Annotated in this window: 44 protein-coding genes, 1 tRNA gene, 2 pseudogenes and 1 riboswitch (1 of these 48 only partly in view); of the genes and pseudogenes, 25 read left to right on the plus strand and 22 right to left on the minus strand. The window is 73.8% G+C overall.

What is annotated here, in order from left to right:
• A protein-coding gene (locus K7B10_RS05385; RefSeq protein ID WP_229334789.1) for a putative T7SS-secreted protein crosses the window boundary here: on the plus strand, positions 1-778 show its end. It extends 3956 nt beyond the left edge of the window; 778 of the gene's 4734 nt are visible here — the last part of the coding sequence; its start codon lies off the left edge, out of view; the stop codon is at positions 776-778.
• Between the two features lie 13 nt (positions 779-791).
• Complete coding sequence (locus K7B10_RS05390) at positions 792-1550, plus strand: hypothetical protein (RefSeq protein ID WP_229334790.1); 759 nt, start codon at positions 792-794, stop codon at positions 1548-1550.
• A 296-nt stretch (positions 1551-1846) separates the two neighbouring features.
• Here K7B10_RS05390 and K7B10_RS05395 read toward each other — a convergent pair whose 3' ends face one another.
• The 3 genes from K7B10_RS05395 to K7B10_RS05405 form a co-directional block, all read right to left on the minus strand.
• Positions 1847-2641, minus strand: coding sequence for a serine/threonine-protein kinase (locus K7B10_RS05395; protein WP_229334791.1), 795 nt, complete (start codon positions 2639-2641; stop codon positions 1847-1849).
• A gap of 93 nt (positions 2642-2734) precedes the next feature.
• Positions 2735-3940 carry a cytochrome P450 gene (locus K7B10_RS05400; protein ID WP_229334792.1) on the minus strand — a complete coding sequence of 402 codons (1206 nt, stop codon included), beginning with the start codon at positions 3938-3940 and terminating at the stop codon, positions 2735-2737.
• 190 nt (positions 3941-4130) lie between these two features.
• Positions 4131-4862 (minus strand): serine hydrolase domain-containing protein, encoded by a 732-nt coding sequence (locus K7B10_RS05405; RefSeq protein ID WP_229334793.1) that lies wholly within the window; start codon positions 4860-4862, stop codon positions 4131-4133.
• Positions 4863-5022: 160 nt separating this feature from the next.
• On the opposite strand from K7B10_RS05405, the gene K7B10_RS05410 reads away from it, so the two are divergent.
• Positions 5023-5754 carry an ATP-grasp domain-containing protein gene (locus K7B10_RS05410; RefSeq protein ID WP_229334794.1) on the plus strand — a complete coding sequence of 244 codons (732 nt, stop codon included), beginning with the start codon at positions 5023-5025 and terminating at the stop codon, positions 5752-5754.
• Positions 5755-5823: 69 nt separating this feature from the next.
• Here K7B10_RS05410 and K7B10_RS05415 read toward each other — a convergent pair whose 3' ends face one another.
• Positions 5824-9456 (minus strand): S8 family serine peptidase, encoded by a 3633-nt coding sequence (locus tag K7B10_RS05415; RefSeq protein ID WP_372481373.1) that lies wholly within the window; start codon positions 9454-9456, stop codon positions 5824-5826.
• Positions 9457-9554: 98 nt separating this feature from the next.
• Between K7B10_RS05415 and K7B10_RS05420 the strand changes: the two genes are divergently transcribed.
• From K7B10_RS05420 to K7B10_RS05425, 3 genes and pseudogenes are all read left to right on the plus strand, one after another.
• Positions 9555-11060, plus strand: a complete 1506-nt coding sequence (locus tag K7B10_RS05420; protein WP_229334796.1) for an MFS transporter — start codon at positions 9555-9557, stop codon at positions 11058-11060.
• A gap of 54 nt (positions 11061-11114) precedes the next feature.
• Positions 11115-11412 (plus strand): annotated as a pseudogene (locus K7B10_RS41530) (DUF6629 family protein).
• Between the two features lie 91 nt (positions 11413-11503).
• Positions 11504-13159 (plus strand): GMC oxidoreductase, encoded by a 1656-nt coding sequence (locus K7B10_RS05425; protein ID WP_229334797.1) that lies wholly within the window; start codon positions 11504-11506, stop codon positions 13157-13159.
• A gap of 71 nt (positions 13160-13230) precedes the next feature.
• On the opposite strand, the gene K7B10_RS05430 is transcribed toward K7B10_RS05425, so the two are convergent.
• The 5 genes from K7B10_RS05430 to K7B10_RS05450 form a co-directional block, all read right to left on the minus strand.
• The gene (locus tag K7B10_RS05430) at positions 13231-13710 is read right to left on the minus strand and encodes a carboxymuconolactone decarboxylase family protein (RefSeq protein WP_229334798.1); all 480 of its coding nucleotides are present in this window, start codon (positions 13708-13710) and stop codon (positions 13231-13233) included.
• Positions 13707-14789, minus strand: a complete 1083-nt coding sequence (locus K7B10_RS05435) for an NAD(P)H-dependent amine dehydrogenase family protein (RefSeq protein ID WP_229334799.1) — start codon at positions 14787-14789, stop codon at positions 13707-13709. Before K7B10_RS05435 ends, K7B10_RS05430 begins: the two co-directional genes overlap by 4 nt.
• A gap of 57 nt (positions 14790-14846) precedes the next feature.
• A complete protein-coding gene (locus K7B10_RS05440) occupies positions 14847-14969 on the minus strand; it encodes a DUF6126 family protein (protein WP_037846875.1) in 123 nt (40 codons plus the stop codon).
• Between the two features lie 25 nt (positions 14970-14994).
• The gene (locus K7B10_RS05445; protein ID WP_229334800.1) at positions 14995-15684 is read right to left on the minus strand and encodes a helix-turn-helix domain-containing protein; all 690 of its coding nucleotides are present in this window, start codon (positions 15682-15684) and stop codon (positions 14995-14997) included.
• 77 nt (positions 15685-15761) lie between these two features.
• Positions 15762-17288 (minus strand): ATP-dependent DNA ligase, encoded by a 1527-nt coding sequence (locus K7B10_RS05450; protein ID WP_229334801.1) that lies wholly within the window; start codon positions 17286-17288, stop codon positions 15762-15764.
• Between the two features lie 215 nt (positions 17289-17503).
• Between K7B10_RS05450 and K7B10_RS05455 the strand changes: the two genes are divergently transcribed.
• The 3 genes from K7B10_RS05455 (at position 17504) to K7B10_RS05465 (ending at position 22006) form a co-directional block, all read left to right on the plus strand.
• The gene (locus K7B10_RS05455) at positions 17504-20266 is read left to right on the plus strand and encodes an alpha/beta fold hydrolase (RefSeq protein ID WP_229334802.1); all 2763 of its coding nucleotides are present in this window, start codon (positions 17504-17506) and stop codon (positions 20264-20266) included.
• Positions 20263-21126: an ABC transporter permease gene (locus K7B10_RS05460; protein WP_229334803.1), complete on the plus strand. Its 864-nt coding sequence runs from the start codon at positions 20263-20265 to the stop codon at positions 21124-21126. Before K7B10_RS05455 ends, K7B10_RS05460 begins: the two co-directional genes overlap by 4 nt.
• Positions 21127-21274: 148 nt before the next feature.
• Positions 21275-22006, plus strand: a complete 732-nt coding sequence (locus K7B10_RS05465; RefSeq protein ID WP_229334804.1) for a carbonic anhydrase — start codon at positions 21275-21277, stop codon at positions 22004-22006.
• Between the two features lie 19 nt (positions 22007-22025).
• Here the strand turns inward: K7B10_RS05465 and K7B10_RS05470 are convergent, their stop codons facing one another.
• From K7B10_RS05470 to K7B10_RS05485, 4 genes are all read right to left on the minus strand, one after another.
• On the minus strand, positions 22026-22967 hold the full coding sequence (locus K7B10_RS05470; RefSeq protein ID WP_229334805.1) for an aldo/keto reductase: 942 nt from the start codon (positions 22965-22967) through the stop codon (positions 22026-22028).
• A 120-nt stretch (positions 22968-23087) separates the two neighbouring features.
• Complete coding sequence (galK, locus tag K7B10_RS05475) at positions 23088-24245, minus strand: galactokinase (protein WP_229334806.1); 1158 nt, start codon at positions 24243-24245, stop codon at positions 23088-23090.
• Positions 24242-25327, minus strand: a complete 1086-nt coding sequence (galT, locus tag K7B10_RS05480; RefSeq protein WP_229334807.1) for a galactose-1-phosphate uridylyltransferase — start codon at positions 25325-25327, stop codon at positions 24242-24244. The genes galK and galT overlap by 4 nt, the downstream gene beginning before the upstream one ends.
• Before the next feature lie 71 nt (positions 25328-25398).
• Complete coding sequence (locus tag K7B10_RS05485) at positions 25399-27198, minus strand: glycoside hydrolase family 35 protein (protein ID WP_229334808.1); 1800 nt, start codon at positions 27196-27198, stop codon at positions 25399-25401.
• 189 nt (positions 27199-27387) lie between these two features.
• Between K7B10_RS05485 and K7B10_RS05490 the strand changes: the two genes are divergently transcribed.
• The 5 genes from K7B10_RS05490 (at position 27388) to K7B10_RS05510 (ending at position 33118) form a co-directional block, all read left to right on the plus strand.
• Positions 27388-28521, plus strand: a complete 1134-nt coding sequence (locus K7B10_RS05490; RefSeq protein ID WP_229334809.1) for a substrate-binding domain-containing protein — start codon at positions 27388-27390, stop codon at positions 28519-28521.
• 136 nt (positions 28522-28657) lie between these two features.
• Positions 28658-29983 (plus strand): ABC transporter substrate-binding protein, encoded by a 1326-nt coding sequence (locus tag K7B10_RS05495; protein WP_229334810.1) that lies wholly within the window; start codon positions 28658-28660, stop codon positions 29981-29983.
• Between the two features lie 287 nt (positions 29984-30270).
• On the plus strand, positions 30271-31119 hold the full coding sequence (locus K7B10_RS05500; protein ID WP_229344784.1) for a carbohydrate ABC transporter permease: 849 nt from the start codon (positions 30271-30273) through the stop codon (positions 31117-31119).
• Positions 31116-32069, plus strand: a complete 954-nt coding sequence (locus tag K7B10_RS05505) for a carbohydrate ABC transporter permease (RefSeq protein ID WP_372481374.1) — start codon at positions 31116-31118, stop codon at positions 32067-32069. Before K7B10_RS05500 ends, K7B10_RS05505 begins: the two co-directional genes overlap by 4 nt.
• A gap of 62 nt (positions 32070-32131) precedes the next feature.
• The gene (locus tag K7B10_RS05510) at positions 32132-33118 is read left to right on the plus strand and encodes a hydroxyacid dehydrogenase (protein ID WP_229344787.1); all 987 of its coding nucleotides are present in this window, start codon (positions 32132-32134) and stop codon (positions 33116-33118) included.
• Here the strand turns inward: K7B10_RS05510 and K7B10_RS05515 are convergent.
• Positions 33106-33915 (minus strand): sugar phosphate isomerase/epimerase family protein, encoded by an 810-nt coding sequence (locus tag K7B10_RS05515; protein ID WP_229334811.1) that lies wholly within the window; start codon positions 33913-33915, stop codon positions 33106-33108. The two genes, K7B10_RS05510 and K7B10_RS05515, sit on opposite strands and share 13 nt — an antisense overlap.
• Positions 33912-34988, minus strand: coding sequence for a LacI family DNA-binding transcriptional regulator (locus tag K7B10_RS05520; protein ID WP_229334812.1), 1077 nt, complete (start codon positions 34986-34988; stop codon positions 33912-33914). The genes K7B10_RS05515 and K7B10_RS05520 overlap by 4 nt, the downstream gene beginning before the upstream one ends.
• Before the next feature lie 208 nt (positions 34989-35196).
• On the opposite strand from K7B10_RS05520, the gene K7B10_RS05525 reads away from it, so the two are divergent.
• From K7B10_RS05525 to K7B10_RS05550, 6 genes are all read left to right on the plus strand, one after another.
• Positions 35197-36321: a Gfo/Idh/MocA family protein gene (locus K7B10_RS05525; protein WP_267501700.1), complete on the plus strand. Its 1125-nt coding sequence runs from the start codon at positions 35197-35199 to the stop codon at positions 36319-36321.
• Complete coding sequence (locus K7B10_RS05530; RefSeq protein ID WP_229334814.1) at positions 36318-37496, plus strand: dihydrodipicolinate synthase family protein; 1179 nt, start codon at positions 36318-36320, stop codon at positions 37494-37496. Before K7B10_RS05525 ends, K7B10_RS05530 begins: the two co-directional genes overlap by 4 nt.
• Positions 37497-37555: 59 nt before the next feature.
• Positions 37556-38332, plus strand: a complete 777-nt coding sequence (locus K7B10_RS05535) for a sugar phosphate isomerase/epimerase family protein (protein ID WP_229344789.1) — start codon at positions 37556-37558, stop codon at positions 38330-38332.
• A gap of 110 nt (positions 38333-38442) precedes the next feature.
• The gene (locus K7B10_RS05540) at positions 38443-40836 is read left to right on the plus strand and encodes a polysaccharide lyase 8 family protein (RefSeq protein ID WP_229334815.1); all 2394 of its coding nucleotides are present in this window, start codon (positions 38443-38445) and stop codon (positions 40834-40836) included.
• A gap of 29 nt (positions 40837-40865) precedes the next feature.
• Complete coding sequence (locus tag K7B10_RS05545; protein WP_229334816.1) at positions 40866-42482, plus strand: N,N-dimethylformamidase beta subunit family domain-containing protein; 1617 nt, start codon at positions 40866-40868, stop codon at positions 42480-42482.
• Positions 42483-42567: 85 nt separating this feature from the next.
• Positions 42568-42966 (plus strand): VOC family protein, encoded by a 399-nt coding sequence (locus tag K7B10_RS05550; protein WP_229334817.1) that lies wholly within the window; start codon positions 42568-42570, stop codon positions 42964-42966.
• Here the strand turns inward: K7B10_RS05550 and K7B10_RS05555 are convergent.
• The 4 genes from K7B10_RS05555 to K7B10_RS05570 all read right to left on the minus strand — a co-directional run bounded on the left by K7B10_RS05555 (position 42942) and on the right by K7B10_RS05570 (position 46130).
• Positions 42942-43787 carry an ABC transporter ATP-binding protein gene (locus K7B10_RS05555; RefSeq protein ID WP_229334818.1) on the minus strand — a complete coding sequence of 282 codons (846 nt, stop codon included), beginning with the start codon at positions 43785-43787 and terminating at the stop codon, positions 42942-42944. The two genes, K7B10_RS05550 and K7B10_RS05555, sit on opposite strands and share 25 nt — an antisense overlap.
• Positions 43784-44833 (minus strand): FecCD family ABC transporter permease, encoded by a 1050-nt coding sequence (locus K7B10_RS05560; protein WP_229334819.1) that lies wholly within the window; start codon positions 44831-44833, stop codon positions 43784-43786. Before K7B10_RS05560 ends, K7B10_RS05555 begins: the two co-directional genes overlap by 4 nt.
• Complete coding sequence (locus K7B10_RS05565; protein ID WP_229334820.1) at positions 44830-45819, minus strand: ABC transporter substrate-binding protein; 990 nt, start codon at positions 45817-45819, stop codon at positions 44830-44832. Before K7B10_RS05565 ends, K7B10_RS05560 begins: the two co-directional genes overlap by 4 nt.
• A 56-nt stretch (positions 45820-45875) precedes the next feature.
• Positions 45876-45951, minus strand: a riboswitch (cobalamin riboswitch).
• A 105-nt stretch (positions 45952-46056) separates the two neighbouring features.
• Positions 46057-46130, minus strand: a tRNA-Trp gene (locus tag K7B10_RS05570).
• A gap of 387 nt (positions 46131-46517) precedes the next feature.
• On the opposite strand from K7B10_RS05570, the gene K7B10_RS05575 reads away from it, so the two are divergent.
• Both K7B10_RS05575 and K7B10_RS05580 read left to right on the plus strand, forming a co-directional pair.
• Positions 46518-47843 carry a glycoside hydrolase family 18 protein gene (locus K7B10_RS05575; protein WP_229334821.1) on the plus strand — a complete coding sequence of 442 codons (1326 nt, stop codon included), beginning with the start codon at positions 46518-46520 and terminating at the stop codon, positions 47841-47843.
• A gap of 83 nt (positions 47844-47926) precedes the next feature.
• Positions 47927-48352: pseudogene (locus K7B10_RS05580) on the plus strand (aldo/keto reductase); the annotation flags it as partial.
• Positions 48353-48363: 11 nt separating this feature from the next.
• Here K7B10_RS05580 and K7B10_RS05585 read toward each other — a convergent pair.
• Both K7B10_RS05585 and K7B10_RS05590 read right to left on the minus strand, forming a co-directional pair.
• Positions 48364-49428: a PfkB family carbohydrate kinase gene (locus K7B10_RS05585; RefSeq protein WP_229334822.1), complete on the minus strand. Its 1065-nt coding sequence runs from the start codon at positions 49426-49428 to the stop codon at positions 48364-48366.
• A complete protein-coding gene (locus tag K7B10_RS05590; protein WP_229334823.1) occupies positions 49425-50069 on the minus strand; it encodes a bifunctional 4-hydroxy-2-oxoglutarate aldolase/2-dehydro-3-deoxy-phosphogluconate aldolase in 645 nt (214 codons plus the stop codon). Before K7B10_RS05590 ends, K7B10_RS05585 begins: the two co-directional genes overlap by 4 nt.
• 128 nt (positions 50070-50197) lie before the next feature.
• Between K7B10_RS05590 and K7B10_RS05595 the strand changes: the two genes are divergently transcribed.
• The 3 genes from K7B10_RS05595 (at position 50198) to K7B10_RS05605 (ending at position 55425) form a co-directional block, all read left to right on the plus strand.
• Complete coding sequence (locus K7B10_RS05595; RefSeq protein WP_229334824.1) at positions 50198-50995, plus strand: IclR family transcriptional regulator; 798 nt, start codon at positions 50198-50200, stop codon at positions 50993-50995.
• Between the two features lie 141 nt (positions 50996-51136).
• The gene (locus tag K7B10_RS05600) at positions 51137-52849 is read left to right on the plus strand and encodes a sigma-70 family RNA polymerase sigma factor (RefSeq protein ID WP_229334825.1); all 1713 of its coding nucleotides are present in this window, start codon (positions 51137-51139) and stop codon (positions 52847-52849) included.
• A 116-nt stretch (positions 52850-52965) separates the two neighbouring features.
• Complete coding sequence (locus K7B10_RS05605; protein WP_229334826.1) at positions 52966-55425, plus strand: DEAD/DEAH box helicase; 2460 nt, start codon at positions 52966-52968, stop codon at positions 55423-55425.
• A gap of 31 nt (positions 55426-55456) precedes the next feature.
• Here the strand turns inward: K7B10_RS05605 and gad are convergent, their stop codons facing one another.
• Positions 55457-56848 (minus strand): glutamate decarboxylase, encoded by a 1392-nt coding sequence (gene gad, locus K7B10_RS05610; RefSeq protein WP_229334827.1) that lies wholly within the window; start codon positions 56846-56848, stop codon positions 55457-55459.
• Positions 56849-56951: the final 103 nt, after the last annotated feature.

Raw genomic sequence — 56951 nt, forward strand, 5'->3', positions numbered from 1 at the left:
GCACCAGGAGGAGATCGACCGCCGCTTCTTCGCCATCGCCACGGACCTCGTCGGCACCCCCACCGAACTCATCGACGAGTCCGGTGACATCGCCTGGCGGGCCCGGGCCACGCTCTGGGGCACCACCGCCTGGGCCCGTGACAGCACCGCCTACACCCCGCTCCGTTTCCCCGGCCAGTACTTCGACCCGGAGACCGGCCTCCACTACAACCTCTTCCGCCACTACGACCCGGAATCCGGCCGCTACACCTCCCCGGACCCCCTCGGCCTGGCCCCCGCCCCGAACCCCCTCGCGTACGTGGACAACCCGCACGGCTGGTGCGATCCGCTGGGCCTGATGCCCAAGTACACGAAGGAGGAGAAGGCGGCCAAGGCCAGGGAGGACGCCCTCAAGGCCACGGACGAGGTCATCGAGAGGGCGCAGGAAGGGAAGATCAAGAAGGCCGGCAACTACCACGGTGACACCCGGCACGGCTTCACCGACGAACGGGTCCTCGAGATCCTCAAGAACCCCGACGCGGTGTACCACTCGACGGCGAACAGCGGAAACCTGATCTTCAGGCAGGGCGAGGACATCGTGGTGACGACGGGTGGTCCGCCGGGAGCGGGCAACGCCATCACGGCGTACGGTCCGTCAGGCGTCCTCGGCGAGTCCGGGGCGAAGGCAACGGGCGGCCTGCCCACCGACCGCGGCAATCCGATTACCCACGAAGACGTCGTGGAGGGCAGGATTCCGGCCAAGCAAGGCTATATGGCTCCGGCCGTACAGATCCGATGAGGCGGCATTCCCCATGAGACTCACCCTCGACGGCGACTGGACCGCGACAGTGACGGGCGAACCCCTGAGCATCGCGCCACGCTTCGTCTTCCGGGACTTCACCGTGTGCATCGCGACGTACGCGGACGTGCAGGAGCGCGAGCGGTTCCTGCTGGACACCTTCGGCAGCCAGGACCACGTGTGGGACACCCCCGACGAACTCCGCTTCGATCCGGCCGGCCTGCAGCTGGTCGGAGCCGAGTTCCGGGTGCCCGCCTGGCTCGCCGATGCCGAGGACTCGGCCCGCGTTCCCGCCGCGCCCCTCGTCCGCCCGGGCGGACTCCGGGCCGACGAGCCGCGGGACTTCCGCCTGGAGGTGACCTCGGACCTGTGCCGCGGCCCCGGGGACTCCGTGCTGACCTGTCTGCGCGACCTCGACGTTCTCGACGAACCGCTGGAGGCCCGTATCGGCATCGCCCCCGACGTGGCGCTCCTGGTCCAGCACGGCACCGTCGCCGGCTGGAGCCTGACCGACCCCGTGCGGTACCTGACCGTCGCCTTCGCCGATCCCGACCCGGCCCCTCCGGCCCGGGCCACCCGGCACCTGTTCACCGCGTGCATGGACCTGGTCACCACACGGCTGCTCGACGAGGTGCGCGACCGGGTCCCGGCCGCCCTGGACCGGCTGCGGGCATTGGACGAGGCCCTGCGCGACCAGGACGACGACCGGCACCGCGTCGGCGCCCTGCACGCGCTGATCGCCGATTTGGTCGAGGACTACGGGAACTGGTGATCCGGCACGCCGGGAACCGGCGCGCGCCCCGGCCTCAGCGGCCGTCCTCCAGCTGCGCGGCCGCCACGGCGAGGCCGTTCGCGGCGGTGGCGCAGCGGTCGGCCAGGGCGGCGACCTCGGCGCGGAACGCGTCGGCCTGCGGGCCCTGCCAGTCCAGCGCCTCGGCCGCCGCGTGCAGCAGTCCAGCGCCTCGGCCGCCGCGTGCAGCCGCAGCGCGTGGGCGCGCAGGACGGCGGAGTGGCCGCGCAGACCGTCGGCCGGTTCCGGCGGGCCGGGCCGGAACCGGGGGGCGGCGTTCACCGGCTGCGCCACGGCTGGACGAGCAGGATGCCGCCGGTGCCGATGAGTCCGATGGTGTGGACGCAGCCTTGGTGCGGGGCGACCGGGGCGCGGCGCTGCCCTTGGCCCCGCCATCGGTCCCGGTCCCGGTCTCGATCCCGGTCCCGGTCGAAGAACGCCCGGACGGCGGCGCCGAGTCCGAGCAGCGGCTCCGCCGGCACGGCCCGGCCGGTGGCCACCTGCCAGCCCGCGTGGTCGTTGAAGGGGTTCGCGTCGGTCAGGGCGTTCCAGGCCAGCAGGTCGGCGAACGACGGGGACAGCAGGGCGAACGCCCGCTCGGCTCCCCGGTCCCGCATGAGCCGGCGGAACACCCGGACGGCCGCGGCCTGCCGGTCCTCGTCCACCGCCCGCAGGATGGCCGCGCAGTCCGGGTCGTCCAGCAGGTCGGGCCGCTCCGCGCTCGCCGCCCGGATCCGGGCCTTGAGTCCGCAGACGGCGAGGCTGACGGCGAGGCTCTCGCGGCCGGTGAGGATCCCGGCGAACCAGCCGGCCCGCGCCACACCCCGGCCGCGCGGGGCCCAACCCAGGCCCGCGGGGTCGGTGAGGGTGCGCAGCAGGGTGCGCCAGCCGAGCCGGGAGCGGGCGTGTCGGCGGCCCAGGGCGGCGGCCGGGAGCCGGGGGCCGAGGGCCAGTTCGGAAGCGTGCCGGGCGGCTTCGCCGACGGCGTCGGCGGCCTCGGCGAGCTCGCGGCACAGGGCGTCGAGCAGCTCGGCGTCCGGGTCGGTGGGCGCGGAGGTCGCGGCGTCGGACATGGAATCCTCGCGGGATGTCGGTGGGGAGGGTGGCTTCGGCGTGGTCGTCGGGGTGCGTCGGCGGCGGGGTGCGTCGGCGGCGGGGTGCGTGCGTCAGCGGCGGGTGAGGGTGAGCCGGATGCCGCGCGGGTCCAGTGCCCCGGGCAGCGGCCCCGGCGGGTCGAGCACCGGCCTGATGGCCGTGATCCGGCGGCGGCGCAGGACCTCGGCGCACAGCGCGGTGGTGATCAGCAGGCCGAGCCGGTCGCCCGGGCAGCGGCCCGGGCCGTGGCCGAAGGGGGCCATCCGGATGTCCTCGTCCGCACCGGGGGTCTTCCAGCGGCCCGGTACGAAGACGTGCGCGGCGGGCACGTGCTCCGCGTCGCGCTGGTGGAAGTGGGCGGGCAGCAGGACGGTGGTGCCGGCGGGATGGCGTACGCCCCGCCACTCGGTCTCCGTACGGGTGACGCGGATCAGGTCGGGCACCGCCGGGTAGAGGCGCAGGCATTCCCTTACGCAGGCGCACAGCCGGGGCAGCTCCTCGGGGGCGGTGCGCCCGGCGGCTTCGGCGGCCGCGGCGTCCTGTTCGGCGGGGTGGGCGCCGAGCAGGAGCAGGGTGCGCAGCATCGTGGCGGGGATGCCGTCCATGGCGCGCAGGGCCTGTTCCTCGCGGTCGGCGCAGGCGGCGGGGTGGCCGAGCAGGGTGTGCCCGTCGGCGGAGCCGCGGTGGCGGAGGCGGCCGAGGAGGCCGGTGGGGTGCCCGTCCCCCGCGGCCGCGCCGTCGCCGAGCACGATCCGGCGGGCGGCGCGGGCCACGGCGTGCCGGGCGCGGGCGAAGTCGAGCGTGGCGGCGGCCGTGAGGTGCCGGGCCTCTTCCGCGATGACCGCGCGGACGGCGGTGCGGGAGCGGACTTCGCCCGGGCCCGGTGAGAGCGCCGCGACGGGTTCGGCTTCGTAGAACTGCCGCAGTTCCTGCCGGTCGAGCAGGACGAGCACCGCACCGGAGATCCCGCGCACGAGTACGGGGGCGCCGCCGTGACGGGCCCGCAGCGCGCGCAGCGTGTCGGCGGAGAAGGCCGGACGGGCGCCGCCGGAGCCGCGGCCGCGGACGGAGCCGCGGCCGCGGACGAGGAGCGGGAGCGCGCGGCCGGCGGCGAACCGGACGGCCCCGGCTCCGCCGGCCCGCGCCCGCTGCCCCCGTGAGACGGCGGACTGGGTCGTACCGGGACCGGTCATGGCCGCACCACCTCCCTCGGGTCGGGCCGCGGGGACGAGGTCCTCCGGCACGACGTCCAGGGCGGCATCGTGAAGCGTGCGCATCCGGGTACCTCCGCGCGCGGCCGGAAACCAACGTTCGGTGACATCGCCCTCACCGTACGTCCCCCCGGCTCGCCCCGCGCCCCGAGTACGGCCCGGGGCGGATCCGGTGCTCGGGGCCGGCCGCCAGGTCGTGTCGTCGAAGTCCGTGTGCTCACCCTTCGGGCGCCCGACGCCACGTCGACGACACTCGTCAGGGGACGGGCGCGAAGGCCGCTTCGCGGAAGGTCGTGCGGAGGGAGCCCTGGGAGCGGGCGGGGTGGAGGAGGGCCCAGCGGTGGAGCCGGGGGGAGATCCAGACCGTCGGGGTTTCGCCGTAGGACCAGGTGCCGTGCGGGGCCGGGTGCCACAGCAGGCCGCGGGCCGGGGTCAGCTCGCCGGTACGGATGCGGAGGGACTCGGCGACCCAGGCTCGGGGCAGGGGGTGCTCCGCCGGGGAGAGGAGGTGGCTCAGGAAGCGGGCGAGGTCGGCCGGGGGTGCGTGCAGGGCGCCGTCGGCGAAGCCGGTGCCGGTCATGCCGAGGGGGTGCCAGACGCGGGTGGCGGCGAGCTCGGCGAGCGGGCTGCCGGTGAGGTGCTCGGCGAGTCGGGTGAGGGCGGCGTGGGCCGCGGGGCCGGTGGAGTGGCTCAGCAGGTGGTGCGTGGTGGTCCCCGCGTCGGCCTCCACCCCGTACGCCGCCAGGGGCGTGTGCAGCCGCAGCGCCTCTTCGGCGACGAGGCTGCCGATCACGGGCCACAGGGCGAGTACGGGCATCAGGCCGCCGACGTCGAGGACCGTGGTCTCGTCCGCGGATCCGGCGTGCGGCCCGTCCGGCCCTCCGGCCGCCCAGACCGCGTCGGGATCCGCGTCCCGGAGCACTCCCCTGATCCGGACTTCCAGGCCGGCCGCGTCGGCCGCGTCCGCGAGGTCGCTTTGGAGCGTCATGGGCTCCACGCTAGCCACCGCCCGGCGGGGCCCGCCGGTCCGGCGCCCCGGAGGCGGCCCTGATGCGGCCCGGGCCACCCGAATGCCAGCCGCGCCCCCGGCACCCCGGGCGCCGGAAAACCGCGTGCCTCCCGCCGGGACTCCTGGCAGGGTCTCCCCGGTGACCCTGATCCTGTCGCCCCGTATCACCGACTCCGCCGCCCGGCTCCGCGAAGCGGCTCGCGCGCGCGGGCTGGGCACCGTACGGCTGGAGACCTTCGCCGTGCCCGACGGGCTGCGGGCACGGCATCTGCACGCCGGTCCGGCATTCGCCGACGCCGTGGCGCCGCGGCTCGGGATCGGGCTGCTGGAGGCCCCGGCCGACTGGCTGGCGCGGCTGCCCCGGGAGTTCACCGGCCGGGAGGTCCGCCTGATCCCGATCCGCGAGGCCTACGCCCTGCGCCGGCCCGTCTTCGTGAAGTCGCCCAACGACAAGTCGATCCCGGCCCTCGTCTACGCCGACGGCTCCCGCCTCCCCGGCCCGGACGCCGTGGACCCGGAGACCGAGGTACTGGTCAGCGATGTCACGCGCTTCACGGCCGAGTACCGGATGCACCTCCTCGACGGCGCCGTGCACACCGCGAGCCGCTACGCCGAGGACGGCCGGCTGAGCCTCGGCCCGGCGGCCGCCGAAGCGGTCGCCTTCGCCGGGCGGCTGCCGTTCTCCACCCTCCCCTCCGCGATCGTCGTCGACGTCGGTGTCGCGGACGGCCGCTGGTCGGTGATCGAGGCCAACGCCGCGTGGGCCAGCGGCACGTACGCGTGCGATCCGCAGCGCGCCCTCGACGTCGTCCTGCGCGCCGCCGCCCCGCTGGACTCCCTCGCGGACCGCGACCGGAAATTCCTGCGCTAGCGCCGGCGGCACGCGCGAGGGGGCGGAGCGCCCTGCGGCGCCCCGCCCCCCGCTGTCAGCCGGTGCCCGTCAGCTCTTGTCGGGGCGGTCCGTCACGCGCAGGGAGTTCAGCAGCGGCTTGCCGTACCCCCCGTGTGCGACGAAGCGGACGTTGAGCACGCCGTCCGTGACCGTGACCGTGTACGTCCGGGTCAGAGCCGTGTACGTGCCCGCCTCCAGCGCGATGTCCAGCGAGGGCAGCACCTGCGTGCCCTCGGCCATCACGTCGAAGACCCGCTTGTTCGGCTTCGTCGAGGACAGCTCCGCGAAGCCGAGCTCCACGGTGTACGTGCCGTTCGGGACGTTGTCGAAGCGGTACTCGTACATGCCCTCGCGGGCGTTGCGGAACAGCTTCTGATCGGCCGTTCCGGCGATGGTGCGCCCGGTGGAGTGCGTGGAGGAGCTGCCCTGGTAGCCGTACGAGCCGGCGGTGTACTTGCGGTCCGGGGACCAGCTGTCCCCGAGCGTGTCCGTGGCCGCGGAGTCGGAGCCCGCGTCCAGGGCCACCTGGTAGCGCGGGACCACGACCTTGACCGGGACGGTGAGGACCGGGCTGCGCCCGCTCGCCGAGCTGATCCGCAGGTTCGCCGTGAGGACCGCGCCGGCGGCCAGCCCCGTGGTGTCGACGGCCAGGTTCACGGTGGCCTTGCCCCCGATCGCCAGGTTCCCGGAGTCGGGGGTGGCCGTCAGCCAGGCCGCGTCCTCGGCCACGGTGAACCGCGAGTCGATGGTGCCCGTGTTGGTGAGTTCGAGGGTGCGGGTGCGCTTCTGGCCCGCCGGGAGGACGAGCTCCAGGGAGGGCTGGGACGGGGTGACCCGCGCCGTCCACAGGGAGTGGTTCACGGCGGTGACGCCGCCCTGTTCCACGGTGAAGGCGTTGGTCACCCCCGTGTACATGTCGGCCAGGACCGTGTAGGAGTTCTTGCCGGAGCGGGCCTGCAGGAGGTAGCCGCCGTCCGCCGCGGTGGTCGCCGTGACGGCTTCGGCCCCGAAGCCGACGGTCACCGTGGCTCCCGCGACGCCCTTGCCGTCGTTCGCGTCGAGTATCCGGCCCGCGACCACGCCGCTCTTGGTGGTCCTGAAGGCGATGGCCAGCCCGTCGGTGATGCCGGCCTGGTTGAAGGAGTACTTGAAGGCGTCGGTGCCCAGCGCGTTCTCCACTCCGACCGTGGCCGTGGAGCCGCCCTTGATGCCGGTGCCGCCCGTCCCCTTGTAGGTGTAGACGACCGTGCCGTCCTCGCTGATCGCCGCCGAGAACGAGAACTTGTCGGCCTGCGCCGACCAGTGGGACACCTCGCGCCACTCGATCACGTACGTCCGGTGCGGGGCGGTGCCGGTGACACCGGTGAAGACGCCCGAACCGCTGCCGGCCGCGCCGACGACGAGGTCGTCCCAGAACGGGTACAGCGCCGCGTTGGGGGTGGCCGTGCTCGGGATGTCGCCGTTGACGTCGCCGGTGTTGTTGCCGCCGAAGCTGACGGTGCCGTTCGTCCCGATCCAGGCCTGGCCGTACGTCTTGCCGTACAGCGGGAGCGGGAACGGCAGGTCGACGCGCTCGGTGGTGTTGTCGCCGGTCAGCGCGAGCTGCCGGTCCCCGGCCGCGTACGGGCGGCCGCCCGGGGTGGAGCAGGCGTAGCCGAAGTCGTCGGTGCGCTCGGGCAGCGTGAGCGCGAGCGTCGTGTCGCCGGCGACGGTGGTCTGGGCGCTCGCGCCGGTGACGCAGCGGGAGGAGTGCGCGGCCCGGACCTCGTACGTGCCGTGCGGCACGGTGAGCTCGAAGCGGCCCTGGTCGTCGGCGGTCGCGGTCAGCGGGGTGTCCGTGAGCGTGACGGTGGCGCCCGCGGCGGGTCCGGCGGCCGAGGTGACGGTGCCGGTGAGCTTGCCGGAGGGGGCCTGGGTGAGGCTGAAGTCGCCGGTGGCGGTGGCGTTCTCGGTCACCGTCGCCGTCGAGGTCTGCTGGCCGTAGCCGAATTTGGAGACCGTCAGCGTGTACGCGCCGACCGACAGGGCGGGGAAGGCGTAGGTGCCGTCGGCCGCGGTGGTCGTCGTACGGCCGATCGGGCCGGCCGCGGTGACCTTGGCACCCGCGACGGGGGCGCCGGCGGAGCGGACGGTGCCGGAGACGGCGCCGATGGCGCCGCGCGGGGCGCCCGAGACGGCGGCGAACGCGTCGAGCTTGCCCTCGCCGAACACGTTGTTGTCGGCGGCGTTGCCGCCGCACTGGCCGTTGTCGGTGTCCTGGGCGGTGCCGTTCAGCAGCTCCTCGGTCCGCGCGACGTCGCCTTCGAGGGCGGGTGCGGCGGACCAGAGCAGGGCCACGGTGGCCGCGGTGTGCGGCGAGGCCATGGAGGTGCCGGAGAAGGCCTCGTACCCGCCGCCGGGGACGGAGGAGCGGACGTTCACGCCGGGGGCCGCGATGTTCGGCTTGACGATGCCGCCGGGGCCCGCGCCGCGCGAGGAGAACGACGCGATCGCGCCGTTGATGTCGAAGGCGCCGGAGCTGTAGGAGCTCGCGTAGTCGCCGGGCGAACCGCTGGTGGCGCAGCCGGGGCCGGAGTTCCCGTTGGAGAAGGCGGGGAAGATGCCGGCCGCGCGCCAGGTGTCGACGATCTGCTGGTACCAGTCGTCGTGCGTCGCGCTGCCCCACGAGTTGTTGACGACGTGCGGGGCCAGGTCGGGGCGCGGGTTCTGGCCGCTCAGGTCGGTCGGGGCGACGATCCACTGGCCGGCGGCGAGGAGGGAGGCCTCGGAGCAGGAGTTGGTCTCGCAGCCCTTGGCGGCGATCCACTTGGCCCCGGGGGCCACGCCGATCTTGTTGGCGCCGCCGTCGTCGCCGACCATGGTGCCCATGGTGTGGGTGCCGTGGTCGTTGTTGTCGCAGGGGGCCGCGGTGGGACAGACTCCGGCCGGGTCGAACCAGTTGTGGTTGTGGTCGTACGACCCGTCCGCGTTCTTGCCGCGGTACTGGCCGTTCACGGCCGGGTGCGTGTAGTCGACGCCGCTGTCGATGTTGGCGACGACGATGCCCTCGCCGCGCACGCCGAGCTGGTCCCAGACCTGCGGAGCCTTGATGCGGTCGATGTTCCACTCGACCGCATCGGCGGCCGCCTTCTCCCGTTTGCCCTCGGCGGGCTTGGGGAGGGTGACCTTGTCGTCGGCGTCGATCCGGGAGACCTCGGGGCGCTGCGCGAGGGTGCCTGCCAGTTTCTGGCTGCCGACGACGCGGACGGCGTTCACGATCCAGTACGAGGTGTACTCGGCCTTGGCACCGTCCAGGGCCTTGATCACCTCGGCCTGACTGCGCACGGCGTGCTCCTGCTTGGCGTGCAGAACCGTTTCCGCCTTGGCGGCGCGGGTCTTCTGCCGCCCCGCCGCCGTGAGGTCGGCGGCGCTGTTCAGGTACACCCAGAAGACGGCCTTGCCGGAGTCGTCGAGCTGGGTGCGGAGTTTCGGCTCGATCTTGCGCTCGGCCGCCGCGGCGGTGGGGCCGGGTTCCGGCGCGGCCGCCGCCACGCCCGCTCCTACGGGCAGGAGCAAGGCCGTGGTGAGAGCGGCGAGCGCCGCGCGTAACGATCGTCGCCTGTTGCGTTGGGCCACGTGTGGTCCTCCTCGGACGCCGTGTGCAGGTTGTGCGGGAAGGGCGTGCGCGACGTGCGCGGTCATGGTGAAGGAAGGGTCATGGACATTACAAGAGGGCCTAATGAGCCGTATGCTGCGCGCCCGGGGTGGCCATCGCGGCCCCGGCGGGTCAGCCTGAAGACATGAGCGATCCAGCGCCGGGCACGCAAGAGCGCGATCCGGGAGGGCCCGGTGTGCCGCTCGCGTCCGCCCGGGGCCGGTGGATCGTACTGACCACCGTGCTCGGCTCGACGATGGCCATGCTCGACTCGACCGTCGTCAACGTCGCCCTCCCCACCATCGGGGTGGACCTCGACGCCGACCTGGCCGTGCTCCAGTGGACCGCCAACGCCTACATGCTCACCCTGGCCGGACTGATCCTCGTCGGCGGAGCGCTCGGGGACCGCTTCGGCCGGCGCCGGGTCTTCGTCCTCGGGGTGGTGTGGTTCGCGGGCGCCTCGCTGCTGTGCGGGATCGCACCGAACGCGGGGGTCCTGATCGCCGCGCGGGCCCTTCAGGGTGTCGGCGGCGCACTGCTGACCCCCGGTTCGCTCGCGCTGATCCAGGGCTCGATCGCCGCCGAGGACCGGGCCCGGGCCGTCGGGCTGTGGTCCGGGTTCGGCGGGGTGGGCGCGGCCGTGGGGCCGTTCCTCGGCGGCTGGCTGGTGGACGGGCCCGGCTGGCGCTGGGTGTTCCTGCTGAACGTGCCGGTGGCCGCGGTGTGCGCGCCGATCGCCCTGCGGCACGTACCGGAATCACGTGACCCGCAGGCGCACGGGCGGTTCGACGTACTCGGCGCCTTCCTGGGGGCCGCCGCCCTCGCCCTGGTGACGTACGCGCTGATCGAGGCCCGGTCCGGCTCCCCGCTGGTGATCGCCTCGGCCGTCGGGGGCGTGCTGCTGTCCGGCGTGTTCGTGCACGTCGAGCGGCACCGGTCCGATCCGATGCTGCCGCCCGGCATCTTCACCTCCCGCCAGTTCACCGCCGTCAACGTGGTCACCCTGTTCGTGTACGCGGCCTTCAGCGGGTTCTTCTTCCTCTTCGTGCTCCAGCTCCAGGTGGTCTCCGGCTACTCCGCGCTGGGCGCGGGGGCGGCTCTGCTGCCGACGACCGCGCTGATGCTGCTGCTGTCGGCCCGGTCGGGGGCGCTCGGGGAGAAGATCGGGCCGCGGATCCCGCTCACGGTGGGGCCGCTGCTGTGCGCGGCCGGACTGCTGCTGACGCTGCGGGTGGGGCCGGACGCCTCGTACGTACGGGACGTGCTGCCGGCGCTGGTCGTGCTGGGCATGGGCATGGTGGCCCTGGTGGCTCCGCTGACGGCGACCGTGCTGTCCTCGGTCGACCCGGGACGGGCGGGCCTGGCCAGCGGCATCAACAACGCGGCCGCGCGGGCGGCCGGGCTGCTGGCGGTGGCGGCGCTGCCGCTGCTGGCCGGGATGGGGCCGGACGCGTACCGCTCGGCGTCCGAGTTCGACGCCGCGTTCGGGCGGGCCATGCTGTGGTGCGCGGGGCTGCTGGTGGCGGGCGCCGCCTTCGCCTGGGCCACCGTACGCAAGCCCGTGCCCGGAGCGGGGTGCCACCCGGAGTGCCACACCTTCTGCGCCACGACCTCTCCCCCGCTCGAACCCCCGAGGACGGCCCAGCCCTGACCGGCGGCGCACGCCGGCGGCCGCCGGCCTGACCACCGCCGCGGTGTTCGCGTACTGTCTGGCGACCCGCCGGCCGTCGCCGGGATCCGGGGCCACACCCTCGGCTACGGCGTGAATGTTCCGTGGATGCCACTCGTTCTCGCGGACTACCTCTTCGCCACCCCGGGCGCCCTGCCGCTGTCCGGCGACCGGTGGCTGAGGCTCCTCGCCGCGGTGCTCGGCGTCGGCATTGGCCTGCTCAGCGCTGTGGCGGCTGGAATCCACCTCCGCCTGGTGCGCCTTCGCGGCGGTCGCACCGCTGCTCGTCCTGGGGTGGGACCCGCGCCCCCGGCCCGGCGCCCCTGTGACGTGACAGGCCGAAAGTTACCTAGACGTATGTAGTGACTTCCCATGCGCCCGGCAGTAGAACTCGTTCCCATTCCGCCGAGAGTGAGGAACGTCACATGAGTGACAAAGCCCTGCACAAAGCCGGCTCCAATGGCATCTCACGTCGTGGATTCATGGCTAGAACAAGTTCCATTCTGGGAGCCGTCGCCCTCGCTGGTCAGATCACGCCGGCCCAGGCTCGGACCGACGCCCCAGCGGCAGCGGCCGCCGGCCCCATCGACAACGGCGCGCACGTACCGGCCCTGGTGATCGGCACCGGCTACGGCGGGTCCGTCGCCGCCCTGCGGCTCGCCCAGGCCGGCGTCGACGTCCACATGATCGAGATGGGCATGGCCTGGGACACCCCGGGCTCCGACGGCAAGATCTTCTGCAACACGACCGCGCCCGACCAGCGCTCCTACTGGCTGCGGACCAAGACCAAACAGCCCCTGAGCAACTTCCTCGGCTTCCCGATCGACCGGGACATCCCCCGCTACACCGGGATCCTGGACGCCGAGGAGATGGGCGGCATCATCGTCTACCAGGGCCGCGGCGTCGGCGGCGGCTCGCTGGTCAACGGCGGCATGGCGGTGACCCCGAAGCGCGCGAACTTCGGCGCCATCCTCCCGTCGGTGGACGCCGAGGAGATGTACGGCACTTACTACCCGCGGGCGAATGCCGGACTCGGCGTCGGCCTGGTCGACCCCGCCTGGTTCGACACCGTCGACTGCTACCAGTTCGCCCGCGTCGGCCGCAAGCACGCCCAGCGCTCCGGCTTCCCCTTCGTCTTCGTCCCGGACGTGTACGACTGGGACTACATGAAGCAGGAGGCGGCCGGGACCGCCCCCAAGTCCGCGGTGGCCGGGGAGATCCTCTACGGCAACAATGCCGGCAAGAAGTCCCTGCAGAAGACCTACCTCGCTCAGGCCCGGGCCACCGGCAAGGTCACCATCTCCCCCCTGCACAAGGTCACGTCGGTCTCCCCCGCGGCCGGCGGCGGCTACACGGTCGTCATCGACCAGATCAACACCACCGGCGCCACCACCGCCACCAAGACCGTGGTCGCCGACAAGGTGTTCTTCGCGGCCGGCAGCGTCGGCACCAGCAAGCTGCTCGTGAGGCTCAAGGCCACCGGCGCGCTGCCCGCCCTGAACGGCGAGATCGGCAAGGGCTGGGGCGACAACGGCAACGTCATGTGCGGCCGGGCCAACCACCTGTGGGACCCGACCGGCAAGGTCCAGGCGTCCATCCCCTGCGGCGGCATCGACAACTGGGACGCGGGCGGGGCGTTCGCCGAGGTGGCGCCGCTGCCGACCGGGATCGAGACGTACGCCTCCTTCTACCTGTCGATCACCAAGAACCCGAACCGCGCCGAGTTCACCTACAACGCGGCCTCCGGCAACGTCGAGCTGAACTGGCAGACGGCGTGGAAGCAGCCGTCCATCGACATGGCCAAGAGCATCTTCGACAAGATCAACTCCAAGGAGGGGACGATCTACCGGACGGACCTGTTCGGCACCAACAAGATCTGGGGCGACCACCTCACCTACCACCCGCTCGGCGGCGCCGTCCTGAACAAGGCCACCGACAACTACGGCCGCCTGCACGGCTACACCGGCCTGTACGTGATCGACGGCGCGCTGATCCCCGGCAACACCAGCGTGAACCCGTTCGTCACCATCACGGCGCTCGCCGAACGCAACATCGAGAAGATCATCGCCGCCGACCTGTAGGCGGTCCGTACGCAGACCCGGGGCCGTCGGAGGTACCGACCGGCCCCGGACCCATTGCCCTCGCGGCCGCGTCAGTGCCCCGGCAGTACGCACACGCTGTCGAGGCCGAGCACGTGGTTGAGCCGGCCGAAGGCCAGCCAGGAACCGATGCTCATCGTCAGCTCCACGATCTCGAGCTGGCTGTACCGCGCGGTCATCCGCTCCCAGAACTCCTCGTCGAGGTTGTGGTGGTCGAGCGTGTAGCGCTCCGCGTACTCCGCGGCCAGCCGGGTCCGCTCGTCGAACCGGTCCGTGGTGCGCCAGTCGGTGACGGCGCCGGAGAACTCCTCCTCGACCTTCTCCCCGTCCCGCTCGGTCCGCCAGTCGAGGCAGAACACGCATCCGTTGATCTGCGCGACGCGCAGCCGGGCCGCCTCGAACTCGCGCAGGCCCAGGGTGGTGTGGGCGTACACCGACAGGGAGAAGTTCGCGGCGGCCATCCCGATCCCGGGGACCATGTCGCCCCACACGTACTCGATCGGGTGCTGGCCTTCGGGTATGTCGATCCTCATGGCTGTTTCCTTCCGAGCTTGCCGATGGCGGGGCGCAGGGGGACGTCGAGGGCGTCGTAGAGGCCCGGTCCGGCCTCCACCAGCCAGTCGATGGCGCCGACCAGGCGGCCGACGGCGGTGGCGTTGCCGCCCGCCGAGCGGTTCTCGCCCTCGTCGGTGGCCTCGACGGTGACCTCGATGCGCGGGCGGCCCTCGATGATCACGCGGTGGGCGCCGTCGCCGCCGTCGGGCGGCGACGGCCAGTCGGGGGCACAGGAGGCGTGGATGCGGGTGACGTGTTCGATGACGAGGCGGGGTTCGCCCTCGACGATGCCCTGCACCTCGAAGCGGATGGCGCCCTGGGTGCCGGCCGCGAACTCGCCCATGGTGCGGGTGGTGACGGTGGTGTCGAGGGCGCGGCGGTCCACGGTCTCGCGGATCTCGTCGAGTTCGACGCCGAGCGCCCGGGCCATCATGCGGATCTGTCCGCCCCACACCATGGTGGGGACGGACGGCATGAGCATCATCGGCTCGAAGTCCATGGGCTGGCCCATGCCGACGAGGTGGCGGACCGAGTCCGGCTGGTCGTAGGTGGAGTAGTCGAATATCTCCTGGCAGCGGATGGCGTCGATGGTGCTGCCCAGGCCGCTGAGCAGGAGCGGGAGTACGTCGTTGCCCCAGCCGGGGTCGACGCCGGAGGCGAACAGCGAGCCGCCGCCCTCCGCGACCGCCGCGACCACCGGGTCGCGGAACTCGGCCGGTGCATTGCGGTGGTCGTAGAGCGGGTAGAGGGCGGGGCTGACGACGACCGCGCCGGACCGGATGGCCCGGGTGATGTCGGCGAGCGCGTCGTCGGGTCGGGTGTCGCCGGAGGCCGCGTAGACGACGGCCTGCGGCCGGGCGGCCAGGACCGCTTCGATGTCGTCGGTGGCCAGGACCCCGGTGTCGTGGTCGAGTTCGCCGAGCCGGCCCGCGTCGCGGCCGATTTTCTCGGGATGATGGACGATGACGGCGGCCAGTTTCAGCGCCGGATGGGCCTCTACGGCACGGATGGCCAAACGGCCGACGTTGCCGGTACCCCAGACAACCGTGGAAATCATGCGCGGAGGGTAGCGACAGGACCTGCACCTTTCCAGAGTCGCGGGCCCCGGCCTTCGTTACTGGTTCTGGCCGCCCAGGACGAAGAGGAGGTAGACGAAGAAGGCGAAGAGGTGGCCGACGAACAAGTAGGCGACCAGCCGAATCAGCAGACCGCGCGGGAACTTGGACTGGAGCTTCATGGTGGGACTCCTGGGCTGGGAGGGGTCAACGGTGGTGTGCGGGTGCGCCGGAGGCGCCGCCTCCGAGGCACAGCCCGGCGAGGCTGCTCTGCAGCAGGGTGTGGACGAACAGCAGGTCGGCCCCGCTGCGGGTGTCCGCGCCGATCCGGTGCGGGGTGAGGGAGTCGAAGTGCGCGCTGTCCCCCGGCTCCAGCAGGTACTCGGCCTCGGCCAGGTGCAGCCGCAGCCGCCCGCCCAGCACGTACAGCCACTCCTCGCCGGGATGTACGCGGACCAGCTCGCCCTGGCTGCGCCCGTGGGGGACGTGCACGCGCAGCGCCTGCATCCCGCGGCCGGAGCCGCCGGCCTGCCAGTACGTCCACCCGTCGGCCTCGCGGGCGCCCGGACCGCCGGCCCGTACGATGGGATCGGCGACGGCGGGGGTCTCGCCGAGCAGTTCCGAGACCGTCGTACCGTAGGTGCGGGCGAGCCCGAGCAGCAGCGGCAGCGAGGGCTGGCGCCGCCCGGTCTCCAGCCGCGACAGGTGAGCGGGCGAGAGCCGGGCCCGCGCGGCGGCGGCCTCCAGGGTGAGCCCGGCGCGGCGGCGCAGGTCACGCAGCTGCGGTGCCACGGAGGGCAGCTCGCCGACGCCGGCGTCGGGGCCGATGTCGGCACCGATGTCGGGGCCGAGCGGTTCGTCGGGACCTTCGGGGCCGGGGGCAGGACCGGATGTCATGCCCCCGATTGAGCCAGAATCCTGCCTGTCTGGCAATTTCCCTTGCCTCTGAGGCAAAAACTCCCGTCTCCTCCGCGTCAGCCCCCGCCGAGCACCGTCTCCACGGTATCCGCCTCCTGTGGAGGCTTGTCCGGGCGGTGCCGCAGCACCCGCGCGAAGCGAAGCGCGACCCCGGCCGGGTACCGCGGGGAGCGCTGGAGCCCGTCGTACGCGATCTCCACGACCAGCTCGGGCCGCACCCGCACCGTGAACCCGTCGTCCTCCACCGCCAGCTCCCCCAGCCGCTCGGTCTGCCAGCGCAGCATCTCGTCCGTGAGCCCCTTGAAGGTCTTGCCGAGCATGGCGTACGTGCCGTCGGCGGCCCGCGCCCCGAGGTGCAGGTTCGACAGCAGTCCGGTGCGCCGGCCGTGGCCCCACTCGACGGCGAGCACCACGAGATCGAGGGTGTGCACCGGTTTCACCTTGAGCCACTGTCCGCCGCGCCGCCCGGCCGCGTAGGCGGAGTCGAGGCCCTTGACCATGACCCCCTCGTGACCGCGGCGCAGGGTCTCGGCCCAGAACTCCTCGGCTGCCGCCGCCTGCTCCCGCGGATCCTCGACGACGAGCCGGCAGACCCGGGAGTCCTGCGGCACCAGGTCGGCGAGCGCCGCGTACCGCTCGCGCACCGGGAGGTCGAGGAGCACCGCGTCCCCCGCCGCCAGCACGTCGAAGAAGTAGGGGACGACGGGCAGCGTCCGGCGCGCCGTCTCGACGTCGATCCGTGATCCGACCCGGCTCGCGACCTCCTGGAAGGGCACGGGCCGGCCGTCCGGCGCCTGTCCGATCACCTCGCCGTCGAGGATGAACCGCTCCCCGGACAGGGTCCGGGCGAGGTCCGCCACCTCCGGCAGCCGGCCGGTGATGTCGTCCAGGGACCGCGTGTACACCCGTACCTCGTCCCCGTCGCGGTGCACCTGCACCCGGATCCCGTCGAGCTTCTCCTCCACCGCGCAGGGCCCGAGCGCGGCCAGCGCCTCGGCCACCGACTTGGCGGTGTTCGCCAGCATCGGCTGTACGGGCTGCCCGACGCGCAGGGTGACCTCGCGCAGCGCCGACGCCCCGTCGGCCAGTACCGCCGCGGCCACCCGCGGCAGTGAGCCGTCGAGCATCACGGCGCGGCGCAGCGCGGTGGCCGGCACCCCTGCGGCCGCGGCGACCCCTTCCAGGGCGACCGCGTCGAGGGCGCCCTGGCGGACTTCGCCGGAGAGCAGGCTGCGCAGGAACCGCTGCTCCGGCCCGGTCGCCGCGCCCAGCAGGGCTTCGAGGATCCGGCGCCGCTCGGCCTGCGCGCCCGCTCCGGCGACGGCGGCGAACCCGGTCACCGCCGCGTCGACGGCGGCGACGGTCAGGGTGGGCTCGGCGGCGGGTTCGACCTCGGCGGCGAGCGCACGCCAGCCGATGCCCGGCCGGCCCTGCGGGAGGCGCCCGGAGAGGTACGAGACGACCAGACCGGCCTCCTCGGGCGGCGCGGCGGCGAACACCTCCGCGAGCAGGGCGGTCTTGCGGGAGCGGGCGGAGGTCTCGGAGACCTCCCGGGACACGCGCGCGACCTCGGCGAGCAGCATGCCGTCATCCTCCCGCCACTCGTCGTACACCGCAGGTCGGGTCCGAGGTGTGTCTTGTCGATCAGGCCGGATGCCGCGAGCCCGGCCCGATCGGCGAGACACCCCGCTAGTACTGCAGGCGCGGTATGCCGGCCCGCCCGGGTACTCCTCCAGGAGGTGGGCGGTTCCGCCCGGGGGCGCTCAGGGCGCGGCCGGGCGGCGTCTAGGGTTTCGGTATGAAGCCACGACTGCCGAAGCTCCGGCTGCCACGGCGCCGCCACACCCGCCTGCTCGCGGGGGCCGCCGCGCTCGCCGTCGTCGCCGGGGCCGGTACGTGGACCGCCGCCGCGTCCGGCGAGGTGCCCGCCGTGCACCGCCAGGACCGCATGGTCGAGATGCCCGGCGCGGCCATCGACACCTCGTACTTCACGGCCGGCGGCGCAGGGAAGCGGCCCGCCGTGCTCCTCGGGCACGGGTTCGGCGGCAGCAAGGACGACGTCCGCGCGCAGGCCGAGCGGCTGGCCCGGGACGGGTACGCCGTCCTGACCTGGTCGGCGCGCGGCTTCGGCCGCTCCGGCGGGCAGATCGGGCTGAACGATCCGGCGTACGAGGTCAAGGACGTGTCCCGGCTCGTCGACTGGCTCGCCCGGCAGCCCGAGGTGCGGCTCGACGCGGACGGCGATCCGCGCGTCGGCGTCGCCGGGGCCTCGTACGGCGGGGCGATCTCGCTGCTCGCGGCCGGATACGACCAGCGGGTCGATGCGATCGCCCCGCAGATCACGTACTGGAACCTCGCGGACTCCCTCTTCCCCCAGGGCGTGTTCAAGAAGCTGTGGGCGGGCTTGTTCTTCACCACCGGTTCCGCCGACGGCATGCGGCCCGGGGGCGTCCCGGGCACGGACACCGCCCCCGCGTCCGGCCGCGCCACCGCTCCCGCGCCCGGCCCCGCCCCCGCCGGCGGCGCCACCGCCTGCGGGCGGTTCCAGCCCGAGCTGTGCGCCATGTACGAGCGGGTCGCGGTGGCCGGCAAGCCCGACGCCGAGGCCCGCGCCCTCCTGGAGGGGCGCAGTCCGTCGGCGGTCGCCGACCGGATCAAGGTCCCGACGCTGATCGTGCAGGGCCAGGAGGACTCCCTGTTCCCGCTGGACCAGGCCGACGCGATGGCGAAGGCCGTCGCGGCGAACGGGGCGCCCGTCTCCGTCGACTGGGCGGCCGGCGGCCACGACGGCGGTCTGCGCGAGTCGGCCCGGGTCGAGGACCGGGTGGCCGGCTGGTTCGACCGCTACCTCAAGGACGAGCAGGGTGCGGACACCGGCCCGGCCTTCCGCGTCTCGCGCTCCGGGGGCATCGATTCCACCGACGGGGCGGTACAGCTGCGCGGCGCGAGCGGCGAGCGCTATCCGGGGCTGGCCTCCGCTCCCCGGCGGTTCGCCCTGAGCGGCCGGGAGCAGAGCTTCGCCAATCCGGCGGGCGGCGCCCCTCCCGCGCTGTCCTCCCTGCCCGGGATCGGCGGGCAGCTCGCCGCCGTCGGGGCCGGGCTGTCACTGGACTTCCCCGGGCAGAACGCCCGCTTCGAGTCGGAGCCGCTGGCCGAGGAGGTGCGGGTCACCGGGGCCCCGACCGTCACCCTGAACGTGAGGTCGACGGCTGCCGACGGTTCGGCCGTCCTGTTCGGCAAGCTGTACGACGTCGGGCCCGACGGCCGCCAGGCGGTGCTGCCGAGTCAGCTGGTCGCCCCGGTGCGGGTGGAGAACGCGCAGCAGGGGGCCGCGGTGGAGCTGCGGCTGCCCGCCGTCGACCACGCCGTGGCGGCCGGTCACCGGCTGCGGCTCGTCGTCGCCGCCACCGACCTCGGATACGCGTCCCCGGCCGCGCCGGCCACGTACACGGTCGCGGTGCGGGGCGCCCTGGCCGTGCCGGTGGCCGACGGGGTCCGCACGGCCTCGGCGGGGCTGCCGGCCTGGGTCTGGGGGCTGCCGCTGGGCGCCGCGCTGCTGGCCGCGGCGCTGCTGGGGATCCGGAGGACCGGTCGGGAGAGTGCGGGGACGCGGGGCGGCGTACCGCAGCCCGAGCCGGCGCTCGCCGACGTACCACTGGAAATCACGGGCCTGACGAAGCGGTACCGGGGGGTGCAGGACCGCTACGCGGTGCAGGACCTGTCCTTCCGGGTGGAGAAGGGGCAGGTCCTGGGCCTGCTCGGGCCCAACGGCGCCGGCAAGACCACCACGCTGCGGATGCTGATGGGGCTGATCTCGCCGGACGCGGGCGAGATCCGGGTGTTCGGGCACGCGGTCCGGGCGGGGACGCCGGTGCTGTCGCGGGTCGGGGCCTTCGTCGAAGGGGCCGGCTTCCTGCCGCACCTGACGGGGCGGGCCAACCTGGAGCTGTACTGGCAGGCCACCGGACGTCCGGCCGAGGACGCGCACATGCCGGAGGCCCTGGAGATCGCCGGACTCGGCGACGCCCTGGAGCGCGCGGTGCGCACGTACTCGCAGGGCATGCGCCAGCGCCTCGCGATCGCGCAGGCCATGCTCGGCATGCCGGACCTGCTGATCCTCGACGAGCCGACGAACGGTCTGGATCCGCCGCAGATCCGGGAGATGCGGGACGTGATGATCCGGTACGCGGCGGGCGGGCGGACGGTCATCGTCTCCAGCCACCTGCTGTCGGAGGTGGAGCAGACCTGCACGCACCTGGTGGTCATGGACCGCGGGCGGCTGGTACGGGCGGGCGAGGTCGCGGAGATCACCGGCGGCGGGGACACGCTGCTGGTGACGCTGGCCGGGCCGGTGGACGAGGGGACCGTGGCGAAGGTGGCCGCGCTGGAGGGAGTGGGTGCGGTGACGGCCGCCGATGACGGGCTGCTCGTACGGCTGGAGGGCGCGACGGCCACCGGGCTGATCGCCGAGCTGGTACGGCTGGAGGTGCCGGTGAGCGCAGTGGGGCCGCACCGCCGGCTGGAGGATGCGTTCCTCACCCTGATCGGAGGTGCGGCGTGAGCGCCGTGACGGAAGTGGCTCCCGGCTACCGGGCGAGCCGTACGCTGCCGCTGCGCGTGGAGGCGCTGCGGCAGTGGCGCCGGCGGCGGACGCTGGTCATGGGCGGGGTGCTGGCCGCGCTGCCGTTCGTCATGATCATCGCGTTCGCGGTGGGCGGCGGGCAGGACGGCCGGGGCGGCAGGGACGGGCGGATCACCCTCATCGACACGGCGACGGCGTCGGGGGCGAACTTCGCGGCCACGTGCCTGTTCGTGTCGGCCGGTTTCCTGCTGGTGGTGCCGGTGGCACTGTTCTGCGGGGACACGGTGGCCTCGGAGGCGAGCTGGTCCTCGCTGCGCTACCTGCTGGCCTCGCCGGTGCCGCGGACCCGGCTGCTGTGGAGCAAGCTGGTGGTGGCGCTGGGCTTCAGCCTGGCGGCGATGGTGCTGCTGCCGCTGGTGGCGCTGGCGGCGGGCACGGTCGCGTACGGCTGGGGCCCGCTGAAGCTGCCGACGGGCGGCTCGCTGGCGGCCGGGGAGAGCGTGCCGCGCCTCGCGCTGGTGGTGGCGTTCGTCTTCGTGTCGCAGCTGGTCACGGCCGGGCTGGCGTTCTGGCTGTCGACGCGGACGGACGCGCCGCTCGGCGCGGTGGGCGGGGCGGTCGGCCTGACCATCGTCGGCAACGTGCTGGACGCGGTGACGGCGCTCGGCTCCTGGCGGGAGTTCCTGCCCGCGCACTGGCAGTTCGCCTGGGCGGACGCGCTGCAGCCGCATCTGGAGTGGGGCGGGATGGTCAAGGGGGCGGCGGTGTCGGTGTCGTACGCGCTGGTGCTGTTCGCCCTCGCCTTCCGCGGGTTCGCCCGCAAGGACATCGTGTCCTGAGCGCAGCCGCCCGCGGCGGGCGTGGGCCGTCTGTGGCAATCGGGGCGGCGGGCGCGTGCGTCTGCCGCCCCGTCACCCCCGGCACGCTGAACAATCGCGGTCGTCACGACGTATCGACGCGTCCGTGCGCCACCGAGGGATACGACCGATGCACACAGCAGGACTTCCGGCTCGCAGGGGCGTACTGGCCGGGGGCCTCGCGGCCGCCGTCGTGGCCCTCTCGGGGTGCTCGTCCCCGCCTCCCCGGAAGGTGGCGACCGCGGCCCCGCAGCCGCGTCCGGCCACCCCGCAGGCTGCGTTCACCCGTCTGATGGAGGGCAACAAGCGTTGGGTGAGCGGCAACCTCGACCACCCCGACCGGGATCCGGAGCGGCGCGAGCTGACCGCCGAGGCGCAGGATCCCTTCGGGGTGGTCCTCTCGTGCATCGACTCCCGGGTGGCACCCGAGCTGATCTTCGACACGGGGCTCGGGGACCTGTACGTGCTGCGCACGGGCGGACAGGCCGTAGGCCCGGTGGTGACCGGCTCCGTCGAGTACGGGCCCCTGACGGGCGGGACCCCGCTGGTCGTCGTGCTCGGACACCAGCGCTGCGGGGCCGTCGAGGCCGCGTACACGTCGCTGAAGGCGGGCAAGCCGCTGCCCGGAAACCTGGAGGCGCTCGCGAAGGCGATGGTGCCGGCGTACGAGCTGACGGCCCGCAACCCGGGCGCCGACCCCGTCGACACCATGACCCACCACCAGATCAAGGTGACCGCGGACGATCTGCGGGCCAACTCCGACCTGGGGCCCCTCGTGGCGAAGGGCGCCCTCGGCGTCGTCGGCGCGTACTACTCGCTGGACACCGGCAAGGTCGACGTCCTGACGGGCGCACCCGCCTGAGACCGGCTCGCGGCGTGGTTCACACCCCCGCGATCGCGTCGATCTCCGCGAGCAGTTCGGGCTCCAGGGGGCGGTCGGCGACGGCCGCGTTGGCCCGTACCTGCTCGGGCGAGGTGGCGCCCGCGATGACGGAGGAGCAGCCGGGCCGGGCGGAGAGCCAGCCGATGGCGAGTTCGAGGATGCTGCGGCCGTGCTTGTCGGCGACGGCGGCCAGCGCCTCGACCGTGTCGAGGCGCTCCTCGGTGACGTAGCCGTCGCGGCCCTCCAGGCGGGAGCCGGCCGGTACGGCGGCGCCCCGGCGGATCTTGCCGGTCAGCAGGCCGTTGGCGAGCGGGAAGTACGGCAGCACCCCGAGGCCGTAGTGCACGGCCGCGGGAACCAGCTCCCGCTCCGCGGACCGCTCGAGCAGCGACCATTCGTTCTGCGCCGACACGAAGGGCACCGCGCCGGTCTCGCGGGCGACGTGGGCGGCTTCGGCCAGCTGCCAGCCGCTGAAGTTGGAGTGGCCGATGTAGCGGACCTTGCCCTCGGCGACGAGCTCGGTGAGCGCGGCCAGGGTCTCGGCGACGGGGGTCGCCGGGTCGGGGCTGTGCAGCTGGTAGAGGTCGATGTGGTCGGTGTCCAGGCGGCGCAGGGACTCCTCGACGGCCCGCCGGACGTAGGCGCGGCCGCCCGGGGATCCGGCGGCGGGCCCGTACTCCATGGACATGCCCGCGTAGCCGAACTTGGTGGCGAGGACGACCTGGTCGCGGCGGCCCTTGAGGGCCTGTCCGAGGTGGCGCTCGGAGCCGCCGCGCCCGCCGTAGATGTCGGCGGTGTCGAGGAGGGTGATCCCCGCGTCGAGGGCGGCGTCGACGACGGCGCGGGTGGCCTGCGCATCGAGGCGGCCCCCGAAGTTGTTGCAGCCGAGTCCGACGGCGGAGACCTGGAGACCTGAACTGCCCAGCGGGATGTAGCGCATGCGTTGCGTTCCTCCGAACGTCAGAAGGGATCGGCGAGAGTCTTGCCGATCGCCCGGCCCCCGTCCACCGGGCAGAGGCGGAGGGCGGAACCGCCGTCGGGGCGGCGGCCTTCGCCCCGCTCAGAGGATGCGCTCGGCGCCGGCGGCCGGGGCCGCCGCCATCACGCGCGGCGGTTCGAACCCGGCCGCGCCGAAGGCCTGCGTGACCGCCAGGGTCACGGCCGCCTTGGCGTCGGCGTCGATCAGGGCCAGGGCCGAGCCGCCGAACCCGCCGCCGGTCATCCGGGCCCCGTACGCGCCCGCGGCGTTGGCGGTGGCCACGGCCAGGTCGAGCTCCGGGCAGGAGACCTCGTAGTCCTCGCGCAGCGAGGCGTGTCCCTCGGTCAGCAGCGGGCCCGTCTCGCGCAGCCGTCCGGCGCGCAGCAGTTCCTCCACCCGTACGACCCGTTCGTTCTCGGTGACGACGTGGCGGACGCGGCGGCGGCGGACCGGGTCCTCGATGCGGGCCAGCGCCGGCTCCAGGTCCTCGTACGGGAGGTCGCGCAGGGCCGGCAGTCCGAGCGCGGCGGCCGCGCCGTGGCAGGAGGCGAGGCGCCGGGCGTACGCCCCGTCTCCGAGGGCGTGTTTGACGCGGGTGTCGATGACCAGGAGGCGCAGTCCCGCCGCCGCGCAGTCGAAGGGGATGTGGAGCCGTTCGAGGGTGCGGGTGTCGAGGTGGAGGGCGTGGCCTTCGGTCGCGCAGGCCGAGGCCATCTGGTCCATCACCCCGCAGGGCACGCCGACGTACGCGTTCTCGGCGCGGCGGGCCAGCGCGGCCAGTTCGGGCCGGGTGAGCGGGATCCCGTACAGGTCGGTGAGGGCGAGGGCGGTGGCCACCTCCAGGGCGGCGGAGGAGGAGAGTCCGGCTCCGGTGGGCACGTCGGAGCGGATGTGCAGGTCGGCGCCGCCGACGGGCCGGCCGGCGTCGAGCAGCGCCCACGCGACGGCGGCGGGGTAGGCGGCCCAGCTCTCCGGGCCCTCGGGCGGGCGGCCCGGGTGCAGGCGGTCGAGCGGGAGCGTGACCACGCCCGACGGGACGTCGGCGGAGTGGAGCCGAAGGGTCCGGTCCGGGCGGCGGGCCACCGCCACCTCGGTGCGGTGCGGGAGGGCGAAGGGCAGGGCGAAGCCGTCGTTGTAGTCGGTGTGTTCGCCGATCAGGTTGACCCGGCCCGGCGCCGCCCAGACCCCCTCGGGCGCGGCCCCGTACAGCCGGTGGAATCCGTCCGCGGTCCCGGTCACCGGCTCGCCACCTCGCGCAGCCGCGCGGCCGCGTCCTCGGGCCGGACGTCGTTCATGTAGGCCTCCATCCCGGATTCGGTACCCGCCAGGTACTTGAGCTTGTCAGCGGTGCGGCGGACCGTGAAGAGCTCCAGGTGGAGGGCGAAGTCGGCCCGCGCCGCTTCCCCGCCCCGGTCCACGTCCCCGCCCCCGTTCCCGCCTCCGCCGCCGGGGACCGGCGCCTGGTGCCAGGCGGAGATGTACGGGGTGGGCGCGGACGACCCGAACAGCCGGTCGAAGCGGCGCAGCAGCTCCAGGTAGAGGCGCGGGAACTCGGCGCGGGCCGCGTCGTCGAGGGTGGTCAGGTCGGCGGTGCGGCGGTGCGGATAGAGGTGGACCTCGTACGGCCAGCGCGCGGCGTAGGGCACGAAGGCGGTCCAGTGCTCCCCTTCGAGGACGACCCTGGTGCCCTCGGCGCGTTCGGCGGCGAGCACCTCCTCGAAGAGGTTGCCGCCGGTGCGGGCGCGGTGGGCGGCGACGGTGGCGAGCATGCGGGTGGTGCGCGGGGTGATGAAGGGGAAGGCGTAGATCTGGCCGTGCGGGTGCGCGAGGGTCACGCCGATCTCGGTGCCGCGGTTCTCGAAGCAGTAGACCTGCCGGACCCCGGCGTGGGCGGAGAGTTCGGCGGTGCGGTCGGTCCAGGCGGCCAGGACGAGCGCGGCGCGTTCCTCGTCGAGTTCGGCGAAGGAGGTCCGGTGGTCGGGGGTGAAGCAGATGACCTCGCAGCGGCCGGTGTCGCCGGCGAGGGAGGGGAAGCGGTTCTCGAAGACGACCACGTCGTAGTCGGCGGCCGGGACCTCGCTCGCGCGCCCCTCGGCGGAGGGGCACAGCGGGCAGGCATCGGCGGGCGGGTGGTAGGTGCGGCCCTGGCGGTGGGAGGCGATGACGACGGCGTCGCCGAGCAGCGGGTCGCGGCGCACCTCGGAGGAGGTGGCGGACGCGTCGAGGGGGCGGGTGTCGGGGACGGCGCGGGCCGCGCCGTCGTCGGCGTCGTAGTACAGGATCTCGCGGCCGTCGGCCAGGCGGGTGCTCGTTCGCTTCACGGGAAGAGCTTCTCTCAGGGGAAGGTCGGGCGCGTGTGCGGGGGTTCGCCGGGATCGGTGGGGGCGCCGGTTCACTCGAGGGTGACGACGGTGGGGCGGCCGAGGTCGGGGCTGTCGCGCAGGGGCAGATCGGCGCCGGGGCGCTCCAGTTCGAGGAGGACGATCTCGTTCCGGCCGGTCCGCCAGAGGGGCGCGGGGGCGTAGAGCGTGCGCTGCGGGCCGCGGGGGGTGTCGTAGTGGCCGAGGAGGAAGCCGTTGAGCCAGACGAGGCCGGTGCCCCAGCCGCGGACGTCGAGGAATCCGTCGGCGGGTGCGCCCGGGAGGGCGTGGGTGAAGCGGTGGAAAGCGGGGCGGCCCGTGTCCTGCGGCGCTTCCCCGGTGTGCGGCGACCAGCCGAGGCCGGTCAGATCAGTGAGCGGGAGCGGCCGGATCTCCCACTCGAACAGCTGCTGGTGGCCGTGGCGGACACCGCGCCAGATGCCCTTGCGGTCGTCGAGGAGCGGGCCGTAGTTGACCCGGCCCTGGGCCCGGACGAGGACGTCGAGGACGACTCCGTCCTCTCCGACGGCCAGGTCGAGTCCCTCGTCGGGGCGGTTGCGGTCGAGGATGCCGAGGGGCTCGCCGTCGGCGGACACGTACGCGCGGTCGCCGAGGCCGTCGATCCGGACGGGCATGGCGGGCCGCGGCCCGGTGACGGTGGTGCGGTAGTGGATCAGCCCGTGGGACTGGCCCAGCTTCTCCATCGGCTCGGGCGCCGGGCGCAGCACGGGCTCCCCGCCGAGCACGTCGAGGTGGTCCGGGAGCGGGGCGGTGCCGGCGGGGACCGCGAGGGCCGGGGTGATGCGGGGCGGCGGCTCGGGCAGCGGGCCTTCGGGCAGCGGCACGTACTTGCCGATGACCTCTCGGAACGCGTGGAACTTCGGCGTGAGTTCACCGGCCTCGCCGATGGGGGCGTCGTAGTCGTAGCTGGTGACGGTGGGCTGGTAGCCGGGGTCGCCGGGGCGGGATCCGGTGTGGTTGGCGCCGGCCCAGAAGCCGAAGTTGGTGCCGCCGTGGGCCATGTAGAGGTTGACGGAGGCGCCGGTGGCGAGGAGTTCGTCGAGGGAGCGCGCCGCGTCCTCGACGGCGCGGACGTGGTGGTCCTCGCCCCAGTGGTCGAACCAGCCGATCCAGAACTCCATGGCGGCGAGCGGGCCGGTCCGCTGGTAGCGGCGCAGGTGGGCGAGGCGTTCGGCGGGCCGCGCGCCGAAGGTGGCGGTGGCGAGCCGGCCGGGGAGCGTGCCGCCCTGGAGCATGGCGTCCTCGGGCCCGTCGGCGGTGAACAGGAGGCAGTCCACCCCGCGTTCGACCAGTGCCCGTTCCACGTGTGCCCGGTAGCGGACGTCGTTGCCGTACGACCCGTACTCGTTCTCGATCTGGACGGCGACGACCGGACCGCCGCGGCTCGCGAGCAGGGGCAGCAGCTCGGGGGCGACGAGGTCGAACCAGCCGTCGACCTCGGCCTCGAAGCGCGGGTCGGAGCAGCGCAGGTGGAGGCCGTCGACGGCGAGGAGCCGGGCGGGCAGGCCGCCGAAGTCCCATTCGGCGCAGATGTACGGGCCGGGGCGGACGATGGCGTCGAGGCCGAGGTCCTGGGCGGTGCGCAGGAAGCGTCCGAGGTCGCGCGGGCCGGTGAAGTCGGCCTTGCCCGGGGCGCTCTCGTGGAAGTTCCACGGGACGTACGTGTCGACCGTGTTGGCACCGAGGGCGCGCAGCCGCCGCAGCCGGTCCTCCCACAGGTCCGGATGGACCCGGAAGTAGTGCAGGGCTCCCGAGACGATGCGGTGGGGGCGCCCTGCGCGCCGGAATCCGTCCTGGTCGTACGTGAGCATGCGCCGACTCCCGAGAGGGGTAGTGATGCCGTGAGGTGCGGGACGCCGCCGAATATATGAACGCTGCGGCACGCCGTCAATGACCGGTTGATCGGAAACGATCGAATCGATCGGTCGGGTTCTCTATGATGGCGGGGACACGGCGCGGACAGGGATGCCGTCGGAAAGACCTCAGGGGGTAGGGAAACCGTGAGACCACATGTGGACCAGCGGCAGGCGCAGGTGCTCGCGCTCGTCCGGGCGCGGGGCAGTGTGCGCGTGGCGGACCTGGCGCGGGAACTGGGCGTCTCGCCGGTCACCCTGCGGCGCGACATCGAGGCCATGGCGGCCCGGGGCGAGATCCACCGCATGCACGGGGTGATCAGCCGGGTGGAGACCGGGCCTCCGGGCGGAGTGTCGGCGGAGCGGGCGTCGGCGCCGGTGACGCCGTCGATCACGGGCCCGGCCGACGGCCAGGCGGGCTCGGCGTCCGCCGAGGGGCTGGTGGTCGGGATGGTGGTGCCGACCACGGAGTACTACTACGCCGACGTCGTCCGCGGGGCCCGTGAGGTGGTCGAGGCGCACGGGGCGCGGCTGACCGTGGGACTGACCCGGTACCTGCCCGGCGAGGACCGGACTCAGGCGGACCGGCTGCTGTCCACCGGGGCGGACGGGCTGCTGCTCACCCCGAACTGGGATGCCGGTTCGCCCGGCCCCGGCGAGGGGGTGTGGACCGCGGAGCTGCCGGTCCCGACGGTGCTGGTGGAGCGTTGGGCCCCGCCGGGGCATCCGGCGGCGGCGCTGGACCGGGTGGCCTCCGACCACGCGCACGGCGCGGCGACGGCGGTGCAGCACCTGGTGGAGCGGGGGCACCGGCGGATCGCGCTGGCCAGCCGTGCGACGCCGACGACGCCGCGGCTGCGGGCCGGGTACGAGGCGGCGGTGGCCGCGCTCGGCCTGGAGCCGGCGCCACCGTGGCCGGAGGCCGGGCCGGGCCCGCTCTCGGACGCCGATCTGTTCGCGCGGACGCTGGACTACCTGTGCGAGGCGGTGACGGCGGGCGGCGTGAGCGCCGCCCTGATCCACAGCGACACCGACGCGATCATGCTGATCCCGAGGCTGCAGGCCCGCGGGGTGCGGGTGCCGGAAGACCTCGCGGTGATCACGTACGACGACGAGGTGGCGGGGCTGGCCGACGTACCGCTCTCGGCGGTGGCGCCGGCCAAGCGCGAGGTGGGGGCGCGGGCGGCGGGGCTGCTGCTGGACCGGCTGACGGCGAAGGGTGACGGTGAGGGTCCGCGGCAGCACGTGGAGCTGCTCCCGCGATTGACGATCCGCTCATAAAGAGCAGGAAGGGGCTCACTGGCCGATCATTTCGATCGAGTTGTGCGTTCGCTCTTGACGGTGTGCCCGTTCGCACAAAAGATGGGCCGCGTTCTCCCATCCGCCGCCGTGCGCGGTCGTCCGTAGGAGCCACCCCATGTCGCGCAGCTTCCGTTCCTTCCGCATGCCCCGATTCGTCCTGACCGCCTCGGTCGCCTCCCTGTCCCTGCTCGCCACCGCGTGCGGCGGGAAGGCGGAGCCGGGCGGGTCCGGGGCGGCCGGCGGCTCGCCGGAGCAGCCGGTCACCGTCACCTACTGGTCCTCGTCCGCGGGGGCCCAGCAGACGGCGGACGCGTTCAACAAGACGCACCCGAACATCCAGGTGCGGTTCTCGGCGGTGCCGGGCGGGCCGGACGGGGCGGCGAAGCTGGCCAACGCCGTCAAGGGCGGTAACGCGCCGGACATCGCGACGATGGACTATTCGGCTCTCCCGGAGTTCGCGAGCGGCGGCAACCTGGAGGATCTGAGCGGGACTTCCGGGAAGCTCGTCTCGGAGAAGTTCCCGGAAGCGGTCCAGTCGCTGGTGAAGCTGGGCGGAAAGACCTGGGCCGTGCCCTTCGACGTCACCCCGCTCGAACTCTTCTACCGGAAGGACGTCTTCGAGAAGCACGGGGTGGCCGTGCCGAAGACGTGGGACGAGTACAAGGCGGCCGCGGAGAAGATCCACCAGGCCGACCCGTCGGTGAGGATCACGAACCTCGGCGGCGGCGACCCGGCGGTGCTCGCGGGCCTCTCCTGGCAGGCGGGCGCCCGCTGGTACGGCACCGAGGGCGAGAAGTGGAAGGTCGCGATCAACGACCCCGCCTCGAAGAAGGTGGCGGAGTACTGGAACGGCCTGATGGCCTCCGGAATGGTGTCGAAGACCCCGCTGTGGGGCGAAGGCGAGGCGAAGGAACGTTCGTCCGGGCAGGTCGCCACCGTCATCGGCGCTGCGTGGACGGCGGGCACCTTCCTCGCCAACTACCCCGACCTCAAGGGGAAGTGGGGCATAGCCCCGCTGCCGACCTGGGACGGCAAGCCCGCCACCGGCATGTACGGAGGCACCTCGTACATCGTGCCGAAGGGCAGCAAGCGGACCAAGGCCGCGGCGGAGTTCATCGCGTGGGTCACCACCGACCCGGAGGCGATCAGGGCGCGGCTCAGCTCGCTGAAGTCACCGAGCAGCGCCCTGCCGGCCAATGCCGGGATGCGGGCCGAGGCCGCGAAGCTGTTCGACACGACGTACTTCGAGGGGCAGGACCCGTACGGCATCGCCGGCGCGGCCGCGGCGACCATCGTGCCCGGCTGGACCTGGGGACCGGTCCACCTCCAGGTCAATGCGGCGCAGAACGCGACCGGCCCGGACCTGGTCAAGGCCCTGAGCGAGGGGCAGTCGGCGGCCGAGAAGGCCATCGAGGACCGCGGCCTGGGCCTGGCCGGCTGATGCCGCGCACCGACTCCGCCGACGCCGCCGACGCCGCCGGCGTGACCGGCCCCACCGGCCCCGGCCTGACCGAACCGACCGGCCCTACCGGCGCTACGCGCACCGGCACCGGCACCGGCACCGGCACCGGCCTGACGGAACCGATGGGCCTGACCGACCCGACCGGCCCGGGCGGTTCGGGCGGTTCGGCCGGTCCGACCGGCGACACGGCAGCCGCACGGCGCTCCGTGCAGCCGCCCCAGGTCGGCCGAACCGCCGGAGGCAGCGGCGCGGCGGCCGCCGGGTTCATGGCGCCCTTCTTCCTCCTCTTCGCGCTCGTGACCCTTGCCCCCACCGGGTACGCCGCCTGGCTCAGCCTCTTCCGCGAGGAGCAGTCCGGGCTCGGATTCGGCGGGGCCCAGCGGGTCTTCAGCGGAATCGGGAACTACACCGAGGCCCTGGCCGATCCCCTCTTCCTCGCCTCGTTCCGCCACGTCGCCGTCTACTGCACGCTCTACATCCCCCTCATGGTCGGCGGCGCGCTGCTCCTCGCCCTGCTGCTGGACTCCGCCCTCGCCCGCGCCCGGCGGTTCTTCCAGATCGCCTACTACCTGCCGCACGCCGTCCCCGGCCTGATCGCCGCGATGGTCTGGCTCTACCTGTACACCCCCGGCCTCAGCCCCGTCCTCGACCTGCTCGACTCGGCCGGGATCTCCTGGGACTTCTTCGGCCGCGACGAGGCCCTGCTGTCCGTGGTCAACATCTCGGCCTGGCAGTGGACGGGCTACAACATGATCATCTTCTTCGCCGGGCTCCAGGCCGTCCCCCGGGAGACCCTGGAAGCCGCCACCATGGACGGCGCCGGAGCCGTCCGCATCGCCTGGCAGGTCAAGGTGCCGAGCATCCGGCCCACCCTCGTCCTGACCGTCCTGTTCACCTGCGTCGGCGCCGTCCAGCTCTTCGACGCCCCGCAGCTGCTCCAGCTGCGGGCCACCGAGATGGGCGAGTCCTGGTCCCCGACCATGTACGTCTTCAGCGCCGCGTTCAAGCGCCACGACTACGGGCTGGCGGCCGCGAGCGCGCTGCTCCTCGCCCTCGTGGCCGCAGCCGCCTCGTACGTCGTCACCAAGCTCGGCAACCGCTGGAGGTCCGCATGACCGCCTCACTCGCCGCCGCCGATGCGGCCGGCGCGGCCCCGGGCCGGGTCCCCGCACCGGCCCCCGCCACCTCGGCCCCGCCCGCTCCCGCGACGCCGGCCCGCAGGGCGCGCGGCAGCGGCCTGCTCTCCCGTACGGCCGTCAACGCCGTCCTCCTCCTCGTCGCCGCGTACACCCTGATGCCCCTGGCCTGGCTGGTCCTGGCCGCCACCAAGAACCGCCGGGACCTCTTCGCCACCGACCCCTACGCCTTGGGCGACTTCAGCCTCTTCACGAACCTCGGCGAGGTCTTCACGTACGACGACGGCATCTTCGGCCGCTGGCTCGCCAACAGCCTCCTCTACACCGTGGTCGGCTCCACCCTCTCCGCCCTCATCAGCGTGGCGTGCGGTTACGCGTTCCACGCGTACGGGTTCCGGCACAAGGAGAGGCTCTTCGGCGTCGTCCTCGCGGGGGTCCTCGTCCCGGCCACCGTGCTCCAGCTGCCGCTGTACCTGATGGCCTCGGCCGCCGGCGCCGTGAACACGTACGCGGCGTATCTGGTGCCCGCCCTGGTCAATCCCTTCGGCGTCTACCTGGCCCGGGTGTTCGCCGAGGGCTACGTCCCCGACGAGGTGCTGGCCGCCGCCCGCGTCGACGGCGCGGGTGAACTGCGGCTCTTCGCGCACGTGTCGTTCCCGATGCTGTGGCCGGGGTTTGTGACCATCTTCCTGTTCACCTTCACGGCGATCTGGAACAACTTCTACGGCGCGCTGACCATGCTGAACGACGAGCGGCTCTACCCCGTCAGTCTCGGCCTGTTCATGTGGAACCGCAGCGTCTACCAGCAGCCCGAGCTCTATCCCCTGGTGATCACCGGTTCACTCGTCGCCGTCGTCCCGCTCGTCCTGGCCTTCCTCGGCCTGCAGCGGTTCTGGCGCTCGGGTCTCACCGCAGGAGCCGTCAAGTGACCCACCGCCTCTTCCCCGCCGCACCCCCCGGCGCCCGGCGCCGCCCCGCCACCGTGCTCGCCATGAGCCCCGGCACCCGGGCCGCCGTCCTCAGCGGCCGCATGCTGCCCGAGCTGGTCCGGGTCGCCGATGTGGACACCGACCTGCTGCTGACGGGCTTCGAGCACGACGGGCCCGAGCTCCGGCGCCGTCTGGCGGACGCCGAAGTGCTGTTGACCGGCTGGGGCTGCCCGCGGCTCGACGCCGAGGCACTGGAGCGGATGCCGCGGCTGCGCGCCGTGGTGCACGCCGCCGGCAGCGTCAAACACCATGTCACGGAGGCCTGCTGGGAGCGCGGGCTGCTGGTCTCCAGCGCCGCCGCGGCCAATGCCGTGCCGGTCGCCGAGTACACGCTCGCCGCGATCCTGTTCGCCAACAAGCGGGTCCTGGAATCCGCCCACGCGTACCGGGCGGCGCGCGGCCCGATCGACCTGCTGCGCCGCTACCCGGCCGTCGGCAACTACCACCGCACCGTCGGCGTCGTCGGCGCCTCGCTCATCGGCCGCCGCGTGATGGAGCTGCTGCGCCCCTTCGACCTGCGGGTACTCGTCCACGATCCGTACGCCGACCCCGGCGAGCTCGCCGCGCTGGGCGGGGAGTCCTGCGCGCTCGACGAACTGCTGCGCCGCAGCGACGTGGTGACCCTGCACGCCCCCGCGCTCCCGCAGACCCTTCACCTGCTGGACGCGTCGCGGCTGGCCCTGATGCCGGACGGCGCCACGCTGGTCAACACCGCGCGGGGATCGCTCGTCGACACCGTGGCGCTGACCGAGGAGCTGGTCGCGGGGCGGCTGCACGCCGTGCTCGACCACACCGAGCCCGAGGTGCTGCCCACCGGGTCCCCGCTGTACAACCTCCCGAACGTGCTGCTCACCCCGCATGTGGCGGGTTCGCTGGGCGGGGAGCTCGACCGGCTCGCGGCGACGGCGGTCGAGGAGCTGGAGCGGTATGCCCTGGGGCTGGACTTCCGCTACGCCGTGGACCGGGGCCGGCTCGCCTACTCGGCCTGAGCCGGCGTGCTCGCTCCCCCGGCCACCAAACGCTCCAGGTACTCCCGGCCCCGCGCGAGCTGCCCCGGCAGTTCGGCGGCGCCGGGATACCAGCGCTTCTCGTACTCCCAGCAGAGCCAGCCGTCCTGCGGCACGGAGGCCACCGCCTCGGCGAGCGGCAGCACCCCGGCGCCGAGCCCGAGCGGGGTGAGCTCCTGCGCCGATGCCACGTCCTTCACCTGTACGTAGCCCAGGTGCCGCTCCAGCGCCCGCCGTGACCGCGCCGGCGGCTCTCCGCCGAGCCAGGTGTGCAGTACGTCCCACAGGGCCCCGGCGCCGCCCTGCCCGACCCGGTCCAGCACCCGCGCGGCGGCGGCTGCGGTCCCGTGCGAGTCGTGCGTCTCGAGGAGGATCCGCACGCCGTGCCGCTCGGCGAACGGCGCGGCGGCGGCCAGCCTGCGGACGGCATGGGCGTCGGCGGCGGATTCGGGCTGGCCGGCGCCTCCGGGGAACACCCGGACGTACGGGGCTTCGAGGTCGGCGGCGAGCCGGACCAGGGCGTGCAGTTCGGCGAGGACCGGCTCGTCCGCACCGGCGGCGGCCACCCGGGCGTAGCCCGCGACCGCGAGGACCTCGACCCCGGCGGCGGTGAGGACGCGCAGGCCCGCAGCCCGGTCCGCCGGAGGGCTGTCGGGGTGCAGGGGCTCCTCGGGGTGGGCGCGCAGCTCGAGACCCGCGTAGCCGTGGGCGGCGGCGAGGGCGGCGCTCCGCTCGAGCGGCGCGCCGGGCAGGCCGAGCGTGGAGAAGGCGTACCTCACGGACGGCTCCCCTCGGGCGGGGGCGGTGCAGTGGAACCGCGCACCATGAGCTCGGTGGGAAGGGTGGTGATGCCGCCAGGCGGCAACGGCCTACGGCCGGTGACCAGCTGGGCCGCGAGTATGCCGGCCTCGCGCAGCGGTACGCGGACGGTGGTGAGGGCTGGGGCGGTGTCCACGCAGACCGGGAGGTCGTCGAAGCCGGCGACGGAGACGTCCCCGGGGATGCGCAGGCCCGCCTCGCGCAGGGCCGCGGCCACTCCGGTGGCCACGGTGTCGTTGGCCGCGGCGACGGCGGTGAAGGGTGCCCCGCGGCGCAGCAGCTCGCGGGTGGCGTCGTAGCCGGCGGAGCGCTCGAAACCGGCGTGCACCGTGAGCGGGTCGCAGGCTTCGGGCAGGGCGGGATCGTGCCGGCGCAGCGCCTCGCGGTGGCCGCCGAGCCGCACCCGGGTGGTGCTCAGCCCCGGCGGCCCGGCGACGTACGCGATGCGCCGGTGGCCGAGCGACAGCAGGTGCTCGGCGAGGCGGAAGGCGCCGCCCCGGTCGTCGAACATGACGGTGGCGACGGGCAGTGCGGCAGGTACGGGCAACGGGGGCCGCCCGCACAGGACGACGGGGGCGCCGGCGTCCGCCATCCGGGTGATGCGCGCGGCGAGGGCGGTGGTGTGCCCGGGCTCCTCGACGGCGCCGCCGGTCAGGACGACCCCGCCTGCGCGCTGGCCCTCCAGCAGGGTGAGGTAGGCGAGTTCGGCTTCGGGGGCGCCCTCGGTGTTGCACACGACCGCGAGGCGACGGGGATCGCCATGGCCCTTCGGGGCGAGGGCGCTCTGGAGGGATCCGGCGAGGATGCCGAAGAAGCTGTCGGCCACGTCGTGAACGAGGACGCCGACCAGGTCGGAGGTGGCGGCCGCGAGGGCACGGGCGGGGCCGTTGGCCACGTAACCGAGCTCTTCGACGGCCTGTTCCACACGGGTCCGGGTGCCGCCGGCCACCGGGTATCCGCCGTTGAGCACCCGCGAGACCGTCGCGGGCGACACGCCCGCGTGCGCCGCGACCTCGGCGAGAGTCACCGCCATCTTTCACCCCTCCTGCTCGTCCCGGGCCATCGTCTCATCCGGGTGTGGACCTCCATACTCCCCGATTGAGAAAGCGCTTTCCATCACTCGAACGAGTGTTGCGCTGCTCTCAGTCACGGCCCTAGCCTGATGAAGGTGAAAGCGCTTTCTATCGGACGACGGGCATGAAGGAGGGGACACCGTGGAGCGCAGGACGATCAAGATCGCCATGAACGGCGTGACCGGGCGGATGGGGTACCGCCAGCACCTGGTCCGCTCGCTGCTCGCCCTGCGCGAGCAGGGCGGGCTGGACCTCGGCGACGGCCGGTCGCTGTGGCCCGAGCCGGTGCTGGTCGGGCGCCGCGAGCCGGCGCTGCGGGCCATCGCCGAGGAGCACGGGCTGGAGCACGTGAGCACGGACCTGGCTTCCGTGCTGGCCGACCCCGAGGTCGAGATCTACTTCGACGCGCAGGTCACCGGCGCCCGCGAGGCCGCGGTCCGACAGGCCGTGGCGGCGGGCAAGCACGTCTATTGCGAGAAACCGACCGCTCTGAGCTTCGCCTCCTCACTGGAGCTGGCCCGACTGGCCGCGCGGGCCGGGGTCAAGCACGGGGTCGTCCAGGACAAGCTGTTCCTGCCGGGGCTGCTGAAGCTGAAGCGGCTGATCGAAGGCGGCTTCTTCGGTGAGATCCTGTCGGTGCGCGGGGAGTTCGGCTACTGGGTGTTCGAAGGTGACTGGCAGCCCGCCCAGCGGCCGTCCTGGAACTACCGGGCGCAGGACGGCGGGGGCATCGTCGCCGACATGTTCCCGCACTGGGAGTACCTGCTGCACGAGCTGTTCGGCCGGGTCCGCACGGTGCAGGCCCTGGCCCGTACGCACATCGGCCGCCGCTGGGACGAGGAGGGCAAACCGTACGAGGCGACCGCGGACGACGCCGCGTACGGGGTCTTCGAACTGGAGGGCGGCGCCGTCGCCCAGATCAACTCCTCCTGGGCGGTGCGCGTCCACCGCGACGAGCTGGTGGAGTTCCAGGTGGACGGGACGCAGGGGTCGGCGGTCGCCGGGCTGCGCGGCTGCCGCATCCAGCACCGGGGCACGACGCCCAAACCGGTGTGGAATCCCGATCTGCCGCAGACGGAGCCCTTCCGCGCCCAGTGGCAGGAGGTCCCGGACAACGGCCCGTTCGACAACGGCTTCAAGGCCCAGTGGGAGCTGTTCCTGCGCCACGTCGTCCTCGACGAGCCGTGGCAGTGGGACCTGCTCGCCGGCGCGCGTGGGGTGCAGCTCGCCGAGCTGGGGCTGCGGTCCTCCGCGGAGGGCATGCGACTTCCGGTGCCGGAGGTGGTCCTGTGAGCATCCGGCTCCCGGCGGCGGACGGCGGATACCGCCTGTACCGGCCCCGTACCGATCCGCTCGCGCCACTGGTCTGCGGTCCGGCGCGCAGCCGCAGCTTCTATGCGGCGGCGCACGTGGTGGCGGATCCGCTCGCCGCCTGCGCCGGCGGCCCGGACTCCCAGGCCGGCCCGCCGGTGGACTGGGAAGCGACGCTGGCCTTCCGGCACCGGCTGTGGGCACAGGGCCTCGGGGTCGCGGAGGCCATGGACACGGCGCAGCGCGGGATGGGCCTGGGCTGGCCGGCCGCGGCCGAGCTGATCCGCCGGTCGGCCGCCGAGGCCCGGGCGGTGGGTGGCCGGATCGTCTGCGGCGCGGGAACCGATCAGCTCGCCCCGGGCGGCGGGCACACGCTGACCGCGATCACCGCCGCGTACGAGGAACAGCTCGCGCATGTCGAGTCCTGCGGGGCGGGAGCCGTGTTGATGGCCTCTCGTGCTCTGGCGGCCGCGGCGCGGGGTCCGGAGGACTATGCGCAGGTCTACGGGAGGCTGCTGCGGCAGAGTGCGCGTCCGGTCGTCCTGCACTGGCTGGGCCCGATGTTCGATCCGGAGCTGGCCGGCTATTGGGGGCACGCCGATCTCGACGCGGCCACCGAGGTGTTCCTGAAGGTGATCGCCGACTGCCCGGAGAAGGTGGACGGGATCAAGGTCTCGCTGCTGGAAGCGGAGCGTGAGAGGGACATCAGACGCAGACTTCCGCCGGGTGTGCGCTGCTACACGGGCGATGACTACCACTATCCCGAACTGATCGCCGGGGAGCGGGGCGGGGAGCCCGGCAGCGATGCCCTGCTGGGCGTCTTCGACCCGATCGCCCCGCTGGCCGCCCGCGCCGGGCTCGCCCTGGACCGGGACGACCCCGCCGGTTTCCGCGCGTTGCTGGATCCGACGGTGGCCCTGTCCCGGCACCTGTTCGCCCCGCCGACCCGCCACTACAAGACCGGGGTGGTGCTGCTGGCCTGGCTGGCGGGGTACCAGGAGCACTTCACGATGCTGAGCGGGCTCCAGTCGGCCCGGCCGCTCCCCCATCTGGCCACCGCTTACGAACAGGCCGATCTGCTGGGTCTGTTCCCCGAGCCGGAGCGCGCCGAGGCGCGGATGCGGCAGCTCCTCGCGGTGTACGGGGTGGCCTCGTGAGCCGGGGAGCGGCCCCGGCCCGGTTCAGCCTCAACCAGGAGACCGTCCGGCAGTGGTCGATGCCCGAGCTGGTCGACGGGTGCGTCGCGGCCGGGGTGGGCGCGGTCGGGCTGTGGCGGGATCCCGTGCGGGAGTTCGGGCTGCGCGAGACGGCGAAGCTGGTCGCCGGGGCCGGGCTGCGGGTCAGCTCGCTGTGTCGCGGCGGGTTCTTCACCGCCGCCGATCCGGCGGGGCGGACGGCGGCCCTCGCGGACAACCGCCGGGCCGTGGAGGAGGCCGCCGAGCTGGGCGCCGACGTACTGGTCCTGGTCTCGGGGGGCCTGCCCGAGGGCGACCGGGATCTGGTGGGGGCGCGGCGGCGGATCGTCGACGTCCTGGGTGAGCTCGCCCCGTGGGCCGCCACGCACGGGATACGGCTGGGGATCGAGCCGCTGCATCCGATGTTCGCCTCGGACCGCTGTGTGGTCTCCACGCTCGGCCAGGCCCTGGACATCGCCGAGCAGTTCCCGGTGCAGCAGGTGGGAGTGGTCGCCGACTCCTATCACCTGTGGTGGGACGAGCGGCTGCCCGCCGATCTGCGCCGGGCGGGTGCGGGCGGGCGGATCGTGTCGGTCCAGGTGGCCGACTGGGTGACCCCGCTGCCGGCCGGGGTGCTGTTGGGGCGGGGGCAGTTGGGCGACGGCTGTATCGATCTGCGGGCGTTCCGGGAGCTGGCCGACGCGGCCGGCTACCGCGGGCCGGTGGAGGTGGAGATCTTCCATCCGGGGCTCTGGGCGCGAGACGGTGCCGAGGTGCTGCGGGAGGTGATCGACCGCTACCGCACGCACGTGGCGTGAGGCGCGCGGTCCGAGGCACGTGCGACCTGCAGCACGTGGCCCGGGCCATTCCGAGTGGGGCGAGTGACGGGCCGGCGGGGGCCGGTACGGGATCGGAAAAGGAGCATGCGATGACAGACGTGTGGAGTCGGCGCGCCTTCCTCTCCGCCGCGGGCGGCGGTGCGCTCCTGCTGGGGGCGCCCGCCGTTCGGGCGGGGGCCGCGCCGACGGACGGGGGGCACGACGCCATGCGGGCGGTGTGGCGCGGGCTCCTGCTGGGTGGCGACCTCCCCGCCGCGGCCGAGCCGTTCCGTTCACGACTCGCCGATCTCGGCGCCCTGGCCGGCGGATGGCGTTCCACCATGGCTCCGGCGGCCGGCTCGCTCTGGCCCGACCTGGGGTACGGCAGCGATCCCGAGATGATGATGCAGAGCTACTACCGGCTGCGGACGATGGCCGAGGCGTACGTCCGGCCCGGGACCGGGGTCACCGGGGACGCCGGGCTGGGTACGGCCCTGCTGACCGGGCTGGACCATCTGCACGCGGACGTCTACCACGCCGGCCAGGTGCGGTACGGGAACTGGTACTGCTGGCAGATCGGCGCCCCGCAGGCCCTGCTGGACCTGTGCGTGCTGCTGTACGCGGAGCTGCCGGCCGCCCGGACGGCCCAGTTCTGCGCGGCCGTCGACCATTTCGTGCCGGACTCGGTCGTCGGCTCGTACACCGGGACCAGTACGGGCGCGAACCGGGTGGACCTGTGCCGGGTGCTGGCGCTGCGCGGGGTGGTCGGCAGGGACTCGGCGAAGATCGCCCTGGCCCGGGACGCGCTCGCGCCGGTGTTCCCGTACGTCACTTCGGGCGACGGGCTCTACCGGGACGGGTCGTTCGTGCAGCACACCTGGGTGCCGTACACGGGGACGTACGGGGCGGTGCTGCTCGGCGGGCTGGGGATGCTGTTCGCCCTGTTGAAGGGCACCGCGTGGGAAGTCACGGACCCCGGGGCGCAGATCGCCTTCGACGCGGTGGAACGGGCCTGGGCGCCGTTCCTCTTCAACGGGCTGATCATGGACTGCGTGTCGGGGCGGGCGGTGAGCCGGGGCCTGTTGGTCGCCGATCCTCGCCAGGTCCAGCAGGACGACCATACCCGGGGGCACGCGGTGCTGGCCGCGATCCTGCTCCTCGCGGAGGGCGCGAGCGCGGCCGAGCGGGCACGCTGGCGGGGGCTCGTGAAGGGGTGGATGGCCCGGGACCACTACAGCCGTCCCCTCGCGGACACGGCCCTGGGCCTGTCCTCGCTGGCCCGCCTGGCGGAGGTCGAAGCCGACGCGTCGGTCACGGCACTGCCCGAGCCCGTCGGGCACCGGCTGTTCGCGTCCATGGACCGGGCCACGCACCGGCGGCCCGGCTGGGCGGCCTCGCTGTCGATGGCCTCGAAGCGGATCGCCCACTACGAGACGGGCAACGGGGAGAACCTGCGCGGCTGGCACACCGGGAGCGGGATGCTCTCCTGGTGGGGCGCCTCGTACGGCAACGGCCAGTACTCGGACGCCTTCTGGCCCACGGTGGACCCGTACCGGCTGCCGGGGACCACGGTGTCGCGGAAGGTGCTCGCCGACGGGGCGGGCGGCGACTGGGGGGCGTCCCGGCCGGACGCTGCCTGGGTGGGCGGGACGACCGACGGGGAGTTCGCCTCGCTGGGCCAGCAGTTGCGGGGCCCGGGCAGCACGCTCACGGCCCGCACGTCCTGGTTCTTCCTCGCCGACACGATCGTCTGCCTGGGGGCCGGGATCCGCTGCTCGGACGGGGCCCCGGTCGAGACGGTGGTCGACAACCGCAATCTGGGCGCCGCCGGGACCCATGCCCTCACGGTGGGCGGTGCGGTCCAGCCGGGCACGCTCGGCTGGTCGGCGGCCTTCCCCTCCCCCGGCTGGGCCCATCTGGCGGGCTTCGGCGGGTACGTGATGTCGGGCACGGGCTCGTTCAAGGCCCTGCGGGAGGCGCGCGCCGGCCGGTGGAGCGAGATCAACCGGGGCGGCTCCACCACGGCCCTGACCCGGCGCTACCTCACCCTCTGGTACGACCACGGCAAGGACCCGGCCGGAGCGGGCTACGTCCACCAGGTGCTGCCGGGTGCGACGGCGGCCCGGACCGCCGCCAGAGCCGCCACCGCCGGGTGGCTCGTGGTGCTCGCCAACTCGGAGACGGCCCAAGGGGTCTCGGTGCCCTCGCTCGGCTTCACCGGGGTCAACTTCTGGCAGGCGGGATCGGCGGGCCCGCTGGAGGCGGGAGCACCCTGTTCGGTGACGGTCCGGGAGAGAGCGGACGGCACGGCCGCGGTCTGCGTCGCGGACCCGGCCCGGGCCCTGACCTCGCTGACGCTGGTGTGGAACCGCCCCGTCGCCGCGGTGCTGTCCCGCCCGCCGAGCCTGGTCTCGGAGGCCACGGGCGGACAGCTGCGGCTCGGTTTCGGGAACCTGACCGCGGCGGCGGGCGCCGGCCAGCAGGTGGTGGTCCGGCTGGGGTGAGGCGTCAAGCGTGACATAGCGTGCCCTTCATGGATCAGGAGCACATACCCGGGGCCGGGGACGGCGAAGGCGCGGACAGGCGGCGGTTCCTCGCGATCGCGACGGGAGCGGCCACCGCCGCCGGGCTCGGGGCCGTGGCCGGCTGCGGGAACGGGGCGGCAGACGGGGCGGCGGGAAAGAATGAGGGCCAGGGGGCGAGGCCCGGCGGGGCGGCGGGGAAGGGCGGGCCGGCCGGTTTCGACGTCAAGGCCGAGAACGCCAAGCCGGGGCATGCCGATTGGCGTGTGACGAAGGCCGGGCCGGCCCGGGCCGTCGAGGGCTTCGCCGACAAGGTCAGCGTCCTGCCCGGCGAGTCCTTCGGCCTGCACGTGTCCACCACTGCGCCCCGGTTCACCGTCTCCGCCTACCGGATGGGCTGGTACGGCGGCGCCCGGGCCCGGCTGGTGTGGCGGTCCGAGGCGCTGCCCGGCGTGCGACAGCCCGAGCACACGGTGGATTCCGCGACCCGGACGGTCCGCACCCGGTGGCCCCGCACCACCACCGTCGAGACCAAGGACTGGCCCGAGGGCTGCTACCTGCTGCGGCTCGACGCACAGGGCGGCGAGGGCCAGCGCTTCGTCCCGATCACCGTCCGCTCGGCGGCGAGCGCCGGCCGTACGGTCGTGGTGAACGCGGTGGCGACGTGGCAGGCGTACAACCGGTGGGGCGGCTACGGCAGCTACGACGGCCCCAGCGGCGGCTACGCCTCGCGCTCCCTCGCCGTCACCTTCGACCGGCCGTACGAGTACGACGACGGCGCGGGCCTGTTCCTCGTGTACGAGGCCCCGCTGCTCGCCCTCGCCGAGCGGCTCGGCATACCCCTGGCCTACGCGACGACGACCGACGTCGCGCGGGAGAAGCGGCTGCTGGAAGGGGCTTCGGCGGTCCTCTCCCTCGGCCACGACGAGTACTGGTCACCCGAGCAGCGGGCCCACTTCACCGCCGCCCGGGACGCCGGGACCAACCTCGCGATCCTCGGCGCGAACTGCTGCTTCCGCCGGATCCGGCTGGAGCCCTCCGATCTCGGGCCCGACCGTACGGTGGTCTGCTACAAGTCGGCCTACGACCAGGACCCCGGCTTCAAGCGCGGCCAGCCGGCCACCGTGGACTTCCGCTCGGCGCCCGGCGCCGATCCGGAGAGCTCACTGCTCGGCGTGATCTATGACGGCTACCCGGTGGACGCCCCGTACGTGGTGACCCACCCCGACCACTGGCTGTTCGAGGGAACCGGCGTACGGGCCGGCGACCGGTTCCCCCACCTGGTGGGCGTGGAGTACGACAAGGTCAACACCGGTTTCCCGACGCCCCGGCCGATCGAGATCCTGGCCCACTCCCCCGTGGTGTGCGAGGGCCGGCCCAGCCACCAGGACACGGCGTACTACACGGTTGCGAGCGGTGCGGGCGTGTTCGCGACCGGGACCATGCGGTGGGTGGAGGCCCTGGACGCGACGGGCGACGGCCGCGGCGGCGCCAACCACGGCCTCGACGCGAAGGCCGGCGCGCTGACCACCCGGGTGACGGAGAACCTGCTGCGGGCGTTCGCCGCGGGCCCGGCGGGACGCGCACACCCCGCGCAGGACAACGTCAAGGCGGTGTACGGGGGTTAGGATCTCGCTCACGGCATCGCGTGTCGGTCACCGACCGGGTGAGGCATGGAGGTGCCCGTGATGTGCCTTGCGGAGGCATTCACTCATGTCAGTACAGCTGAACCACACGATCGTCCACGCCCGGAACAACCGGGAGTCCGCGCAATTCCTGGCGGACGTCCTCGGTCTTGAAGTCGGGACCGAATGGGGCCCGTTCGTCCCCGTGAGCACCGCCAACGGCGTCACCCTCGACTTCGCGACCGTCCCGGCGGAATCCGTCACCACCCAGCACTACGCCTTCCTCGTGTCCGAAGAGGAATTCGACGCGGCGTTCGGAAAGATCCGGGCCGGCGGGATCCCGTACTTCGCCGATCCCCACATGAAGAAGCCCGGCGAGATCAACCACAACGACGGCGGCCGCGGCGTCTACTTCCTGGACCCGTCGGGCCACGGGATGGAGATCATCACCCGTCCGTACGGCTACCAGGAGCCCACGGCCGGCTGACCGGCCGGACCGATGCGTCCACCTCCCGCTCGCTTCCCGTCGAGCGGGAGGTAGACGATGTTGGGTGCGGCACCGGCCGGCCGGGTGGTGACGCGGGTGCGGACCCCGTACACCTCGGCCAGCAGGTCCTCGGTCAGCACCTGCGCCGGCGTCCCCGAGGCCGCCACCCGGCCGCCCGCCAGGACGTAGAGGCGGTCGCAGTACGAGGCCGCCAGGTTGAGGTCGTGCAGCACGAGCAGCGCGGTGGCGGGCAGTGCGCGGACCAGGGCGAGGATCTCCAGCTGGTAGCGGATGTCCAGGTGGTTCGTCGGCTCGTCGAGCGCGAGCAGGCCCGGCTCCTGGACGAGGGCGCGGGCCACCAGGGCCCGTTGCCGCTCGCCGCCGGAGAGCCCGTCGTACCGCCGGCCCGCGAAGCCGCTCGCACCGACGGTCTCCAGGGCCTCGGCGACGCGCCGGTCGTCGTCCGGGCCGTCCTGCTCCCAGAAGCGCTTGTGCGGGCTGCGCCCCATCGCCACGACCTCGCGGACGGTCAGTCCGAAGGTCCCCGCCGCGTCCTGCGGGACGACGGCCACCCGCCGGGCCCGGCCCTTGGCGCCCAGCCGCGCCGCGTCCTCGACGTCCAGCAGCACCCGGCCGGCGGTGGGCCGCAGGGTCCCGTAGACGCAGCGCAGCAGGGTGGTCTTGCCGCTGCCGTTGGGGCCGACCACCCCGACCGTCTCGCCGGGCCGCGCGGTGAGGTCGACTCCGTGCAGCAGCGTGTGCCCGTCGGTCTCGTAACGCACGGCCTCGACGGCGAGTCGCACCGGCTGCCGCCCGCTCATCCCGCCACCCCCTCGACCCGCGTCGAGCGGCGCAGCATCCACAGGAAGAACGGCCCGCCGACGAGCGCGGTGACCACGCCGACCGGTATCTCCTCGGGCGCCGCGGCCGTACGGGCGACCAGGTCGGCGAGGGTCAGGAACACGGCCCCGCCCAGCGCGGCCACGGGCAGCAGCGCCCGGTGTCCGGCACCGACCGCCATCCGGGCGGCGTGCGGGACCATGAGCCCGACGAACCCGATGGCGCCGCTGTACGCGACGAGCACGCCGATGACGAGGGAGGTGAGGACGAAGACGGCCGCGCGGAAGCGCCCGGTGTCCAGGCCCAGGGTCCGCGCGCCCTCCTCCCCCGCGAGGAGCAGGTCGAGCGGCCGGGCGAGCGCGATCAGCAGGGCGGTGCCGAGGAGCAGCGCGGCGGCGGGCAGGGCGAGTTCGTCCCAGCGCGCGCCGCCGAGGCCGCCCAGGGTCCAGAACAGGACGGACCGGATCTGGTCGGGGTGCGCGGCGAGGACCAGCACCAGGCTGGTGAGCGCGGACAGGATGTACTGGACGGCGACCCCGGCGAGGATCAGCCGCCCGGTGGTCAGCGCGGCGCCGCGCCGGGCCATGGCGTAGACGGCGACGAGGGCGCCCATCGACCCGGCGAACGCGGCGGCCGGCACGCCCGGGGCCCCGGTCCCGCCGAGGGCGCCCGCGGTGCCCGCGGCCGCGGTACCGAAGACGATGACGAGGACGGCGCCCAGCGAAGCCCCGGACGAGGCTCCCAGCAGGAACGGGTCGGCGAGCTGATTGCGTACGAGGGCCTGCAGGACGGTGCCCGCCACGGCCAGCCCGGCTCCGACGACCGCCCCGAGCAGCACCCGCGGCATGCGCACGTCCCACACGATGGAGGCGAAGGCCCCGGTGTGCTGTCCGGGTCCGCCGAGCACGATGTCGAGGACGCGGCCGGGGGCGATCCGTACGGGCCCCAGGGCCAGACCGGCGACGGCGGACGTGAGGAGCGCGGCGGCGAGGAGCACGAGGACGAGCGGCGTACGGGGGCGGCTCACGCGGCGTCGGGGTGGAGCTGGCGGCCCAGGGACTCCACGGCGTCGGCGACGCGCACGCCGAGGACGGCCGAGGACAGGGGAAGCACCACGAACCGCTTGTTCTTGATCGCGGGTACCTCCGCCAGCGCCGGGTCGTTCGACAGGCGCTGCTTCTTGGCTTCGACGGTGGTGCCGCCGTAGTCGTAGATGAGGACGGTCTCGGGCCGCCGCTCGATGACCTTCTCCCACGACACGTCACCGAAGGTGTCCTTGAGGTCGGCGAAGGTGTTCGTCCCGCCCGCCAGCGAGACGATCTCGTTGCCGATGCCGCCTCCTCCGGAGGTGAAGGCGGTGCCCTCGCCCGAGTCGTAGACGAAGACGGCCGGCTTGGGCTTGTCCTTGACCCGTGCGGTGACGGCGTCGATGCGGCGCTGCTCGTCCTCGATGAGGCGCGCGCCGCGCTCCGGCACGCCGAAGGTGCGCGCGACCTCGGTGATCTCGGTCTTCAGCTGTTCGAGGCCGACCGGGCCGGTGCTGCAGTACTCCACGCTGAGCCGGGAGTTGATGCCGGCTTTGGCGAGTCCCTCGCGGTCGCGCCCCTGCGCCTTGTCGAAGGCACTCGCGTATCCGCCGTAGACGAAGTCCGGGTCGGCTCCGAGGAGGACCTCCTTCGAGGGGTACTCCTCGGCCAGCACCTTGATCTTGTCGTAGGCGGGCCGGTAGGCGGGCAGCACCGCGTCGTCGAGGTAGGCCGTCGCGGCCATCCGGTCCTGGAGGCCGAGGGCGAGCAGGATCTCGGTGGCGTGCTGGTTCATCGTGACGGCCCGCCGTGGCGGGGACTGGTAGGTGCTGCTGACACCGCAGTTGGTGACGGTGTACGGGAACCCCGGCGCGGCGGCCGCGGCCTGGGGCCCCTCACCCGCCGCGGGCGAACCGCCGCAGGCGGCCAGGGGTATCAGGAGCACGATCGGGACGAGTGCGCGCGAAACGGCGCGGGAACGCGGCATGGCGAAGCCTCTCCGGGGGATCCTCGTCCCCTGGTCGACGTGAAGAGGCGGTGCGTCAGTGTCTGACTCCCGGTCCCCGCGCGGGGACCGGTCACAGTGGCGGGACCGCACCGGATTCGCACCGGTTTCCTGTCCTGCACCGCCCGGGGGTGGTTCGCCCCAGTCTGCCAGACGGCCTCGAAACGCCGACGGGCCCGCCCCCGTGGAGGGGACGGGCCCGACGCCGCGTACTGCTTGCAGGGGCGGCAGGATTCGAACCTGCGGCATCTGGTTTTGGAGACCAGCGCTCTGACCAGCTGAGCTACGCCCCTTCGGTGGGGAAACTCTGACACGGAGCGCCCAGCAGATCCAAATGGATTGTCGGGTCAAGCGGGTGGAAGTGCGGCCCGCGCGCGGGCGCCGACGGTCGGAGTCGGCCGATCAGAAGACGTTTCCCCTGGTCAGAGAGGTATCCAGCGCAGCGGTGTCCCCGCAGCCGGATCCGGTCGAGGTCCACCCGATCGGACAGGAGGTGGCGGACGGTGGACAGTTGACCTCCGCGACGGGCCGCGGTCCCGCCCTCCGGTGACGCACCCGGCCGGCGCCTTGACGTCACTCTGTTTTCGAACACCCCCTTGACCCGCCTGGTCCAGACCAATAGTTTCCGGCATGCACCGCGCACGCGTCCCGCACCGCTCCCGCCTCCGCAAAGGAAGCCCATGCGCCGCAGCATGCCCGGCAGGCTGGCCGTCGCCGCCTGTTCCCTCGCCCTGCTCACCGCCCTCGCACCCGCCGCAGCCGCACAGGCCGACGGCGGGCACGACCGCTCGTACAAGCGGGTCGGGTACTTCACCCAATGGGGCGTCTACGGGCGGGATTTCCAGGTCCGGGACCTCGAGACGAGCGGCACCGCCGGCAAGCTCACCCACATCAACTACGCCTTCGGCAACATCAGCGCGGAGGGCAAGTGCTTCACCGGCAACGTGCCCGGCGAGGCCGACGCCTGGGCCGACTACGCACGCCCGCTCGACGCCGCGAACTCCGTCGACGGGGTGGCCGACACCGCGGAGCAGCCACTCGCCGGGAACTTCAACCAGCTGCGCGAGCTCAAGGCCAAGCACCCCGGCCTCAAGGTCCTCCTCTCGCTGGGTGGTTGGAGCTGGTCCACGCACTTCTCGGACGCCGCCCTCACCCCCGCCTCCCGCAAGGCCCTCGTGCAGTCCTGCATCGACCTCTACATCAAGGGCAACCTGCCGCAGGACGGCGCCCGCGGCGGCCCGGGCGCGGCGGGCGGTCTCTTCGACGGGATCGACCTCGACTGGGAGTGGCCGGGCTCGGCCGGTGACACGGACACCACGTACCGCCCCGAGGACAAGCAGAACTTCGCGGCGCTGGTGAAGGAGTTCCGCACGCAGCTCGACGCGTACGCACGCGGCCAGAAGCGGAGGGAGAAGTACGAGCTGACGGCGTTCGTCCCGACCGCCCCCGCCAAGATCGACGCCGGCTTCGACGTCCGCCGCATCATGCGCGACCTGGACTTCGTGAACCTCCAGGGGTACGACTTCCACGTCTCCGGCGAGCCGGTCACCGCCCAGCAGTCCGCGCTCCGCGCCCGCGGCGACTTCAGCGTGGCCGGCACGGTGGAGGCCTGGCGCCACCGCGGGGCGCCGGCGAACAAGCTGGTGATGGGCATGCCGTTCTACGGGCAGGGCTGGACCGGGGTCAGCGGCGGCGGGGACGGCATGGGCCGGCCGGCGACCGGCCCGGCCCCCGCGACCTGGGCGGCCGGGTACGAGGACTACAAGGCGTTGAAGACGCTCGCCGATTCGGGCGCGTACAAGGTCTACCGCGACCGCCGGGGCGGCCACGCCTGGCTGTTCGACGGCAGCACGCTGTGGACGTACGACGACCCGCAGGTGCTGCGGACGAAGACGGAGTACATCCGTGAGAACGGCCTGGGCGGCGCGATGTTCTGGTCCCTGGACGCGGACACCTCCGACGGCGAGCTGATGACGGCCGTCGACCGGGGGCTGCGCGGCCGCTGACCGGCCGCGACACCGGCCACAGGGCCCACCAGACCGGCGCCGCCGGGCCGCGGGAATCGACCCGGCCCGGCGGCGTCCCACCACGTAAGGCCGGACTCATCCGCCACCTCGGCCTGTCCAACGTGCGGCCCGACCATCTGGCGGAGGCCCTGGCCATCGCACCCGTCGTCTGTGTGCAGAACCCGTACGGGATCGGCTCTCCCGCCGATGACCACGCCTTCCTCGACGCGTGCGGGCGGCAGGGCATCGCCTTCGTGCCGTTCTTCGCGATCGCCGGCGCGGGCAAGGAGGCCGGGGTGGTCGCGGAGGAGGCCGGGCAGGTGCGGGCCGTCGGCGAGGCCCACGGGGTGTCGGCGGCGCAGGTGCGGCTCGCCTGGACCCTGAACCGCGGCCCGCACGTGCTCGCCATCCCGGGTACCGGGAACCCGGACCACCTCGTCGAGAACATCGCCGCCGGGGCACTGCGGCTGACCCCGGAGGAGGTCGCGCTGCTCTCAGCCCTCCGGTGAGGACTTGTGGATCAGGGCCCCTGTCCGCTGCCGTCTCCGCGGTGGGCGGTGGCCAGGGCCGCCGTTTCGGGGAACGCGGGGACACGGCCCGTGCCGCCGCGGCCGGAGACCGAGAGGGAGGCCGCCGCCATGCCGTACGCGACGGCGTCGGCCAGACCGTCGCCGAGGGCGAGCCGGGCGGTGGTGGTGCCGGTGAAGCAGTCCCCGGCGCCGGTCGCGTCCACGGGACGGGGGTTGACCGGTACGCGGTGGTATTCCGCCCGCACCCCGTCGTCGAGCAGGAGCCGGTCGGCGCCCGCGGTGACGACGACCGTACGGGCGCCCAGGGCCCGGTAGCGTGCGGCGGCGGCGCGCGGATCGGCCGTGCCGACCAGGGCCTCGGAGTCGGCGGGGCAGGAGGTCTTGAGCAACCCGGCCAGCGGGGCGATCCGGGCCAGCAGCTCGCGGGCCTCGGCCCGACCGGTCAGGCGGGGCCGGAAGTTGGGATCGTACGAGACGAGCCCGCCGGCCCCGCGCACGGTTTCGGCGGCGGCCACCACCGCCTCTCGGCTGCTTCGGGACAGCGCGCCGGTGATCCCGCTGGTGATGAGGGCCTTCGTGCCGGTCAGCAGGTCCCGCCAGGACTCGACGTGCCGGGCGGAGAGGGTGGAACCGGCGCTGTGGGTGCGCCAGTAGACGAAGGCCCGGTCGCCCCCGGTGTCGGCGGCGAGCAGATAGGCGCCGTTGGGGCGCGGAGCACGGCGCACGTGGGTGACGTCCACGCCGAGCGCGGCCGCGCGGTGCAGCAGCGGGATGCTGAGCTCGTCGTCGCCGACCACGGTGAGCAGGGCGGTCCGGGCCCCTGCGGCGGCCGCCGCGGCGGCTGCGTTGAGGGCGTCACCGGAGTAGGAGATGCGGGCCGGGGTGCCGTCGGCGGCTTCCCCGAGGGCGGTGTCGGCGTGGATCTCGACGAGGACCTCTCCGAGGACGAGGACGTCGTAGCCGGGGCCGTGGCCGGGGCCGTGGCCGGGGTTGTGGCCGGGGTTGTGGCCGTCGCGGCGGGTCTCGTGGCCGGTACGGAGCGCGCGGGCCGTCATCCTCGGCGCCCCACCGCGGCGCAGCCGGTGCAGCAGGGCCGGGCCAGCGCGGCGAACACGGCGGCCAGTTCAGCCGGATCGTCGGGCAGGCCGCTGCCGATGCCGACGGCGGCCGCCCCCGCGTCGAGCCATTCCCGGATCTCGGCGGGCCGGATGCCGCCGGTCGGTATGAACAGCCCCTCGGGCAGGACCGCTTTGAGGGAGCGGATGAACTGCGGACCGCCGACGTGCGCCGGGAACACCTTCGCGGCGCCCGCGGACCGGACGGCGGAGGCTATCTCGCCCGGGGTGAACCCGCCCTCCACGAAGACGGCCCCGCGCCGGTCGGCGACCGCGCGGACCTCGCGGGCCGGGTACGGGGAGATCAGGAAGGCCGCCCCCGCGTCGAGGGCGGCCCCGGCCTGGGCGGCGGTGGTGACGGTGCCGACGCCGATCAGGGCGGCCCGGCCGTGCGCGTCGGTGAGCGGGGCGGTCCGGGCGACGGCCTCGGCCCAGCGGGGGGTGGAGGTGGTCAGCTCGACCACGCGGCAGCCGGCGGCCAGCAGACCGGTGGTCCGGCGGACCGCTTCGTCGGCCCCGGCGTCGCGCAGGACCGGCAGCAGCCGTTGGGCCGACATCGCGTCGTACGGGTGGCAGGACAAAGGACCCCTCCCTCTCCATCTGTTCCGCTGCACCGCACCTCACTTGTTCCACGTAGTGGAACGCAGTACCGTTTAGCGGAACTACTGTCGCAGACCTTACCCCCACCCGCCCAGCCCTGGGAGAGCGCATGCCCGACGACGGGCCCACGAAGGACTCGGCCGACACCCCCGCGCGCGGCGGCCGCACCTCTGCCGCCGGCACGGCGCTGGAGAAGTCGATGCGGATCCTGGAGGCGGTGGCCGCGCCCGGCGGACCGCACCGGCTCACCGATGTGGCGGCGGCCGCGGCCGTGCCGAAATCGAGCGCGTTCCGGATCCTCGCCTCGCTGACCGAGCAGGGATTCGTACGCCCGGAAAGCGGATCGCGCTACGGGGTCGGGCCCCGGCTGCGCGAGCTGTCCGCCCTGGTCGGCAGCGGCGAACCGCACAGCATCGGACGGATCCTCGGCGAGCTCCGCGCGACCGTCGGCCAGACGGTCCACCTGGCCCTGCACAGCGGGGAGACCCTCACCTACATCCGGAAGCTGGAGAGCGACCAGCCGTTCCGGACGGCCTCCCGCGTCGGGATGCGGATGCCGCTCCACAGCACCGCGATCGGCAAGAGCATCCTGGCGCACCTGCCCGAGGCGGAGGTGCGGGCGCTGATCGCGAGCGCCGGACTGCCGCGCCGCACACCGAGGACGCTGACCGGTACGGAGGCCCTGCTGGCGGAGCTCGAGGCGGTCCGGTCCCGGGGCTTCGCCGTGGACGACGAGGAGAACGAGCCGACGATCCGGTGCATCGGCGCCGCGGTCCTGGGCCCGCAGGGCCGCCCGATCGGCGGGGTCAGCGTCACCACGGTGACCTTCCTCGTCACCCGCGAGGAGATCGAGGCCTACGCGCCGGCCCTGCTCAAGGCAACGGAGGCGCTCGCTCCGCTGCTGTGAAACAGTGGCGCGGCCCGCCCTCGGAAGCCTCCGGAAAAATTTCTTCGGGTTCTTCTTCCGGATAACCGTTATCGGGGCCGCGCTCGACGGTCTCCCATGTATCGGGCATCATCGACCGCCGGTACGGACAGGGAACCTCACATGACTACACAGCACACGGCAGCGCTGGTGGCAGCCGCCCGCGCGGGCGATCTCCGCGCGCAGGACGAGCTGGTCGGCACCTACCTGCCGCTCGTCTACAACATCGTCGGGCGCGCGCTGAACGGCTCCGTCGACGTGGACGACGTGGTGCAGGACACCATGCTGCGGGCACTGGACGGGCTGGGCACCCTGCGGTCGGACGAGAACTTCCGGTCCTGGCTGGTCGCGATCGCCATGAACCGGGTGCGGGCGCACTGGCAGGCGCGGCACAGCGCTCCCGGCGAGAGCGGACTCGAAGCCGCCTGGGAACTGGCCGATCCGGGCGCCGACTTCGTGGACCTGACCGTCCTGCGGCTCCAGCTCGAGGGCCAGCAGCGGGAGACCGCCCGCGCCACCCGCTGGCTGGAGACCGAGGACCGGGCGCTGCTGTCGCTGTGGTGGCTGGAGTGCGCCGGCGAGCTGACCCGCGCCGAGGTGGCCGCCGCCCTCGAACTGTCCCCGCAGCACACGGCGGTACGGGTGCAGCGGATGAAGGCGCAGCTGGAGTCGGCCCGGGTGGTCGAGCGGGCGCTGGGCGCGCAGCCGCCGTGCGAGGGTCTGCGCGGGATGACCGGCACCTGGGACGGGGTGCCGTCGACGCTGTGGCGCAAGCGAATAGCCCGGCACGCGCGTGAGTGCGTACGGTGCGCGGGGCTGTGGAGCGGACTGCTCCCGGCCGAAGGGCTGCTGGCGGGTCTGGCCCTGGTCCCGGTCTCGATGGCCCTGGTGGCGGGCATACGCGCGGCCGCGGCCGCCGGCCACGTCCCGGCGGGCGCGGACTTCGCCCCGGGCGACGCGGCGTACGCGTACGACGGCGGCACGGGCTTCGGCAGCACGGGCTTCGGCGGCACGGGCTTCGACGCCACGGACGTCTCCGACGCCGCCACGCAGCTCACCCCCACCGTCTCCGGCCAGGGCGGCACACCGGACACCACCCCCGGCGGCCGCAGCGTCCTGCGCAAGCGCCGGCAGAGCCGCCGCCGCGCGATCGGCGGCGCGGTGCTCGCCGCCTGCGTCGCGGGCGGCGGGCTCGCCTACCTCGGCGGGTTCCCCGGCTCCGACGACAAGGACAACGGCGCCGCACCCGCCGCCCCGCTGTCCGCGCTGTCCGCCCCCGACGCCTCCGCCTCCCCCTCGGACTCGGCCTCGCCCTCCGCTTCGGCCTCCCCGTCCCCCTCCGCCTCCGCCTCGCCGAGCCCGTCCGCCGGAAGCCCGACGCCCAGCCCCACGCCGACCAAGTCCAAGGCGCCGGCTCCGCGCCCGTCGGCGCCCGCTCCGGGACCCGCCCCGTCGGGCGTGGCCGGACAGGTCATCGCGCTGGTCAACTCCGAGCGCGCGGCCGCCGGCTGCGGCCCGCTGAAGGAGGACCCGAAGCTGCAGTCCGCCGCCCAGGGGCACTCCGACGACATGGCGGCCCGGGACTTCTTCGATCACACCAATCCCGACGGCGCCGACCCGGGCAAGCGGACGACGGCCGCCGGGTACCGCTGGTCGACGTACGGGGAGAACATCGCGCGGGGCCAGCAGACCGCGGCTTCGGTCATGGACTCGTGGATGAAGAGCCCGGGCCATCGCGCCAACATCCTCAACTGCTCCTTCAAGGACATCGGCGTCGGCATCCACACCGGCCCGGGCGGCCCGTGGTGGACGCAGAACTTCGGCGCCAAGATGTGATCCGCACGGCTCGCCCGCGCCGTGGGCCCCTCGTGCTTCACAACTCGGGCAGGATGGAGTCTGGAGCCGAAAATGCTGATCAGGGCCGATAGCGGCGGACGGACGGAGCAGAGCACATGGCGAGGAAAGAGCTCCGTCCGCACCAGCGCGAGGCCGTCGACGCCGTGCTGCGGGCGCTCGGACTGCCCGCCGACGGCCGGGTGCCCGGGGCCGGGCTGCGGACCCAGGTGATCATGGCCACCGGCTCCGGCAAGTCCCTGGTCGCCGTGCGCTCGGCCGAGGAGCTGCGGGCCGCGCGCGTGCTGGTCCTCGTACCCTCGCTGGACCTGCTCGTGCAGACGGCGGCGGCCTGGCGCGAGGGCGGCCGGACCGGCCGCTCCCTCGCGGTGTGCTCCCTGCGCCCCGCCGACGCGGGCATGCCCGCCACGACCGATCCGGCCGAGCTGGTCCGCCGGGCGGGCCCGCCGGCGGACCGGGTGACGGTGTACGCCACGTACGCCTCCCTGGGGCTGGGCACGATCGAGCGGGCCCACCTCTCCGGGCTGCCGGGCTGGGACCTGATCGTGGTCGACGAGGCGCACCGCACCTCCGGGCGGATCGGCAAGCCGTGGGCCGTGGTGCACGACAACACCCGGATCCCCTCCCTGCGGCGGCTGTACATGACGGCCACGCCCCGGGTCTGGCAGGACGGCGCGGAGGAGGAAGAGGAGGGCGGCCCCGGGCGGGGCGAACTCGTCGCGTCCATGGAGGACGATCCCGACGGCCCCTTCGGCGCCCGCTGCCACACGCTGACCCTGGCCGAGGCCGTCGACCGCGGCATCTGCGCCCCGTACCGGGTGGTGTGCGTGGACGTCAGCGACCCCGGCTTCCAGGCGGCCGTTCTGCTGGGCACGGGCGCGCGCTCCGACGCCGTGCGCGGGTCGCGGCTGGCGGCCCTGCAGGCGGCGCTGGTGAAGGCGGCCGCCGACCAGGGGTTCCGGCGGACCCTCGTCTTCCACCACCTGACCCGGGAGGCCGAGGCCTTCGCGGCCGGGCTGCCGGCGGTGGCACGGCGGCTGCGGGCCGCGAGGGGAGAGTCCGAGCCAGAGTACCCCCGTACGGTCTGGGCCGACTGGCTGTGCGGGCAGCACACGGCGGCGCACCGGCGGCGGGTGCTGGCGGAGTTCGCGGCGGACGGGGCCGCCGACAAGGCCTTCCTCGGCAGTGTCCGGGTACTGGGCGAGGGCGTGGACACCAAGGAGTGCGACTCCGTCTTCTGGGCCGACGTCCGGGGCTCCATGCCGGACCTGGTCCAGGCCGTCGGGCGGGCGCTGCGCATCCGCCCCGGCGAGGGCAAGGTCGCCTCGCTGGTGGTGCCCGTACTGCTGGGGCCGGGTGAGACGGCCGAGTCGATGCTGACCTCCCGCGCGTACGGGGACCTCGCGCGGCTGCTGGAGGCGCTGCGGGCGCACGACACCCGGCTGGTCGAATCGCTGGCCCAGCCGCAGGCCCCGAGCCGGCCGCGGGCGGAGTCCGGCGGCGAGGCCGTGGCCGGAGCCGGGATGCGGCCCGGGGCGCAGGCGCTGCTGAGCTTCTCCACCCCGAGGGATCCGGCGCTGCTGGCGGCGTTCATCCGGCTGCGGGTGCTGCACCCCGAGCGCGAGCACTGGCGGCGCGGGGTGGAGGCGGCCCGGATCTACGCGGCCGGGGCCGGGGACCTGCGGGTGCCGTTCGCGTTCCGGGTCCCGGCCGGGCCGCAGGCGCAGGCCCGGGCCGGTACGGAACCCGCCGGCGGGGCCTGGCCGCCCGGGCTGGGTCGGTTCCCCCTCGGCCAGTGGATCGCGGACGCACGGCGCACCCACCGGCGGGGCGCCCTCGGCCGGGAGCGGGTCGCACAGCTCGACGAACTCGGCATGGTGTGGAGCCACTTCGACGTGGCGTACGAGGAGGGGCTGGCGGCGGCCCGCGGCTGGGCGGCGGAACACGGCCACCTGCTGCCGCCCGCGGAAGCCACCTGGCGCGGCGCGCCGGTCGGGGTGTGGGTCAAGAACCAGCGGGCCGCCGCCCGCCGCGAGGGACCCGGCGCCCTGTCGGAGGAGCGCCGGGAGGCACTGGAGGCCATCGACGCGTCCTGGTGTCCGGCCTGGGAGGTCTCCTGGCAGCGCGCCTTCCACCTGACCCGCGTCCACCTCGACGAGGGGGGCCGGCTGCCGCTCGCCCCCGGCGAGGTGGTCGTCCAGGGCGAGGACCTGGGCCGGTGGGTGCGCGGCCAGCGGCTGGCCTGGGAGCAGCTGGCCTGGGCCCAGCGCTGGCTGCTGGAGCACGCGCTCGGGGTGACCGGGGCGAGCCCGGCCGAGCGCCCGCGGCCGCGGCGCACCCAGGCCGAGAAGTGGGCGCAGCACCTGGCCGCGGCCCGCCAGTTCCACACCCGCGAGCAGCACCTGCGGGTCCCGCGCGGCCACGTGGAGCGGGTCGAGGGCCAGGAGGTGCGCCTGGGGGTCTGGATCGCCAACCAGCGCTCCCGGGCCCCGGCCCTCGCCCCGCAGCGCATCGCCGCCCTCGACGCCCTCGGCATGCGCTGGTCGGCGTCCGCCTGAACGCCTGCGCGCGGCCAGGCCCAAGACACCCCTAGTGGTGGAACCCCGAGCGGGGTTCGGTCGCCGGGGTCGGCGGGGGCGTCGCCGTGAGGTGGTCGACCGCGTTGCGGAGGTCCGTGACGAGCAGGGCGATCTGGTCGCGGGTCACCCCGTGCCGGATCAGCACCCGTTGGATGACGGTGTCGTCGCGGGCGGCCGGCAGCGGGTACGACGGCACCTGCCAGCCGCGCATCCGCAGGCGGTCGGAGAGGTCGTAGAGGCTGAACCCGGCCGCGGCCTGGTCGGTGAGCCGGTAGGAGACGGCGGGCAGGCCGCCGAGGCCGTCGTAGAGCAGGGTGAACGGACCCATGGCGGCGACCTCCCCGGCCAGGTACTGGGCGGTGGCCACGCAGGCCTCGTGGACGCGCCGGTAGCCGGCGCGGCCGAGCCTGAGGAACAGGTAGTACTGGGCGATGACCTCGCCGCCGGGGCGGGAGAAGTTGAGGGCGAAGGTCGGCATGTCGCCGCCGAGGTAGTCCACGTCGAAGACGAGCTCCTTGGGCAGGAGGTCGGCGGTGCGCCACACGATCCAGCCGACGCCGAGGGGCGCGAGCCCGTACTTGTGCCCGGAGGTGTTGACGGAGGCGACGCGCGGGAGCCGGAAGTCCCACACCACGTCGGGGTGGAGGAAGGGGGCGACGAAGCCGCCGCTGGCCCCGTCCACGTGGATCGGGATGTCCCAGCCGTGCTCGGCCTGGATCCGGTCGAGTTCGGCGGCGATCTCGGCGACGGGCTCGTAGTCGCAGGTGTAGGTGACGCCGAGGATGGCGACGACCCCGATGGTGTTCTCGTCGACGTACTCGGCGAGCTGATGGGGCCGCAGGCCCGTGGCGTCGGCCTCGATCGGGATCTGGCGCAGTTCGACGTCGAAGTAGCGGGCGAACTTCTCCCAGCAGATCTGCACCGGCCCGCACACGAGGTTGGGCCGGTCGGCGGGGAGGCCCAGGGCCTGGCGGCGGGCGCGCCAGCGGAATTTGAGGGCGAGGCCGCCGAGCATGGCGGCCTCGCTGGATCCGGTGGTGGAGCAGCCGGTGGCCGCGCCGCCGGCCGGCGCGTTCCACAGGTCGGCCAGGATGTTGACGCAGCGGGCCTCGATCTCGGCCGTCTGCGGGTACTCGTCCTTGTCGATCATGTTCTTGTCGAGGCACTGGTTCATCAGGCGGTGCACGCCGTCGTCGGACCAGGTGGTGCAGAAGGTGGCCAGGTTCTGCGCCGCGTTGCCGTCGAGGAGGAGCTCGTTGCTGAGCAGCTCGTAGACCACCTCGGTGGGCGAGTGGTCCTCGGGCATCCGGTACTTGGGGAGGATCTGGCCGCTCAGGGCCGACGTGAACACGTCCGCGTCGGCGTCGGCGTCGCGTACGTCTTTCGTCTCATGAAGAGCCATGTTCGGACTATAGGTGACGTCTCGTTACAAAAAGTGCTAGCCGGGCAGCGCAACCGAGAGCTTCCGGCCGACTCCGCGGTGTGACGCCCCGCATAGGAGTCGC

The organism is Streptomyces flavotricini (genome assembly GCF_020639365.1).
Lineage (GTDB): Bacteria > Actinomycetota > Actinomycetes > Streptomycetales > Streptomycetaceae > Streptomyces > Streptomyces flavotricini.

Coding starts and splice junctions, on each gene's coding strand:
- K7B10_RS05535 (WP_229344789.1), top strand. CDS start 37,556: ATGCCCGAGCTGGTCGACGGGTGCGTCGCGGCCGGGGTGGGCGCGGTC.
- K7B10_RS05455 (WP_229334802.1), top strand. CDS start 17,504: ATGAAGCCACGACTGCCGAAGCTCCGGCTGCCACGGCGCCGCCACACC.
- K7B10_RS05540 (WP_229334815.1), top strand. CDS start 38,443: ATGACAGACGTGTGGAGTCGGCGCGCCTTCCTCTCCGCCGCGGGCGGC.
- K7B10_RS05390 (WP_229334790.1), top strand. CDS start 792: ATGAGACTCACCCTCGACGGCGACTGGACCGCGACAGTGACGGGCGAA.
- K7B10_RS05440 (WP_037846875.1), bottom strand. CDS start 14,969: ATGAAGCTCCAGTCCAAGTTCCCGCGCGGTCTGCTGATTCGGCTGGTC.
- K7B10_RS05585 (WP_229334822.1), bottom strand. CDS start 49,428: ATGACGGCCCGCGCGCTCCGTACCGGCCACGAGACCCGCCGCGACGGC.
- K7B10_RS05505 (WP_372481374.1), top strand. CDS start 31,116: ATGACCGCCTCACTCGCCGCCGCCGATGCGGCCGGCGCGGCCCCGGGC.
- K7B10_RS05495 (WP_229334810.1), top strand. CDS start 28,658: ATGTCGCGCAGCTTCCGTTCCTTCCGCATGCCCCGATTCGTCCTGACC.
- K7B10_RS05600 (WP_229334825.1), top strand. CDS start 51,137: ATGACTACACAGCACACGGCAGCGCTGGTGGCAGCCGCCCGCGCGGGC.
- K7B10_RS05465 (WP_229334804.1), top strand. CDS start 21,275: ATGCACACAGCAGGACTTCCGGCTCGCAGGGGCGTACTGGCCGGGGGC.
- K7B10_RS05550 (WP_229334817.1), top strand. CDS start 42,568: ATGTCAGTACAGCTGAACCACACGATCGTCCACGCCCGGAACAACCGG.
- K7B10_RS05470 (WP_229334805.1), bottom strand. CDS start 22,967: ATGCGCTACATCCCGCTGGGCAGTTCAGGTCTCCAGGTCTCCGCCGTC.
- K7B10_RS05395 (WP_229334791.1), bottom strand. CDS start 2,641: ATGTCCGACGCCGCGACCTCCGCGCCCACCGACCCGGACGCCGAGCTG.
- K7B10_RS05445 (WP_229334800.1), bottom strand. CDS start 15,684: ATGACATCCGGTCCTGCCCCCGGCCCCGAAGGTCCCGACGAACCGCTC.
- K7B10_RS05555 (WP_229334818.1), bottom strand. CDS start 43,787: ATGAGCGGGCGGCAGCCGGTGCGACTCGCCGTCGAGGCCGTGCGTTAC.
- K7B10_RS05485 (WP_229334808.1), bottom strand. CDS start 27,198: ATGCTCACGTACGACCAGGACGGATTCCGGCGCGCAGGGCGCCCCCAC.
- K7B10_RS05405 (WP_229334793.1), bottom strand. CDS start 4,862: ATGACGCTCCAAAGCGACCTCGCGGACGCGGCCGACGCGGCCGGCCTG.
- K7B10_RS05605 (WP_229334826.1), top strand. CDS start 52,966: ATGGCGAGGAAAGAGCTCCGTCCGCACCAGCGCGAGGCCGTCGACGCC.
- K7B10_RS05595 (WP_229334824.1), top strand. CDS start 50,198: ATGCCCGACGACGGGCCCACGAAGGACTCGGCCGACACCCCCGCGCGC.
- K7B10_RS05425 (WP_229334797.1), top strand. CDS start 11,504: ATGAGTGACAAAGCCCTGCACAAAGCCGGCTCCAATGGCATCTCACGT.
- K7B10_RS05510 (WP_229344787.1), top strand. CDS start 32,132: ATGAGCCCCGGCACCCGGGCCGCCGTCCTCAGCGGCCGCATGCTGCCC.
- K7B10_RS05545 (WP_229334816.1), top strand. CDS start 40,866: ATGGATCAGGAGCACATACCCGGGGCCGGGGACGGCGAAGGCGCGGAC.
- K7B10_RS05450 (WP_229334801.1), bottom strand. CDS start 17,288: ATGCTGCTCGCCGAGGTCGCGCGCGTGTCCCGGGAGGTCTCCGAGACC.
- K7B10_RS05575 (WP_229334821.1), top strand. CDS start 46,518: ATGCGCCGCAGCATGCCCGGCAGGCTGGCCGTCGCCGCCTGTTCCCTC.
- K7B10_RS05500 (WP_229344784.1), top strand. CDS start 30,271: ATGGCGCCCTTCTTCCTCCTCTTCGCGCTCGTGACCCTTGCCCCCACC.
- K7B10_RS05565 (WP_229334820.1), bottom strand. CDS start 45,819: ATGCCGCGTTCCCGCGCCGTTTCGCGCGCACTCGTCCCGATCGTGCTC.
- K7B10_RS05520 (WP_229334812.1), bottom strand. CDS start 34,988: ATGGCGGTGACTCTCGCCGAGGTCGCGGCGCACGCGGGCGTGTCGCCC.
- K7B10_RS05435 (WP_229334799.1), bottom strand. CDS start 14,789: ATGATTTCCACGGTTGTCTGGGGTACCGGCAACGTCGGCCGTTTGGCC.
- gad (WP_229334827.1), bottom strand. CDS start 56,848: ATGGCTCTTCATGAGACGAAAGACGTACGCGACGCCGACGCCGACGCG.
- K7B10_RS05525 (WP_267501700.1), top strand. CDS start 35,197: ATGAACGGCGTGACCGGGCGGATGGGGTACCGCCAGCACCTGGTCCGC.
- K7B10_RS05420 (WP_229334796.1), top strand. CDS start 9,555: ATGAGCGATCCAGCGCCGGGCACGCAAGAGCGCGATCCGGGAGGGCCC.
- K7B10_RS05400 (WP_229334792.1), bottom strand. CDS start 3,940: ATGCGCACGCTTCACGATGCCGCCCTGGACGTCGTGCCGGAGGACCTC.
- K7B10_RS05415 (WP_372481373.1), bottom strand. CDS start 9,456: ATGACCGCGCACGTCGCGCACGCCCTTCCCGCACAACCTGCACACGGC.
- K7B10_RS05430 (WP_229334798.1), bottom strand. CDS start 13,710: ATGAGGATCGACATACCCGAAGGCCAGCACCCGATCGAGTACGTGTGG.